This is a genomic window from Streptomyces sp. NPDC023527 (assembly GCF_055560115.1).
In genome coordinates, this window is the sequence record NZ_JBVHJJ010000019.1 from 1 (window position 1) to 56641 (window position 56641).

Consider the following 56641-nt stretch of genomic DNA (forward strand, 5'->3'; position numbering starts at 1 on the left):
AACGCGCACCGCGCGGGCACCGTCAAGGGCATCACCGCCGAGATCGGCGGCTCCGTCTCCTCCGGCGCCGTCATCTGCGAAATCAAGGACTGACAAGGCAACCCATGACAGCCCCCACCCTCACCTCCGCATCCGTCACCACGCCGGTCATACCGGTCGCGCCCGCCGAGGTGCCGCTCATCCTCGCCGAATCCGCCGCCGCCGCACTCGGCACAGCGTCCGCTGCCCCCGAATCGCGGGTCGACGGCCCGGTCACCTCCGCCGAGCCGGTCCCGGTCGCGGTGCACGAGGTGATCGGACGGCAGGCCGCCGCTCACCCGGACCGTACGGCGGTACGCGCTCACGACGGCGTCCTGACGTACGCCGACCTCGATGAACAGGCCGACCGGATGGCCGGCCGGCTACGGGCGGTGGGGGTGGGGCGGGGCGACACCGTCGCGGTGTGTTCCCAGCCGTCCGCCGGGCAGGTCGTGGCTCTGCTGGCGGTATTGAAGGCGGGTGCCGCCTACCTGGCCCTGGATCCCGCCGACCATGACACGGCGTACGTGCGGGCGATGTTGCGCAATACCGGTGCGGCAGCGGTGATCACGCAGGAGCTGTTCGCCGCGTCCCTGCGCCGGGCCCACCCGGCTCCGCTGCTGCTCCACCCCGCACCGGGCCCTGTCCCCAGGGTCGACGACGTGCCGCCGCCGGCCGATGTCCCGGGGCACGCCCCTGCCTACCTGCTGCCCGTGCGGGGGCCCGCCGATGTGCCGTGGGGGGTATGCGTACCGCACAAGGCCCTCACCACCCTGGCCGATGACGGCCGCTTCCTGCCCGTACGCCCCACCGACACCGTGCTCGGCTGTGCCCCCGCCTCCGCCGCCGGCTCGGCGCTGGGCCTGTGGGCGCCCCTGATGAACGGTGCCCGGCTGCTCGTACCACCCGCGGACCTGTCCTACGCCGAACTGGCCGCGCTGATCCGGGAGGAGGAGGTGACGGTGGCGCGCCTGTCCGCCCGGACCTTCGCCGCTCTCGCCACGCGGGGGCTGGCCCCGCTGCGGGGCGTACGCTGCCTGGTGGTCACCCAGGCGCCTCTCAGCGTCGACCAACTCCAGCGGGTACGCCGCGAGCTGCCCACCACCGAGCTGATCGAGACCGCGATTCTCTGACACGCCTCAGAACGGCCGACCGGGCGGCGGTACCGGCCCGGCGATGGCTACACCGCGGGTTTGATCGCCTCGGCCAAGAGGTGATAGCCGAAGTGGTTGAACGGGGGAACCTCCGCCAGGAAGCGTTCCGTCCTGCTGACGAAAGACCTGACCGCCTCGTCCCGGAGGACTTCATCGGCCAGCCAGACGGCGAGAGGTGAGTTGCCGCGCAGTCGGGTGACCGTCATCCCGACGGTGGCGAAGAGCGTGGTGAGGTCGCGCGGGCTGAAGCTGTACCAAGGTGCGACGTACTCCTCGCCGCTGCGGGTCTTGGTGAAAAGGAGCTGTTTGCTTTCCACGTCGGTGACATCCACTGAAGCGAAACGGTCACCGCTGAACATCTCCTCGAACAGGGAGTTCTTGACCCCGAGCAGCATCCTGCCGCCCGGGCGAAGGACACGGCGGACCTCGGCGAAGACAGCCGGCCTGTCCTGGAGTGGTACATGCATCAGTGCCAGCATGCTGGTGACGGTGTCGAAGGACGCGTCGGGAAAGGGTAGTTGAGCCATGTCGCCCTCGCGCAGTTCCGCGCTCAGGCCGCGTTCGCGCAACTTTCGCGCGGCCACGTCCAGCATGGGACGCGAGATGTCGAGTCCGCTGACGTCCGCTCCCATGTCGGCCATGGGGACGGTGAATCGGCCGGTGCCGCATCCGATGTCCAGGACCTTTTCGCCGGGGTGGATGCTCTCCAGCAGGAAGTCCCGCTCGGACCGGGTGAACATGTCGTCACTGGGTCCGAGACCGGGTATCCGCTCGTCGTACTCGTCGGCCACCTGCTGGTAGACGGACTTGACCGTGGCCTTCTGCTCGTCCAGGGCGCCGGCCTGCTGCTGGTAGGTCGTCATGATGATTCCTGACTTCCGTTGGTGGATCACGACGGGAAACGTTTCATGGCCGCCTTCCGGAGAAAGCGGCGGAGAAGGAATGCCGGCGCCGGTCGCACACCGGGCAGGGCAGGAGAAAGGGAGAGCGGTCGCTCGGCGATCGACTGCGGCTGACTCGACCGGCGGTCAGTGGTCGCCGTCCGCTCAAGAGCCAAGCTAGGACAGGAGCCAAGCTAGGAACCGGCTCGCAAGGCTGTCAACGGCCCGCCGTCGTACGAGTGCTGATGCGGCCTCACCTTATGCATTCTGACCTGCGAGACCGCCTGGAATTGAAGAAATGGTGAAGCTGTGCGGCACGCCCGTCGGGGCAGTGGGCGGAAATTGACTCGTTTGGAATTTTCCTGCGGGGAAGTCCCCCGCACGACTTTCGGAAGGCCCAATTCCGCCTGTCCGGTCGGGGGTTGACATCCCCATGGGCCGTCCCCTCACACTGGGATTACCCGCCGGAGCGGCCCAGGTCAATGGCGCCGTCCGACCGGACGTGCGTACGCGGCGTGGCGACGGGCCACGCCCCTGAGCCCCCGGCCCCGCTCTCCGCCGAAAGTCGGCTCCCCAGCCCCGGAACGGAGATTCCGTGTCTGCCCCCTCGGTCATCGACGATCCAGAATTACGCAATGGAATAAGGAATGTTCTTTCCCGGCCGGAATCGCGCGACGAGCTCGAACGCATCTGGGCGACGCCCTCGCACGAGGAGTGCCCCCACGCCGAGCGGATCTACCGGGACCTCGGGGCCCGCGGTTGGCTCGCACCGCATTGGCCGAGGCTCTACGGAGGTCTGGGTGCGAGCCCGTACGCCGCCGCGGTGACGGCCGAGGAACTCGCGCTGCACGGTGTTCCGGACAGCGTGCGGGTGAACACGATCGACAATGCCGGAGCCACCATCCTGGCAGCCGGCACTGAAGATCAGCGGCGCCGGTTCTGCCCCGGTATGGCGGCGGGGGAGACCGTCTTCTCCGTGTTGTTCACCGAGCCGCACGCGGGCAGCGATCTCGGTGGCATCACGACACGGGCCGAACCGGTCGGCGACAGCTGGCGCCTGAGCGGCACGAAGACGTGGAACGCTCGTACCTCGCGGGCCGAGTTCGGCATCTGCGCGGCCCGCGCCCACGGCCCCGGTGCCAACGCGTACGCCTCCACCAGCATGTTCATCGTGCCGATGGACCACCCGCGGGTGCACGTGACGCCGATCCCCACCGTCAACCCCGAGCGGTTCTTCACCGTGCGGCTCGACGATGTCGTGCTGCCCTCCGACGCTTTGGTGGGGGAGCCCGGCCAGGGCTGGTCCCTGCTGGCCGAGGCGCTCGGGGTGGAGCGGACGGGCATCTGTTTCGCGGGCCGGGCCCGCCGCTGGTTCGACCAGCTGGTCGCCGGACTGCGCGCCCGCGGAGAGCTGGCCGGAGCGGAGGGAGAGCACGGTCTGGGGCGCCTCGACGCCGAGATCCGTTCCTGCCGGCTGCTGGCCTGGCGGGCCGTGCAGGGGCTTGCCGAAGGCGGCCTGAACGCCGCCGCGGCCGCCGCGGCCAAGTGGTGGGCCAGCGAACTGGCCCAGCAGGTGTCCTGGTTGGCCTGGGAACTGCTCGGACCGACGGCTCCCCAGGACGCGCACTTCCCCGACCTCGCGCTCGCGGCCCGGGAAGCGCCGGGGCTGACCCTGGCCGCCGGCACCTCGGAGATCCAGCTGACCACCATGGCCACCGACCTCCTGGACGGCGGCGACCCATGGGAGGAGCAGGTCTGACATGCCGAACACCCCCAGATGGCAGCAACAGCTCGTCCGTGACTTCGCCGACGTCCTGCCCCCTCCGAGCGCCGGTGCGACCTTGGCGGGCACCCGCGACGCCCTGACCCGTGAAGGATGGAACGGGGTGTGTCTGAGCGCGGACGACGGTGGCCTCGGACTGACGTGGCACGAGGCGGCGATGCTGGCCGAGCGGCTCGGCCGTGCCTTCGCGCCGAGTGATGCCATCGACGCGATCGTCGCCCTGCCGACCGTATCCGCCGCCGCACCTCGGAGAGCCGCATCGGTCCTCGACGGAACGGCCACGGTCGGCCTGGCCACCCCCACACGGCCGCAGACCCCGCGCACGCCGAATGGCGGGCCCCCGTCCTACCGCTTCACGGACGCCCTCCCCGGCCTTGTCCTCCTTCCGGCGGCCGGTTCACCGGAGGAGGTCAGCGGCGTGGAAGTGGACGCCACCGGCGGCGTGCGCCGCCCCACCCCGGGCGGGGACCTGTGGGAGCTTCGCGCCGACACGGCCGATCACCGCGGCGCGGAAGTGTTCCGGGCGCCGGCCGCCTCGCTGTGGGCCGCCACCACCCTGCTGCGCAACGCGCACTTCCTGGGCATGGCGCTCGCCGCGCTGGAGGCCGCCATCGGCCGGGCACGCGCACGACGACAGTTCGGCCGGCCCATCGGAGCCCAGCAGGCGATCGCGTTTCCCCTGGCCACGCAGCGGGCGCGCCTGGAGGCCCTGCGGCTGGAGAACAACGCTCAGCTGCTCAGGCTGGACGAGCACGGGAGCCGGCAGCGCCGGGGCGCGGCCCAGGACGCGGAACGCGCCGGGATCGAGACCGACGCGACCGCGGTGAGCGAGGCCCTGTGGCCGGTGCTGCGCGAGTGCGTCCACCACGCCGTGCACGTCCACGGAGCGTCGGGTCTGCGGGACGGCCTGCCGGTGGCGGTCGGGTACCGCCTCCTCCTGGCGGAGACCGCCAGGCTCGACCCGGCCGCGCACCGGCCTGCCCGGAAGACCGGGTCGCCGACGGGAGGAACCACCCCCTTGCGGGGAATCGGCCGGCACGGCGGCGGCGTACCCCCGCGCAGGCTGGCGCGGCTGCGGGAACCCGCTGTCGTACGGAACGCCGCCGTCGACCCCACGACCGGCGCGTGCGTGCACGAGCTGTTCGAACGAGCGGCCGCGCGGCACCCCGAGGCGGTCGCACTGCGCACGGCGACGAGCGAGATCACCTACCGGGAACTGAACACCGGCGCCGACCGGTTGGCGCGCGCCCTGGCCGAGTACGGCATCGGCGCCGACGACGTCGTCGGCCTCTGCATGGAGCACGGCGCCGACACCGTCATGACGATCCTCGCCGTCCTCAAGGCCGGGGCCGCGTACCTCCCGCTGGATCCCGGCTACCCGCCGGAGCGGATCACCTTCATGGTGGAGGACAGCAAGGCCGCCGCGGTCGTCACCAGTCGACAGCTCACCGGCCGGATCGCGACCGGCGCCGCCCCGGTCCTGACACCGGAGCAGCTGCGCTCCTCTCCCGCCCATCCCGCCTGCCCGGGCGCCCCGCGCGTCCGGCCGGACGCGCTGGCGTACGTGATCTACACCTCCGGTTCCACCGGCACCCCCAAGGGCGTCGAAGTGGAGCACCGAAGCCTCGCCAACCGGCTGCGCTGGGACGCCGCCACATTCCCCCTGCGCCCGGGCGACGCGGTGCTCCACCACACGTCGCTCAGCTTCGACATCTCGGTGTGGGAGATCTTCGCGCCCCTGATGTCAGGGGCGACTCTCGTCGTGGCGGCCCCGGGCGCCTCCCGCGACCCTCACCGGCTGCTCCAGGACATGCGCCGCGACCACGTCTCCGTACTGGCATGCGTACCCTCCCTCCTCGACCTGCTCCTGGAGGAGCGGGAACCGGGGCCGGCCGACATCCCTGGTCTGCGGTACGTCTTCTGCGGAGGGGAGACCCTGTCCCCGGAGCTGTGCCGCCGGTTCCACGCCTCGGGCGCGTCGGCGGAACTCCACAACTTCTACGGCCCCAGCGAGTGCACCATCGACGTGACGAGCTGGCACTGCCGACCGCGGGACGCGTCGGCTGCCCCCGTCCCCATCGGCCGTCCCCTCGCCAACGTCACCGTCCATGTGCTCGACGAGACCGGTGCGGTCGTTCCGCCCGGATACCCCGGCGAGCTGTACGTGGGCGGGGCAGGCGTGGCCCGCGGCTACCGGGGCCGGCCGGGACTCACGGCCGAGCGCTTCGTCCCGGACCCCTTCACGGACCGGCCGGAAGCCAGGCTGTACCGCACGGGTGACCTCGTCCGGATGGACCGGGACGGAGTGCTGCACTTCATCGGCCGGACCGACGGTCAGGTCAAGGTCAGGGGCCACCGCATCGAATTGGACGAGATCCGGTGCACGCTGGAGCGGCACCCCGTGGTGCGGACGGCCGTGGTCCGGGTCGTGGACGGACGCATCGAGGCGCACGTCGTGCCCGACGCCACCGTCGGCACCGTGCCCGACGTCGAGGAGCTGGTGGACCACGTCAGGCGCTCCCTGCCCGCATACATGATCCCCTCCGCGCTCGCCACCGTCGCCTCCCTGCCCATGATGCGCAACGGCAAGGTCGATCACGACGCTCTGCCACCGGCCCGCGCTCGGCGACCGGTTCCGGGGGAGGACCACGGGTCGGAGCCCGGCGGCGACCCCGACGAGCGGGCCATGACAGCTCTCGCCGCCCGTGTGCTCGGCGTCGAGAGCCTGGGCCCGACCGACGACTTCTTCGCCGCCGGGGGAAGTTCCCTGCACGCGGCCCGCTTCGTCTCCCGCCTGCGCGCCGAGCGCGGGCTCGACATACGACTGGAGCAGTTCCTCGCCGCACCCACCGTCAGAGACCTGGCCAGGACGGCACGCCTGCGTCCGGGCCGCGAGGAAGGTGACGACGATGGCTGACCCGAGCAGGTGGGTGGTGCGCTCGAACGGGCCACACGACACCTGCCGTATCCGCCTGCTGTGCTTCCCGCACGCCGGCGCGGGGACCTCCGTCTACCGGCCGTGGACGCGGCTGCTCGGCCCGGAGGTGGACGTCCTGCCCATCGTGCTGCCGGGCCGCGACAGCAGATACGAGGAGCCGCCGTGCACGGACATGGCCGACCTCGCCCAGGCCGCCGCCGAGGGACTCCGCCCCCTCCTGCCCACTGAGACGCACGACGTTCCGTACGCCTTCTTCGGGCACAGCCTGGGAGCCGTACTGGCCTACGAGACGGCACGCGCCCTGAGCGGATCGACCGCCCCGCCTGCCCTGCTGATCGCCTCCGCCGCCGCGCCTCCCCACCGCGCGGCCGCGACGACGCGGAGCTGTCACACCCTGCCCGACGAGGAATTCCTCGCCGAGGTCGGCCGCCTCGGCGGCATCCCACCGGCAGCCCTCGACGAACCGGAACTCGTCCGCCTCATGATCCCCGTGCTGCGCGCGGACTTCACCGTCGCGGAAACCTACACCCACACGCCCGGCGCACCGCTCGACTGCCCCGTGGCCGTATACGCGGGCGACAGGGACGCCGGCGTGCGCCGCGAGCATCAGGAGGAGTGGGACCGGACCACCGCCGTACGCCCTGTCGTCCACCGCTCGTTCACCGGTGACCACTTCTACCTCGAAGGCGCCCGCCACGACCTCCTCCGGGCGCTACGGCACGACCTGACGGCGGCCGCCGAGAGAGCGGCCCGAGCCCCACGGCACCCGCCCGCGCCCGGCACCGATTCCCCCTCGGCGTGAGCCCGGCACCGATTCCCCTGGGCACAAGGAGGCCCCATGACCATGACGACCCGCGCGATGTCCACCGCGCTCCATCCCCTGGCCCCCCTGACCCCCGAGGAGATCCGGGAGGCGGTGCGGGTGGTGAGGGCCCAGCAGGACCTCACGGCCGACACCCGCTTCGTGATGATCTCCCTCCGGGAGCCGGACAAGCGACGACTGCCGCGCCAGGACGGCAGTGTGCCCAGGGAGGTCTTCATGGTGCTGCGTGACCGCGCGCGTCGCCGGACCTACGAAGCCGTCGTGTCCCTCGACGCGGAGCGGGTCGTCGACTGGCGGCACCTCCCGGGCGCGCAGCCGGCCATGACCGGGGAGGAGTTCGCCCAGTGCGACGCGGCCGTGCGCTCCGACCCCCGCTGGCAGCGGGCCATGCGACGCCGGGGGGTCGAGGACTTCTCCCTCGCCATGGTGGACGCCTGGCCCACCGGCTGGACCGGGGAACTCGACGACGCGTCAGGGAGGCGGCTGGCGTGCCCGCTCACCTTCGTACGCGCCCACCCCGACGACAACGGCTACGCCCGCCCCGTGGAGAACCTCGTCGCCCTGGTCGACCTCGACTCCATGGAAGTGCTGGAGGTGACCGACAAGGGCACCGTCCCCCTGCCCCCGCTGTCGGGCAACTACGACCCGGCCGTGCGCGCCCCGGACGGCAACTGGCCGGCCGTGGTGGAAGAACGACAGGACCTCAGGCCGATCGACATCACCCAGCCCGAGGGCCCCAGCTTCACCGTGGACGGCTATGCGGTCCAGTGGCAGAAATGGCGTTTCCGCATCGGCTTCACGGTCCGCGAAGGGCTCGTCCTGCACCAGGTCGGATATGAGGACCAGGGCCGGGTCAGGTCGATCCTGCACCGCGCCTCCCTGGCGGAGATGTACACCCCGTACGGCGACCCGGGATTCACCCACTACCGCAAGAACGCCTTCGACGAGGGCGAGTACGGGGCCGGATTCATGGTGAACGCCCTGGAACTCGGCTGCGACTGCCTGGGCGAGATCCACTACTTCGACGCCGTGGTGCACGACCAGGACGGCGAGCCCGTGACGCTGCCCAACGCCGTCTGCATGCACGAAGAGGACATGAACATCGCCTGGAAGCACACCGACTTCCGTACGGGCAAGGTCGTGACCAGGCGCCAGCGCCGGCTGGTCGTCTCCTCCTTCGCCGTCCTCGGCAATTATCAATACGGCTACTTCTGGTACCTGTACCTGGACGGCACGATCAAGTTCGAGGTCAAGCTCACCGGCATGATCTCCACGGGCGCCTTCGCCGACGAGTGCCCGCCGTACGGGACCGCCGTCGCCCCGGGCCTCTACGGCCCCCACCACCAGCACTTCTTCTCCATGCGCCTCGACATGGCCCTCGACGGACCGAGCAATTCGGTCTACGAGGTGGACTCCGTGGCTCTCCCCGTCGACGAACGCAACCCGCACGCCAACGCCTGGCGCACCCGGCACCGGCTCCTCCGCTCCGAGCGACAAGCACAGCAGCGCACCGCCCGGGCCGCCACCGGCCGCTTCTGGAACATCGTCAATCCACGGCGGCGCAACGGCCTGGGGCAGCCCGTGGGCTACAAGCTGGTGCCCGGCTCGGGGCTCCTGCCGATGCAGCCCGAGGGCAGCCAGGCCTGGGAGCGGGCCCGCTTCTGCTACGGGCACCTGTGGGTGACCGCGTACGACCCCGCACAGATGTACGCGGCCGGCGACTACCCGAACCAGAGCCGCGGCGGAGAGGGACTGCCCGCCTACGTACGGGACGACCGGCCGCTGGCCGACACCGACGTGGTGCTCTGGCACACCTTCGGCGAGCACCACGTCGTACGCCCGGAGGACTGGCCCGCCATGCCGGTGGTGAGCACCGGCTTCGCCCTGCGGCCCAACGGATTCTTCGACGGGAACCCCGCCCTGGACCTGCCCGCGCCGGACGCCTGCGGCACCACGGCGGCCACCTGCCACGACCGGCACCCGCTCTAGAAAGGAAGACATCGCCATCATGGGAGCCACATCGACCGACCGATACCCCACTCGCCTGCCGAGCGCCGCCCCGGTCATGCCCCGCCCGGACCCCACGGTCTGGGGGAAGCCCGGCGACGGCCCGCTCACCACCGCGGACCTGACCGCGTTCGACCAGCGCGGCTACCACGTGGAAGAGTCCCTGCTCACCCCGGAGGAGATCGGTGCCGTCCAGGACGAAGCCGTGCGCCTCGCGGCCGATCCCGCCCTGCGCGAGGGCGAACGCGCTGTCATCGAGGAGAAGTCGCAGGAGGTCCGTTCGATCTTCGAGGTGCATCGCATCAGCGAGACCTTCGCCCGCCTGACCGCGGATCCCCGGGTGGTGGGACCGGCCCGCCACCTACTCGGCTCCGATGTGTACGTCCACCAGAGCCGGGTGAACTACAAGCCCGGCTTCGGCGGCGGCCCCTTCTACTGGCACTCCGATTTCGAGACATGGCACGCGGAGGACGGCATGCCCGCCCCGCGCGCGGTGAGCGTCTCCATCGCCCTGACCGAGAATCACCCCTACAACGGCAGCCTGATGATCATTCCCGGCTCGCACCGGACCTTCGTGCCCTGCGTCGGGCAGACCCCGCCCGATCACCACCGCCATTCGCTGCGTACGCACTCGGTGGCCGTCGGAATGCCGGACGAGGACGCGGTCCGGGACCTCGCGGAACAGGCGGGCGGCATCGAGCAGTTCACCGGACGTCCCGGCTCGGCCACCTTCTTCGACTCCAACTGTATGCACGGCTCGAACGGCAACATCACCCCCTACCCGCGCTCCAACGTCTTCATCGTCTTCAACAGCGTCGACAACACACTTGGTGCGCCCTTCGCCGCGCCGGCCCCTCGGCCGACCCACATCGCCAGCCGCGACTTCACGCCCGTACCGGGAGGAGAGCGGTGACACCGGAGGAGCCACCGCGCAATTGCGTCGGCGGACGCCACCGCCGACCCCGAGCGCCCGCGTCCGACGTCCGGCGGGAAAATGCGCACCCGTACCCGTGGCCGCCGACGCCGACATCCACCGGGCGGCTGAGGGGCATGGCCCGGGCGGCTCAGCGCAGAGCGATGAGCCCGACCGCGAGCGCCGCGCAGACCAGGCCGACGACCTGGCGGCGGTTCAGGCGCTCCTTCAGGAACAGCAGGGCGAGAACGACGGGGACGGCGGGGTAGAGGGACGAGAGCACGGTGGCCACGGCCATCAGCTGCCGCCTGGTCGCCTCCAGGTACAGCACGATCGCGAGCGTGCCCAGGGCGCCGGCCGCCGCCGTCGCCGCCCACGGCTTTCCCGGCAGCGTCCAGTGGCCGCCGTAGGGCACCAGAACCGCGGCGATGACCGCGACGGAGACCACCCGGCTCAGGACCACCGGCCACAGCCCGCTTCCGTCGTCCACCTGAGACATGGCCAGGAACTGCAGACCGAACCCGACGCTGGCGACCAGCGCGCTGGGCACGCCCGCGGACACCGCACGGCTCTCCTTCCCGGCCGCGCCGGGCGAGTTCTGCGACACCAGCCACAGGGCCGGCAGGACAGCGGCGATCCCCACCCACGCGGGCGCGGCAGGGCGCTCCCCGAGGAAGACCACCCCGACCAGTACCGGCAGGGCGACGGCCCCGACATCGCTCACGGGAACGACGACACTCATCGCTCCCTGCGACATCGCCCGGTACAGGAAGGCGACCCCCACTCCCGTCCCGACCCCGGACAGCGCCCCCCAGCCGAAATCCGCGACCGACGCGGACCCTTGGGCCAGACACAGCGCCAGAACGAGCGCCAGCGTCGTCCCGCCGAGTTGGGCGTGGAACGCCACGGTCATCCCGTTGAACCGCCGCGAGACCAGACCGTTGACGAAATGGGTGACACCGAAGCACAGGGCGGACGACAAGGCGAGCAGCTCACCCATCGCATGCGCCCTTCACACGGGCGGTCACGGGCGTCATCGTCCGCGGATGCCTGCCGGTCCGGGGATCAGTGGCAGAGGCTAACCACGTCGTGATCAACAAGAGCATGGCAGGTCCCTACCCCGGTATCGGGCAACAATGACACGCCGCACCGCTGTCACCCGACGGCACCCGTTGCCGCTGTCAGGTCCGCCACTGGTGGTCGGGCAGGAAGCGCACGTCGTACTGCTGGGGAACGCTCGCGAACTTGTGGGGCTCCGGTATGACGGGCTCGTGCGGCAGGCCGAGCTGCTCCGAGGGCGCGCCGAGACTTTCGAAGAACCGCTCGAAGGTCGCCCCGGGACCGGCGGCGACGCCGACGACCTGGCTGTGGTGGCGCTCCATGCGGTAGGCGTGCCGGCAGTTCTTGGGTACGAAGCCGAAGTCGCCGGGGGTGAGCAGCTTCTCCTGCTGGTTGCCCTCGGTGTCCTCGACGAACAGCCGGACGGCGCCCTGGGTGATGTAGAAGACCTCGTGGGTGTCGGTGTGCAGATGGGACGGGATGAGATCGCCCTTGGGGCCTTCGACGGTGAAGAAGTTGAAGGTGTTCTCGGTCTGCTCGCCGCCCGCGTAGACGGTGATCAGGTCGCCGAACAGGTGGGCGCGGTCCCCTTCGCCCTTCTCGATGAAGTACGGCTTTCCGGGCTCCGCGGGAATGCGTGAGGCTCGCCGATAGCGGGTGGCGTACTCGATGGTCATGCGGTCTCCTCGGATCGACCCCGTCAGGAACGTCAGGTAGCCTGACATGAGAGATTGCCGGTAAGCAAGCCGTCGGATATGAGCCCGTCCCCGCCTCTGCCATCGTGAGGAACAGATGCAGCCCACCCACCGCAACCTTCCCCAGTTGCTCGGCGAAGCCCGGCGCTGGTTCGAAGAGGGGCTGCTGACGTCCCTGGAAGCAGCCGGGGCCACGCCGGTCTCCCCGACGCAGGCGCAGCTCTTCGCCGTGCTGGACGACCAGGGCACCACGGTGTCCGAGCTGGCGCGGCGCATGGGCGTCACCCGGCAGACCGCGCACCAGGCCGTGCACGGCCTGGTCGCCGCGGGACTCCTCGAACAGGTCCCCGACCCCACCTCCGCCCGTCAACGGCTGATCCGCCGCACCCCGGAAGGGCAACGCGCACACCGCCAGGCCGGCGTCATCCTCGAACGGCTGGAAGAGCAACTGGCCGAGCGGATCGGCCGGGAAACGGTCACCGCCCTGCGGACGGCGCTGGAGACACCGTGGGGTCGGCCGCCGGGCACGGAGTAGTCAGGGTTGAAGCGGCCCACGCGGCCGCTCATGAGTACGTGACTGAGTACGAGCGCTCAGGCGGCCCCCCGCGCAGGTCGTGGATGCTGGGATCATGACCACTACGCCCCACCTCGCCGACTCCCAGCCGTACCCACCGCACCCCGCCTTTCCGCCCGCGCCCCCGGTCTCTTCCCCGCCCGGCCGGCCGGGTAGCCGCCGGACGCTGGTGGTCGGCGGCGTGGCGGCGCTGGTTCTGCTGCTGGTCGCCGGGATCGCCGGTGGGTGGTGGCTGACACGCGACGAGGACACCTCGCCGTTCGCCGGCCGGCCCCGAGTGACGGACAACGCGGCCGGGCTCTCCTACGCGATACCCGAGGGATGGGAGCACCACGAGGGAAAGGGACTGATCGGAGCCTTCACCTCGTCGGTCACCAAGAAGCATGACGGCGGCGAAGGCGGCAGCACCGTCCTCGCCGGCCGCTCCGGTGCGGTACCGCAGCCCGCTCTGCGGCGGCAGGCCGAGCGAGCGGCCCGCTCGAACGCGGAGTTCTTCTACCCGGACGGAAGCTCCGAACTCGAGGAGTCCCGACCCGCGACCGTGGGCGGTCGCCCCGCGCACACCGTGGCGCTGAGGGTGAGCGCGGACAAGCGAGGCACGGGCACCCCGGGCCATCTTCGCCTGACTCTCATCGCGGTGGACGACAGCCGCTCGGCGTTCCTCCTCGGCGTCGCGCAGCCGGCCGGGGGGACGGAGAGCCGCGAGGTGGACCTGGTGATGAAGAGCGCTTCCTTGACCTGAACCAAACTTGAGCTTCTAGGTTCTCCTTCAGGGCCGCAGGAACCGACCAGCGGTGCTCTTCAAGGAGGTTCGCCATGACCGAGCGCACAACCCACACCGAGATCCCCGACCGTTACCGCTACGCCGTGATCCCGCACATCATGGTCGACGACGCCGCCGCGGCGATCGATTTCTACCAGCGGGCGTTCGGAGCTCGTGAGGACTTCAGGATCGACGCTCCGGGCGGTGGAATTCTGCACGCCGAAATCACCATCGGACGGTCGGCCCTGATGCTCGGCGACGCCAGCGTGGACGAGGCGGAGGCCGGCTCCTTCGCCGCGCCGACCTCACTCGGCGGAGGCACGTCCGTCACGCTCCATGTCTTCGTGCCGGACGTCGACAGCCTGGCGGAGCGCGCGGAGGCCGCCGGTGCCGAGATCCTCCAGCCGCCGCGGGACATGTTCCACGGCGACCGCACCGTCATCCTCAAGGACCCCCACGGCCACATGTGGGTATTCCTCACCCACCTGGAAGACGTCTCGAACGAGGAGCTCGCGCGCCGCATGGCCACCGCCGGCTGACCACTCGCCGTGCGCGGTGACCAGCCCCCATCACAGGGCGCCCGAGTAAGTCCCCTGAGCGGGGGGCTACGTGTTGGCTTCGATGACCGACTCCACGGCTTCCTCGGTCGCCGTTGTCGCGCCCCTCATGATTGCCGCGGAGTCGGGGGCGTCCGCGCCGGAGTAGCTCGTGCCGCTGTAGTTGAGCTTGATCACGGCGTTGCCCATACGCACCACGAGAATCGCGTCCTTGGAGACGTCGTCGTCCTTCCGTCGGTCGTAGCTGACGGCGGTTGCCTGGTCTCCGAGGCCGGATACCGGCTCGGTCCTGGTGTTCTGGGCGCCTTCGTCCTTCTGGGCGTAGGTGATCGCCTCGGCGTAGGCGTCCTTGGCGATCTTTTCGCCGTTGTCCAGGTCGGCGCCCGAGCCGTGACGACTGGTGCGGACGCTGAGCCAGCGGAACTGGTGGTCGTTGTTCAGTCCACTCCAATAGCAGGTGCCGAGGCTGTCGCCGCTCGTGCTCTTGATGGTTGTGCCGTCCTTCTTATCCGGGTGGGGCACCAACTGCCCGACCGTCGTTACGGAGAGCGTCTTGCATGGAACAGGCAGTTTTGCGATTTTCGGAGGTTTTTCTCTCCTCGTATTCGTCGTCTCCGTCGTTTTCGGCGAGGAGCTCGTCTGCTCGCGCCCGGCAGCCTCACCGTATTCGCTGCCGGAATCGGCTCCACCGCCAAGGCTCGCGATCACTGGGATCGCTATGGCTGTTAGAGCGATCCCAACAGCGGCTGTCAGCGGCAGCTTCCAGCGGGGGTGCGGTTCCGGCTTTGGCTCGGACCTTGGTCCGGGAGCGTCGAGTGGGCCGACCAGTGCATGGTCGCGTCCGAGGAGGGCCGCTTCCATGGGCTGTTCTTCCGAGTCGGTTCCGCTGGTGACGAGGGTGGGCGAGGCTGGGATCGGCTCGGGCTGTTCCCTGGCTGAGCTGAGAGTCTGATTCGCTCCGGAGGCCGGTGGTGCCGGGGTGGCGGGGGGCGCGACGCGGGGCGGCTCGGCGGGCGGGAGAAGGGGCGCCGGCGGTGCGGGGGGTGTCTCCGACAGTGTCGGCGGTGGTGCCTGGGGCAGGCTCGGAGGAGTGTGCGTGGGTTGTTCGCGGATGAGCCGGGCGATCCGGTCGGGCATCCAGCCGGGTTCGGTGAGCAGAAATGTGCCAGTGGCCGTCCCTCCGCCTTCGCCCCCGCCGTCGGCGGTTGTCAGCCGGTCGAGCAGGGCGGCCACGGTGGGGCGCTGGTCGGGCTGTTTGGCCAGACAAGCGTAGGAGGTCCAGGTTCGGTTGTTCGTACACGGCGCGGAAGTGGAGTGCGTGCGGAGTGCCGGTGCCGAACGGTCCGACGCCGGTGGCCGCGTAGGCCAGTACCGCGCCGAGGGCGAAGACGTCGCAGGCCGGTCCGACGGGCTCGCCGGTGAGCTGTTCCGGAGACATGAAGCCGGGGGTGCCGATCGTCATGCCGGTGCTGGTCAGCACGCTGGCCTCACCGGCCGCCGAGATGCCGAAGTCGATCACCCTCGGGCCATCGGCGGCGAGGAGGACGTTGGAGGGTTTGAGGTCCCGGTGGACGACCCCGGCGGTGTGGATCACCTCCAGGGCCTCGGCCAGGCCCGCGCCCAGGGCGCGTACCGAGGGTGCCGGCCAGGGGCCGTGCCCGGAGATCGCCTCTCCCAGCGACAGTCCCGGTATGTAGACCGTGGCCAGCCAGGCCAGGGAGCCGCCGAGTTCGGCGTCGATCACACCGGCGGTGAAAGCGCCGTTGACCCGCCGGGCCGCGCTCACCTCGCGGGCGAAGCGACGCCGGAACTCACGGTCCTTGGCCAGCTCCGGGCGCACCACTTTCACCGCGACCGGGCGCCTGCCGGGCGAATGCGCCAAGTACACCTGGCCCATTCCTCCGGCGCCCAGCCGGGCCACGATTTTGTAGCGCCCCGCCTGTCGTGGATCCTCCGGCTCCAGGGCCTCCAACGCTCCCACCCCATGCCCCCCGCCCCCGCGACCCTTGGGTCCTCTGCCGAGATGCCACATCATCCACCGGCCCGTGGGCACACCGCGGGGAATCCCGCTGAGGATCAGCCGGGACTACACGGAAAAGGGGCGGACGAGAAAGCGGAGCGGGCCTCGCAGCGCACCGGCCTTCCCGCGCAGGAGCGGTGACGGCAGCGGGCCCCGGGGCCCACTGCCGTGTGCGTGACCGTCATGTTCGGCCAGGGCGTTGGGCCAGCGCGGTGTCGGCAGCGGCGAGGATGTTGCCGAAGGTGCGGGTGATGATCGGCCGCGCGACACGCCGGGTGAGGAAGGGGCCGAGCAACGGGACGGGTATCTCGGCGCGGGTGGTCCAGCGGACCTGGGTGCCGCCGTCGACCTCGGTGAACGTCATACGGCCGAGTTCGTGCCTGGACGGCGGCAGGCTGCGCTCGACGACGTACTCGGTGGCGTACGGAGGGTCGTAGTGGGTGATGCGTTCCCGGAACCAACCGATCAGCCAGAGGTGACCGCGCACCGCGCCGACGCCGTAGGGCGCGGTCTCGCCGTGCCGGGTCAGGCGGCAGCGCAGCACCAGGGGCGAGCTCGTGTAGTTGGTGGTCGTGGTGAGCCAGGCGAAGACGTCGTCGATCGGGGCGTCGATGGTGCGCTCGACGATCATGGTTTCCATGGCTGGCGTTCTCCCCTGTTGAGTGGCCGCACCGCATCGGCGCGGTGCAGCTTGTCCGGGTTGCGTATGACGTAGAGGCCGGTGATCCGTCCGTCGTGGATCTCGAAGGCGAGCAGCCAGTCGAGTTCACCGTCGGTGAGGGAGCGTGCCGCGGGCATGCCGTTGTAGGTGGCGTGCTCGATGCGGGTCGTCGCGGTGACGCTGGTGCGGGCCACGCCGAGGACGTACCGGGCGACGTCGGCGCGGCCCGTGATGGGGTGGCGGGCGGCGGACACTCTCCCGCCGCCGTCGGAGACCTGCACGACGTCGGGCGCCAGCAGGTCCATCAGCGCCTGGACTTCGCCGGTCGCCGTCGCGAGCAGGAACCGCTCGACGATCTCCCGGGAGGCTCGGGAGTCGGGCTCGAAGCGGCGGCGCCGCGCGTGGACGTGCCGGCGTGCGCGGTGGGCGATCTGCCGGACGGTGACCTCGTTCTTGCCGATCGACGCGGCGATCTCGCCGTGGGTGTAGCCGAACACGTCGTGCAGGACGAACACCGCGCGCTCGGTCGGGTTCAGCGTCTCCAGGACGAGCATCATGGCCATCGACACCGACTCGGCCAGGATCGCGTCCTCGCTCACCTCGGGCGCGGTGCGGATCGGCTCGGGCAGCCACGCGCCGACGTACTCCTCGCGCCGCGCCTTGACCGCGCGCAGGTGGTTGAGAGCCTGCCGGGTCACCACGCGGACCAGGTAGGCGCGCGGATGCTCGACCACGGCCGGGTCGACCGCGCTCCACCGCAGGTAGCTCTCCTGCAACACGTCCTCGGCGTCCGCCGCACTGCCCAGCATCTCGTAAGCGATGGTGAACAGCAGCGGCCGGTGCTCGGTGAAGGCGTCCTCAGTCATGGCCGAACCCGCCCCTTCCCCTGGCACGGCGGCCGGAGCACACGCGCTCGGCGCCCCATCCCGATGACCTGTCCTACGCATCCACGCCCTGGCATCACACCCGCCCCCTTTCCTTGGACGCCCATCGAGACACCCCACACCAGCAAACCGTGACAGCCCACAGCTGTGGTTCACGTCACCTCGCGGCCCTGTCCGCGCCGACGTGCCCCCCCGCGATCGGCCGCGCCGTGACGTGGTCGACGAGGGGCTCGTCATGGCCGGCGGGGCGGGGGAGTCGCAGAGGGCCTCGCGCGGACGACGGCCTGGTCGCCTCGCGGTCCGAACAGGTGCAGGATCTCCACGGCGCTCGTGTTCGCCGGACCGAACCAGTGCGGTTCTCCGGTGTCGAACTCGGCCACTTCGCCGGGGCGGAGCGTGAGTTCGTTCTCGCCGAGGATGAGGCGCAGCTCGCCCGCGAGGACGTAGAGCCACTCGTAGCCGTCGTGGGTCACCAGCTTCGGCTCGCGGGGAGCCAGGACCTGCTTGAACACCTGCACCCGCCCCGGGTACTGCGTCAAGGGCACGAGGGTGCTGCCGGGCGACTTGCGCAGCGGCGTGAGATGCACCCGAGGGTCACCGCTGGCCGGTGCGGCCACCAGTTGGTCGAGTGCGACGCGGTGCGTACGCGCGAGCGGGAGGAGCAGCTCCAGGGTCGGGCGCCGCTTGCCCGATTCAAGGCGGGACAGCGTGCTCACCGAGATCCCGGTCGTAGCCGCGAGCGCCTCCAGCGTGAGCCCACGGTCGCGGCGCAGCGCGCGCAGCCGGGGCCCGATGCCGTCGAGTATCTGTTCCAGTTCCGCGTCCACGGAGCCCATTTTGCAGCCTTCGCAAAAGTGCTGGGCCGCGGTCGCCGTCCGGCCGGAGTCTTGCCGGGCAAGTGCTCCCCGGATGTGAGAGAGACGGACCGTGACCACGATGACCCACCCTGTTCAGCCCGTTCTCAGTGCGCGCAGACGCTGGACGGTGCTGGCCGTCTGCTGCCTGAGCATGTTCCTGGTGGGTCTGGACACCACCATCGTCAATGTGGGCCTGCCCACGATCGGGCGCGGCCTGGGTGTCGGGACCCGCGGTCTCGAATGGACCGTGGACGCGTACACCCTCGTCCTGGCCGGCCTCCTGATCTCATCCGGTGCGCTGGCGGACCGGTTCGGACGCCGACGGGTGTTCCAGCTCGGGCTGGTCGTCTTCGGCACGGCCTCGCTGGCCTGCGCGATCGCCCCTTCGGTGGGCGCACTCGTCGTGGTCCGTGCCGTCCAGGGCGTAGGTGCCTCGATGCTCAGCCCCGTGGCGCTGGCGATCGTGGTGAACGCGATGCCCGATCCGAAGGAGCGAGCGCGGGCGATCGGTGTCTGGGCATCGGTCTTCGGGCTCAGCATGGCCGCCGGCCCTGTCACGGGCGGCGCTCTCGTCGCGGCGTTCGGCTGGCAGTCCCTGTTCTGGATCAACGCACCAGTCATCGCGGCCGCCCTCGTACTCAGCGCGGTGTACGTGCCGGAGTCCCGGGCACCGCGGGCGCGGCGGCTCGACCTCCTGGGGCAGGCTCTGCTGACAGCGCTCATCGGGGCCTCGGTCGGCGTCCTCATCGAAGGGCCGCGCATCGGCTGGACATCGCCCGCGGCGCTGGCCATGTACGCGCTCGCCGCCCTGGCGACGGTCGCGTTCGTACGGGTCGAATCCCGCCGCGGCGAACCGCTGATGGATCCGCGACTCTTCCGGAGCCCGGTCTTCAGCAGTGCGGTCCTGGGCGCCGTGGCGGTCTTCACGGCCCTGAACGTGACACTGGTGCTCAACACCCTCTATCTGCAGGACGCCCGGGGCTGGACACCTCTGGCCGCCGGGACGGCGACGTTGCCCATGGCCGTCGGAGCGACCGTCTGCGCACCCTTGTCCGGCCATCTGGTCGGTCGCCTCGGACCGCGGCTGCCGCTCGCCCTGGCCGGCGGCTTCATCACGGTCGGCGGACTCTGCCTGGTCGGGCTCGACCAGCACACGAGCGTGCTCCTGCTCCTGCTCGCCTACTCGCTCATCGGTATCGGGTTCGGCTTCGCCAACGCCCCGATCACCAACACCGCGGTCAGCGGACTGCCTCCCGCCCGTGCCGGCGTAGCCGGAGCGATCACTTCCACCGCGCGTCAGCTCGGCTCCGCCATCGGCATCGCCATCGCCGGCGGCCTCGTCGCGACAGCCGGCCCGACGGGGCTCGCACACGCGTCCCGGCCCGGCTGGGTCCTCGTCGCCGTCTGCGGAACACTCCTCTTCCTCGTCGCCCACGCATCTCGGCCGAAGAAGGACACCGCCCGCCCCGCGTCCCCGCAGGCGCGGTGAGGCATCTGACTAACCGACGATCCGTTTGGACCAGAGCGGGGGAGTGGCGGCGAAGGTCAGGGGGTGGCGAGCGGCCTCTTGCCCTGGAGATCCTCGGCGTCGTACGCCCGGTAACCCTTGGACAGCTTGAGGGTGAAGGTGGAGAAGTACTTGGCGTCACGCACGGACTTGGGGTCGGACAGGGTGACCGTCGCGCTCAGGGGCTTGTCCCCGCAGGTCTCGATGCACCAGGTGCCGGTGGCCTGAGCCGTGCCGACGGCCTTGTCGGTGTCCCACTCCTGCCAGCGGATGTTCTTGAGGGTGGTGAACTCGGAGAGCACCAGATCCTTGGGGTGGCGATCGGGACGGCCTCTGTCCACGCTCTCCTCGCCGATGAGATTGAGGACGTAGGGACCCGTGGCAGTGCTCGGCCCCGCGGAGGTGCTCGGGCCGGCGGCGGTGCTCGGCCCCGTGGCGGTACTCGGGCCGGCGGCGATGCCCGGGCCGGCAGCGGTGCTCTTGGGGGCCGAGGCGGAGCGAGCGGTGGACACGGAGGGATTCACGGCCGCCGCCTTGCCCTTACCGCCCTCCTCACAGGCCACTGTGAGGAGGGAGAGCACCGCCACTCCTGCCAGGATCACGGTTCGCCGCTGTGCCTTGCTCGTCATACAGGCCATGGTCCTCCCCGTTGCCACGCCGGTCGGGGAGGACGTCGGCGTGTCGCGACAGTCGCCTGCGCGCCGGCCCGCCTCCGACGGCGCGGCAATCGACCTGGCCATCGGGACAGTCGAACGTTTCGCCGTTTCGGATCCCGTCCCCGGCCTGTCGTCACCGACCTAAGCCCGGCTGCCACGACACCTCGACCACAGCGTCCCAGTCCCGGCCCACCAGTTGTTCGTACGCTGCGGGGTGGCGCCGGTCCGCCGCGACCAACTCCGCGCCCTCGGTCACTTCGCCGCTCTCGCCGCGGGCGAGGCAGGTCACCCGGTGCCCGTGTTCCAGCGCCTGCCGCGATACCTCGCGGCCCACACGCGAACGTCCTCGACGGATACGGTCCGCCGATCGACGCGGTCGGTAGACGAAGTGGAAGATCCGAGGCTTCTCCACAGGGATAACGTGACAGCGATTGGATCATCGGCCGACAGTGAGGAGAACGCGGTGGCTGACCAGCTAGCGGTCAGGATGAAGGGTGATCTCGGCGGGCGGCTGCGCATATTTTGCGAGCGGACAGGGCTGCGGCGACGCGGCCGTCTGGACGACGACTGGGATGAGGAGTTCGGAAGCCGGGTGCTGCGCCCCAGGGAGGAAGGGCTGGTCGAACTGAACTTGTGGCGCTACGCGGATGACGACTGGATGATGTCACTCACCTACCAGCGCGACCCGCTGCCGCCGGAGGAAACGGAAGAGCTGAAGCGCACCATTGTGAACGCGGCAGCCGAAGCGGGCATGACGATCACCGCCGTCCTCCCGCGCACGCTCCCGAATGAGTAGAACGAGCCCGCCGGCCCCTGGCGGGTCCGCGCCGCGGTGTGCCCGGTCAGACGGGAAGGTGCGTGGCGAGTTGCTCCCACTGCCGTACGGAGGGGGAGTCGGGTGTGGTGGTCATGAGGTGGAGGCTGACGTGGTCGGCTCCGGCGTCGAAGTGCTCCTGGACGCGGTGGGCGATGTCCTCGGCACGGCCGTGGGCCACCAGCGCGTCGACCAGCCGGTCGTCGAGCGCCTCCGGGGTCTGGTATCCAAGTCCTCGCAGCAGGTCGCGGCGGTTCGGCAGGGCGGCCGCGGCCGTGGCGCGTGCCAGGCCGGCGGTGTCCGCGCGGTCGCGGCTGAGCACGCACAACTGGGTGACGGCCAACAGGCCGTCGTCTCCGAGGACGGTCCTGGCGGTGCGGGTGTACTCGACGGGCATGCCCATCACCGTCGCGCCCCGGGCGCGTTCGGCGGCGAGGGCGAGCATGCCGGGATCCAGGGCGGCGAGTACGCGGTGCGGTGAGGCAGCCGTGTCGGGTGGCCCGCACGGGGCGGTGTCCAGCGCGTCGAGGTAGGAGCGCATGGTGGGAACGGGCGGACCGAAGCGGTGGCCGCGGATGTCTTCGGCCAGGCTGGGGTGGCTGTCCCACAGGCCGAGCAGGAACCGACCGGGGAACGCCTCCTCCAGGGTACGCTGCGCGGCGGCGGCCGTGACGGGGTCGCGGGCGTAGATGTCGGTCATGCCGGCGGCCACGGTGATGTGCCGGGTGGCCGACAGGAGGATCGCGGCCTGCGCCATGGCCTCCCGCCCCATGGTTTCGGGGAACCACAGGGTGCCGTAGCCGAGGTCCTCGATCGTGGCGGCGGCCTTACGGATCTCGGGCGCGGAGAGAGCGTCGAAGTCCCCCGCCCAGATCCCGATGCGTCCGAGGCCGGGGGTGCGGGCGCTCACGCGTCCTGTCCCGCGGTGCGCGCGGAGTCCAGGAACGCGGCGATCCGGGATGCGCCGGTGCGTTCCAGCCAGGTGCCGAAGTCCACCGTGGCGGGGTGGATCCGACGGGTGGCGGGAATGTCGGCGCGGTAGCCGCGTGCGTTGAGCCATTCGTTGGCGTAGGCGAAGTCTTCGCTCAGGGCCCGGATCGCGTCGATCGGGATCGGAACGTAGGGCAGCGGTATGCCGAGCGCCTTTCCGATGGCCGCGGCGATCTGAACCGGCGTGAGTTCGTCCCCGGCCAGGGAGACCGCCCGGCCGATCCACTCCGTCGGCCGGGAGAACGCCAGCGCGGCGACGGCGCCGACATCGTCGACGGCCATGCTCTGCTGGGGGACCGCCGGTGCCAGTCCGGTGGACAGATTCCCGTTCCGCAGCGCGTATCCGCCGGTGAAGTTCTCCATGAAGGACACGGGCCTCAGGATGGTCGCGGGCAGGCCGAGCGCGGCGATGTGCTGCTCGATCCGCCACTTGCTGACCAGGTTCACCGGAAGCTTTTCCTCAAGGTGTCGGTCCGCTTCGGCGACCGAAGTGAAGACGAAGTGCCCAATGCCGGCGGCGTGCGCGGCCTCGGCGACGTTCACGCCCCAGCGCACTTCGTCCTCGGCGGTGAAATCCGGCGCGGTGCCGGGCGAGCCGACGGTGGGTTGGACGCTGAACAGGCCCCAGGCGCCCGCGGCCGCGGCGGTCAGGGAGTCGACGTCCTCCATCCGCGCCCGCACCACCCGCGCTCCGGCCCGCGCCAGTGCTGTGGCCTGCGCCCCGTTCGGGTCGCGCGTCACTGCGCGCACCTGCCAGCCGTCGCGGAGCAGGTGATGTGTCACGGCCCTGCCCTGCAGGCCGGTGGCTCCCACCACGACGACGGCCTTCTGAGTCGGCTTCACGTTTCTTCTCTCTCGCGTCCGTGCGGAAGGGGAGCCATCCCGTAAGTGGGGTGGCTCTCCGTTTCTCGTTCGCTACGATATGGAGGACCACCCCACTTATCAAGCCGTCAGGAGTGCCTGTGCCCAAAGACGCCGCCACCCCGCCCCGCCGGCCGACGCGCGCCGACGCGCGCCGCAACGCCGAGAAGATCGTGGCCGCCGCCGGGACCCTGATCGCCGAACACGGCGCCGATGCCTCCCTGGAGGAGATCGCCCGCCGCGCGGGAGTCGGCTCGGCCACCCTGCACCGCCACTTCCCCTCCCGACAGGCGCTTCTGGAAGCGGTCTTCAAGGGCAGGGTTGAGGCCCTGTGCGCGAAGGCCGACGACCTGCTCGCCGAACCGGACCCCGGCCAGGCGCTGTACACCTGGCTCCGCGCCGTCGCCGCGCATGCCGTGGCCAACCGGGGACTGGGGGCGTCGCTGATGCGCGACGGAGACACGACACTGGGCGAGACCTGCCACGGCATGATCACCCATGCCGGAGACGCCCTCCTTTCACGCGCCCGAACGGCAGGTGCCGTCCGCCCCGAGATCACCGTCAGCCGGCTGCTGAAGCTCGTCGGCGCCATCGCGCTGGCCACCGAGCAGGACGTCGACGGCCCGGCCGAGGCCGACCTCCTGCTGGCGATCGCCATCGACGGCGTACGCGCACACTGACCCAGGTCTCACCGGGGCTCACCGGAGCTCGCAAACGAACGACGACGGGATGCTGGAGGTGTGGCCCGTCGGCAGCAGCACCGCTGCGTCCGCGGTGCAAGTGCTCCCCACGCGTACGAAGATCTCCTCCTCGCCGCGCAGGACCCCGCCGCGAACACGGCCGGGCGCCCAGTGGCCCGGCCCGGTGACGTGGTACCGGGCAGCCGCACGGCAGGGTGCCTTGAGCTGGTCGTCTGCCTACGCGACGAGCAGGTGGCTGAGAGCTCGCCCGGCTCATGGGCCCAGAGGTCCCGGAGGCCGTCAGCCCTTCGGCGCGATACCCAAGGACCGGACGAGTCGGGTCAGTTCCTCGTGGAAGAGTTTGTCCGGGTTCATGGTCTGGGTGTGCAGATGGCCGTAGATCTCCAGTGATACCAGGCCGTGCAGGTGGCCCCAGATGCGCAGTGCGAGAGCCACAGCGGCAGGCGGGAGGCCGGGGAACGCCGGGCGGCGGACCTTGTCGAGGAGGCCGGCGTCGAAGTCGGACCACTGGAACTCGCTGTCCGTGTAGAGGTGCTCGGCGTGCGGCCAGGCGGCGGCCGCGAGGGCGGTGAGGCCGGTGCAGACCCGCTGTGCGGCGTCCGGGGCGGCGCCGCCCTCGGGAGCGACGTAGCCGGGTACGGGGTCGCCGTAGATGAGGCGGAAGCCTTCGGGGTTGGCCAGGGCCCAGCCTCGGAAGGCACGCGCCCATGCCTGGATCCGGTTGGCCGGATCCGCGGGAGAGGCGCTGTCCCAGGCTGCGTCCAGAGCGCTGGCGAGCGAGGTGTACACGTCGTTGATGAGCGTGGTGACCAGGTCGTCGCGGGTGGCGAAGCAGCCGTAGATGGCGTTGGCGGTCATGCCCATCTCGCGGGCGATGGCGCGCAGCGTGATCGCACTGGGACCCCCGAGGCCATCAACTCGATCGCCACGCTTTTGATTTCGGCCGTCGTCTCGGCCCGCAGCCGCTCACGGCGTCCTCTGGTCCCGGTACCTGCCATGCGGTCACTCTGCAGCGTCACCGTATTGATTGCCGTAAGGAAACTGCACGCCGTATAGTTTTCACACGACGTTCGGGCACGCGGCCGTAACGGGCATGTCCGGGCATGAACAAGGGGAGAACCATGCACATCGGAGTGATCGGCGCCACCGGCACCATCGGCAGTCGGGTCGTCACGGAGGCGCTCGGCCGCGGGCACCACGTCACGGCCCTCAGCCGCGACGCCTCACAGATCAACGAGAGCCGCGCGAACGTGACCTGGGCAAGCGTGGACATCCTCGATCCCGCGAGCATCGCCGCCGTCCTGCCCGGCCTGGACGTGCTGATCAGCGGGTTCCAGCCGGGCAACGCGCGCAAGGACCTCGCGGACACCGTACGGCGCTCCATCGCCGACCCCACGGTCCACTCCACCGCCGCCCGGGCGCTGCTCAAGGCCCTGGAGAGTCATCCCAGGACCCGGCTGATCGTGATCGGCGGCGCCGGCAGTCTGGAGACAGCGCCCGGCGTGGTGCTCGCCGACTCCGACGACCTGATGCACAAGACCCTCGACCAGCTCGGACTGCCTCGCGAGTACGCGGCCGCGGCACGCGGGGCCCGGGACGGCCTGAACGTCCTGCGCACGTCGAACCGGCTCTGGACCTACTTCAGCCCCGCCGAGGACATCGCCCCCGGCGAGCGCACCGGCCGATTCCGGATCGGCACCGACCAACCGGTCCGCGATGCCGCCGGACTCAGCCGCATCTCCGCGGAGGACGCCGCCGTCGCCCTGATCGACGAAGCGGAACTGCCCCGCTTCGTCCAGCGCCGCTTCACGATCGGGTACTGAACACCGGGGCCGCAGCCGGACAGGTCGGGGGAGCGGCGAGCGCGCCGGAGCCGGCACCGGGGGTGACGGCGGCCGAGGGGTGACCGGAGGCGCGGGTGGCAACGGCGGCATGAAGGGAAGCGGCCTGGCCATCGGCCTCCCCGGCGGAGGGTGCAGCCGATCATCCTTCGAAGAAGCCCACCGCCGTGCCCACGGCGGTGGGCTTCACCACGTCCGACGGCCGCGCCTGGCCGGTTTGACCGACGAGGCGCCTTATCCGGCCACTCGTCGAAGGCACCCGGCGCCGGTGACATCCGGCAGCGGGTCAGTCTTCGAGTTGTTCCTCCATGACCTTGGCGACCCGGGCCCGGATTTCCTGGCGGTAGACCTCCCGGTCGGCCAACTCGGGTGCGGAGAGGTTGGTACCGATGGCCACACCGACGATCACCAAGCAGGCAGTACAAGCGACTTCTTCGCCTGCGGCTGCGTGGTCTTTCATGCTCTCGGCCAAACGTTCGGCCATCAGCGCCCGCTCATCCGGGTCGTTCACCCACAGGCCGATGTCCTTCAGCGCCGCATCAGGATCGGACGTGAGCAGCTGCCGGAACCGCCCGTCATCGATGGAGCGCTCGATGAGCCGCACATACCCGGTCGATTCGACCTTCTGCTGTTGCTGTTCGCTGGTCACGACGCTCCTCCTCGACTACTGGTATCCGACGAAATGCCGCCGGGGCACACCGACAGGCACACCGAGCTCGACCGGGGTCGGCTCGGAGACCGTGACGGTCTTGCCTGGCCGGCTCACCTCGCGCAGTCGCACGAGGCCGGAATCGCGCGTATTCATGACGCTGGGAGGAAAATAAGAGGCGATGGCGGACGGAAACGTGAACTCCACCATGCGTCGGTCGGGGTAGCGGATCCGTGTGGCACGCTGAAGGCTCTCGACCATGTTTGCGACCTCGTAGAACTCGCCTGGCGTGATGCGCACTCCGGTCCGGAACAGGTAAAGGTCGCGGAAGAATCCGAAGTCGTCGTACATCGCCTCGCTGACCAGGCCGGCCGATCGGTCGGCCTCCCACAGCCGGGAACCGGGAATTTGCAGGTACCACTGGAGAAGGATCCGGACCCCGAACTCGGCGTGCAGCCCCGCCGCAAAACGGATCGTCGCACGGATCTCGTCCATCGTCTCCCAGGGCAGGCCGAGCATGAACGAGAAGTCGGCACGCTCGCTGATGCCGAACTTGGCGAGTTTGGCCGCGGCCAGGCGCAGCTTCTCCGTGGTCGTTCCCTTACCGATCCTCTTGAGTCCCTCGTCGTAGCCGCATTCGGCACCCACGAGGAACTGGCACGTCAAGTCCGCCATGCCTTCGACGTACCCCGGGAAAAGGAGGTCGTTCGCCCGCGAGTCGTAGACCAGCCAGGGCTCGATGCCGCGATCGTGCAGCAGCTCGGTGATGCGTACCGCCCGGCGTGGATTCATCGAGAACTCGTCATCGATGATGTGCGTACTGCCGTACCTGGTCAGTGGGAGGTGCGGCATGACGGCCGTCAGCCGGTCGACGAACTCCTCTGCCGGAATCGGTCGCCACGACCGGCGGTACGACGTCGAGCAGAACGAGCAGTCGAACGCACAGCCCCGGGACGACTCGATCGCGAGCCCTTTGTACACACCCGGAGCCAGGGACGAATAGTCCGGTAGGGGAAAGGAACCCAGCTCCTCATTGTCGATCTTCGCCGAGGCCGGGTTGCGCATGATTTTCCCGTCCGGCGCCCGCCAGGTCAGACCCGGCACGTTCGCGACGGACCTTCCCGCGCCGACGCATTCGCACAGCTGGAGAAGCGCGCGTTCACCTTCGCCGCGTACTACATAGGTGGCCGGAGAGGTCTCCAGCACGTAGCGGTCGAACATCGTCGGGTGAATTCCGCCGAGGACGACGGGGACGGCCGGCAGCATGCGCTCGATCTGCTGCAGCACGACCCGCGCGCTCGGCCACGACAAGGACGTGGCACCCACGCCGACGAGCTCGCAACCCTTCAGATCACCTTCGTGCGGCGTGAGGTCCACGCTCTGCTCCGCGATCAGGTCCACCAGAACGACTTCATGCCCCTCCCGGCGAAGAGCCGCGGCCAGCATGTAGATCCCGTAGGGAGGGCACTCCCGCTCGGCATCCATGGAGATCGTCCGTAGAGCACCTTCGACCACATCCATCATCGGCGGGGCCAGCAAGCAAACCTTCACAGCGCGTCCTCTTCATGCTGAGCCGACGGGATATGGCGGTGTGAAAACCGTCCTCGTGAATCGTCGTTCGAGAAATGAGGTGACGCATCTCCGGTTAGCCCGAAAGAGGCGCGGGACGAGGGCTGGATGTGTCAGGACCCCACTTGCCGGGTGAGCGGCGGGCGGTGAGGACGACGGCTGGCCCCTGGAGGCGGCGGCCGCCGCGCGAGCCCGGGGGCGCCGGCCCTGCGGGCCCGTAGGGCCGACCGCAGCGCGACGCCGGGTTGCCGGTGATGAATCAAGCGGCCGCTTCCCCGGCGCGGACCGTCCCCGCCACGGTGTAGGACTCGGTCTCGTGCCCGCTCCCGGGCGGCCGCGGGAGTGTGTGGATGGTGTTACTCGTCGAGTGCCGCCGTCATGCGGTCGAGGTCGGCGAGGAACTGGGCGAGGCGTTGTCCCGGGATGGCTTGGGTCATGCGCTGGTCGATGGTGTAGACGGCGGAGCGTGCCGCGGTGAGGCGGTGGTGGCCCTGTTCGGTGAGGTGGGCGGGCAGGGCGCGGCCGTGGTCGGTGGTGGCGGGGCGGGTGATGAGGCCGGCGTCCTGCAGTCCGCGCAGGACGACGTTCATGGACTGGCGGGTGACGAAGGTGCCGCGGGCCAGTTCGGCGTTGGACAGGCCGGGGTGCTGGTCGAGGAGTTCGAGGCAGGCGTACTGCGGAACCGTCAGGCCGTGTTCGCGCAGCGCTTTGTCCATCGCGCCGCGCAGGGCCGCGGCGGTGCGCTTGAGGCGGTATCCCAGGCGCTGGGTGACGTCGGCGGGCGAGGTGTGGCTGGAGGGCGTCCCATCGTGCATGTCAGGAGTTTGACATGTAAGTGCGGCGCCGTCTAACTTTCCCTATGTCAAAGTCCTGACATAAAAAAGGATCGGGGAGTACTCATGACTGCCACTGCCACTGCCATCGGGCCGGACTTCATCGCTGTGCAGGTACGCGATGTCGAAGCGGCCGCCGCCTTCTACGAGAAGCACCTCGGGCTGTGCCGGACGCCCGCCTCGCCGCCCGGCGCCGTGGTGTTCGCCACCGAGCCGGTTGCCTTCGCCGTCCGTGAGCCGCTGCCGGGGGTGGATCTCGACGCCGTCGAGCGGCCCGGCCTCGGGGTCGCCCTGTGGTGGCGGACCAGTGACGCGCAGGCGCTGCACGACCGGCTTCACGCCGCCGGGGTCCCCATCCTCAAGGCGCCCCAGGACGGCCCGTTCGGCAGGATGTTCACCTTCGCCGGCCCCGAGGGCTACGCCATCACGATGCACGACGCCTGACCGCGACCGCCATCACCATCACCCCGCGCGCCGAGGGCTTGGGGGCTCAGGCCCGTGAGCAGGTGAAGGCGCTCACCAGCCTGCTCGCGGGAGCGCGCGGCACATCGCCCACGAGCTGGCCACCGAGGCACGGCCGGCCTCGTCCCGCACGGGCCGAGACGTTGGGGGGATCGGCCGAGGTGCGCCCCCAAAGGGACACTGCCGTGCGACGATCCGCTGTGACGGCGGTCTGGTTCCCACCCGTTTCCATCCCGGCGGATGGGCCGCTGCGGCCGAACACCCCGGGTCAGCGTGTACGCGCTGCCACCCACAAGGAGGGTCGTACCGCTGAACGCACCCGCCCTTCGGTCTCCGGGGAGGACGCTGGTGTGGTTCGTCCTGAACCGGCATGCGGTGCCGGGAAGTTGGAGCCTTGAGGGGGAAACCTTGAAAGCAGCCAGATGCCTGCTCGCTCCGCTCGCCACGGCGTTGGTGCTGACGGCGGCGGCGCCTGCTTCCGCCGCGGTGCCGGCCAAGCGCATCGCGCTCACGAACGCCGACAGCGGGAGGCCCTTGGAGGTGTCCCTCGGTGACGACATCGACGTGCGCCTCACCCACTATTACGAAGGCCCGCGTACGTACACGTGGGACATCCCGCAGTCCAGCAACTCCACGGTGCTCCGGCGGACGAAGGGCGCCACGACACCGCAAGGCAGCGCGTCCGCGCAGTTCCACGCGCAGCACCAGGGCGTCGCCACGATCAGCGCCACACCCAAGTGCCGCCTCAACTCCGGCCGGATCTGCCCTTTGACCATCGCGCCGTGGAAGATCAAGGTCGAGGTGAAGTGAGACGCGCGGTGGCTCAGTTGCGGGACGAAGGCGGGCTGGTCGCGTCGTAGCGGGCACCGGCGATCCGCTAGGGCGGGGCGGCAGCCTCGCTGGTGGCGAGGCCCTCGGAAGTCAGCTCCACGCTCAAGGCCGCGAGGTTCTCCGGGGGAGAGGCCATAGGCGGCACGGAACCGCGCGGCTGAATCCGGTCGGGGCGGTCAGGCCCCACTGCGCGTCGGCGCAGGCTCAGCGTGATTGGAACACCCCTACCAAACGCTTGCCGCGTGGACGGGAGCCACTCGGGCAAGGGGAATAGGAGCCACGTTGCCCTGTTCGCGGCGGAGTTGGGCCGTGGCACAGGCCCGTGACCGGCAACGAGATGGGGAGTCACCCCTATCCGGTGACTTACGACGTCGCCGGGCTGGGTGCCGGAGTGTCTGTGCGAGCGGTCCACGCGCGGGCCGATGGCGGCGTCCCGGGTTCTCCCAGTCCGCGCGTCCGATGGGAACGCTGCCGCCTCCTCCGCCGTTTCCCGACCGTCAACTGTGTCGAGGATGATGATGGGGGGCCAGCTGTGGCGATGTGGGCCATGTCGTTCCCGGCGTTCGCGTGTCTATTGGTCTTGTTCGCCCTGGTGGAGAGCGTGTGGCGATGGTTCACGGGGCTGGGCTTGATCCCGTGGCTGAGCAGGCGTACGGGGCAGTCGTTGTCGAACACGGCCTTCGATGAATTCACGGCGGTCGTGAACGGAAACAAGACGGTAGAGCTGGAGCAGCGGCGGGTGGAGCTGCTGCGGCGGGACGACGAGAGCGACGGTGCGCCGCCCCGCTCCAGCATCGATCTGGCCAAGGGCACCGCGTTCATCGTGTTGCCACGGCAAGCGGACGGCCCGTGCGCTGACAGGCGCGATGCCCCTGAGGGCCGGCGGTGAAACGCGAACCGGAGGGAACGGGCGCACGCCGAAAGGGCTCACCAGCCCGGCTGACCTGCGAACTCTCGGTACTCATCCACGAGCCGGAAGAAGGCATCAAGCGGAGATTCGCCAGGCAGGTTCTCCACGATCGCGGCGTCCCACCCGGTCGCCATCGACCATCCACGAGTCCTGCTGAGCCAAGAGGCGAACCCTCCACTTCCATGGTGAAACTCGAACACCTCATCGACATCGTGGACCTGAAGGGCGAGGCCATACCCGAACATCAGTGCTGCCAACTCCTGCAACGAGCCGTTACGCACCCATGCGTTCGGCCGCCGCCGAACGGCATCCAGCAGGTCATAGACGCCCCGCCACTCTTCGACGGCCCGCATCTTCGGCCCTCCATCTGACGCCCCCACCGCATCCCCCTTCACTCAGCCGGCATCGCCAGCAAGCTAACCCGCCATCTTGACGAACTGCATAGGGACCCCCGGAGCCCCCCCCGGCGGCAGTCGGCGCTCCCTGTCGGCCCCAGCGCCATGCCATGACGGCCAGCCGAAGCGGTTCAACGAGGCCGCGACATCCGCCTCGCGCGTGCGCCAACCGGTCTCCGGTCGGCGCGTTCAGCCTTCCTCGCCTGTGAGGGCTCTGTTCGGCGTGCCGACCTCCATCGCGTTCGAGGTCGATTTCCTCACTGTCGTACACGCGGAAATCTATGTTGGTCGGAGTAGACATTGGGTGGTGACGTGGTTATGGTTTCTCTCGTAGCCCAGAGAGACAGCAAGGCCTGGCAGAGATGAACTGCCGGCCAGAAGTACCTGAAGTTGCAGTTCGCAGGACGGTGCGGTGGTGGAGTTCCGAAGCCAGAGCGGTTGCAGAGCGGCGACGGGACTGACGACCGGACCGGGTGGCTCGCAGTGATCAGGGGCCGCCATGAGTAAGGCCGCGGTCGACGCGGTGGCAGTACCCGTAAGTGCAGTTCGCGATATCCAGCAGTGAAGTCAGTGAGCAGTACCTCGGTGAAGGCGTCGGCTGCGGGCGCGCGCACCGGGAGGTTCGGCAGTGGGGTTCCAAGCCAGAGCAGGCGCACGATGGGCGACGGGGCCGGCTGCTGAAGGGTGGCGCTGTCACAGGCCACTGAGTAGTTCGCATCACCAGCAGTACGCAGTACCCAGTTTGGTAAGCAGTTGATCACCGAGGGAAGAACGGAGGAGCCGAGCACCATCAGGATCGCCCGGGCGAAAGCCTTGAACCCGGGTACCGCAGGACATCGATAGTGAGGTGGTCTCCGGTCAAGCAACCGCGATCCCAGCACCCCCGACAGCATCCGGGTCGGGTCTGCGGAAACAGGAAGCCGGCGCAGTACCAGGGCCGGCAGATGGTGTAGCAGTTCCTTCGGGGCCCTGGTGCCATATGGCACCAGGGCCCCTCTACGCGTTCCACAGAAGGAGCGAACGACAGCAGACGACTCGTACGACCGTCTCGACGACGAGGACTGTCCCGCCTACATCATGGTTCGGGCCCGCCGAGATGCTCGGGCTGGGAGCTGGGAGCTGGGAGCTGGGAGCTGTCCCACTCGTCCCGGCGGCCGAGCCGGGTCCGGTAGCGACCGGCGCATCAACGAACAGCTCCTGCACAGTCTGCCCGAGCCTGACCGTCCCCCTGCGCTCCGCCCTCTCGGGGAGCTTGCCGGAGCCCCGCCGGCCACCGAGCGCGCAGCGGACGAGGGACCGAACTGCCGACCTGACGGTCGGTCGCGTCCTCGGTGGTGACAGTGGTGACCGGGAGCGCAAAAGCTCGCGTCGTGCTGCGTCACGCCCTGGACCTGTCCGAGAAGGACACCGCCGTCGCCCTCGGAATATCCGTCGGCACGGTGAAGAGCCAGACCTCCAAGGCCATGGCCGAGCTGCAGCGCCTCCTCGGGGCGAGCGCCTCCGAAGAACTGACCGGAACGGGGAACTGATGGAGGACCTGAAGCGCCTGCTCCGGGAAGCGGCGACCGCGCATGAACCCGACCGGAACGCCATGCTGGCGCGCGTCCGGCGCGGCATGACCGGCAATCCCCGTCCCGCGAAGCACCCGGCCGGCCCCCTCTCCTGGCCGCGCGTCACCCTTGCCACCCTTGTCTCGACAGCAGTGCTCCTGGCCGGGGGGTACACGACTGCCACCGTCCTTCAGGGTGACGGCCCGGCCCAGGAGGCCGCCACAGTACCGGCGGTGCCGTCACCGGCCTCCCCGACGGACGGCGCCGTCACCCCTTCCACTCCTTCCGCCCCCTCCAGCTCCACCGCACCACCCCGCACGCACGCCGGACCGCTCCGGACGGACGGCTCGGTCGACCCCCACAGCAACCCCTACTGGGCCCAGAGCAACATCACCCTGGAGACCGGCGCACCACTCGCAGCGCTCACCCTGGAGGTCCGCATCGCGCCGACGGGCGGCGTGGCGTCCACCGGTGCCTGGCGGACCCTGCCCGAGGACGACTTCACCATGACCGTCACCGACGAGAACGGCACCTTGAGCTACCGCTGGACCCTCAAGCGAGGCCGAACCGCACCCCCGGGGCGCCACATCTTCGCCGTCCAGTACAACCACGCCAAAAGCGACCGGCCCGCGGCCGGCGACACCTACACCGCGATCGCCACCACCACGAAGAACGAGCAGTACACCGTCACAGGTGGCTTCCGGCCGGCGAGACCGCAGGGGTAGCGGAGGGGGCTTCTGTCGGGTCTTGTGCACGTGGGTGGTGTCGCTGTCCAGGAGGATGCCGTCGGCGGTGGTCGGCGAGTGAATCTCGCCGCCGGCTGCGCGGCATAGACGCTCGCCACAGCGACCCCGCATATCACCGCGAGCAGTTCTGGAGCCGATGGGACGCGGTCTCGGTCTGTCGGCAGACCTCACCGGGTGGATCGTCGCGACCAGCCAGTTCGGCCATCTGGCAGGGCTGCTGTTGCTGGTGCCGCTCGGCGATGTGGCCGACAGGCGCCGACTCGTCGCCGCACACCTGGCTATCGGCCGCTGCGGGAGACGCAATCCCCGACATCGGCCACTACTCCGGCAAGGTGCCGCAGGACGCCGACCAGCGGTTCCCGGGTCGGCTGGCAGCCTTCGCCTGGCATCGCCGTACGCGGCGCGTCACCACTTCGGGGAGGAGGTTGTCCGTCCACAACTGACGGTAGAGGCAAGGGGGGTAACCACTCCTTGCCACTTTCAACTTATAGCGCACCGGGGGACTTGCGGCAAGGCCCGGGGCGTACCGCAGAATGGTCGGCCAAGGCCAGGACCTGCGGAAATGACAGAATCGCGAAGTCGCGTCCTGTCGTGTGCGGGTGTGCGGTGTGCGGGTATGCGCGCCGCGAGGCCCTGCGCGGAGTGCTGGCCGAAATTCTTTCTTGTTACATGGGGGCTTTGTGATTGACGTGATCGTGGTCGGCAGCGGACCGACCGGCCTGATGCTGGCCGGCGAGTTGCGGCTGCACGGTGTGCACGCGGTCGTGCTGGAGAAGCTGGCCGAGCCGACCACGGAGTCCCGTGGGCGCGGTCTGCACGTGCGCAGCGTCGAGGTCATGGACCAGCGTGGCCTGCTGGAGCGGTTCCGCGAGGTCGGCGAGCCGTTCTCGGTCGGTGGTCCCTTCGCCGCCTTCCCCACGCCGTGGCCGGACCAGTTGGACACCGCGCACCCGTACGGCCTCGCCATGCCGCAGCCGGTCACCGAGCGCGTGCTGGCCGAGCGCGCGGTCGAACTCGGCACCGAGATACGGCGCGGCTGCGAGGTGGTCGGGCTGAGCCAGGACGAGGAGGGGGTGAGCGTCGAGCTGGCCAGTGGGGGCACCCCCGCCAATGAGGGCGTAGCCGGCGGGGGAGGTACGCGGCTGCGCTCGCGCTACCTCGTCGGCTGCGACGGCGGCCGCAGTACGGTGCGCAAGCTGCTCGGCGTCGGCTTCCCCGGTGAGCCTCCTACGGTCGAGACGCTGCTGGGCGACATGGAGGTGACCGAGGATCCGGCGACGGTGGCCGCCGTGACAGCCGAGATCAGCAAGACCTACGTACGGTTCGGCGTCATCCCCAACCCGGACGGGACGTACCGCGTCATCGTGCCCGCCGACGGGGTGGCCGAGGAGCGTGCCGCGCCGACCCTGGAGGAGTTCAAGCAGCGGCTGCGGGAGGTCGCGGGCACCGACTTCGGCGTGCACTCGCCGCGCTGGCTGTCCCGCTTCGGCGACGCCACCCGGCAGGCCGAGCGCTACCGTGTCGGCCGGGTGCTGCTGGCCGGCGACGCGGCGCACATCCACCCGCCGGTCGGCGGGCAGGGGCTCAACCTCGGCGTCCAGGACGCGTTCAACCTCGGCTGGAAACTGGCCGCCGAGGTCAACGGCTGGGCACCGGAGGGGCTCCTGGACAGCTACCACGCCGAACGGCATCCGGTGGGCGCCCGCGTCGTGTCCAACACCCGCGCGCAGAGCGTGCTGCTGGGTACCGACGCGGGTGCGGTGGCGTTGAAGGAGATGTTCTCGGAGCTGTTGGAGTTCGAGGTCGTGAACCGGTATGTGACCGAGATGATCACCGCGGTCGGGGTCCGCTACGACTTCGGCGAGGGCCACGAACTGCTCGGCCGGCGGATGCGGGACGTGGGGCTGAAGCAGGGGCGCCTCTACGAGCTGATGCGCGGTGGCCGCGGGCTGCTGCTCGACCAGACCGGCCGGCTTTCGGTGGAGGGCTGGGCGGATCGGGTCGACCACGTCGTCGACGTCAGCGAGGAACTGGACGTGCCCGCGGTGCTGCTGCGGCCGGACGGACACGTGGCATGGGTCGGTGAAGACCAGCAGGATCTGCTCAGCCGGCTGCCACAGTGGTTCGGCGCTGCCGCCGGCTGAGCGCGCAGTCGCGGTGCGAAAGGGTGGGCCCCGTCTCCGGCCGAGTTCGGCGCGGTCCGGGGCCGTACCTCCCGTCCCGCGCCGGCGGGACACCTCAACGGCGAGGGTCCGGCGGAACAACGTGGCCCCAGTGACCGTCGCGTTCCTCTGACCCCCCGGACTCGGCCTAGCGCACCCGGTACACCTGCCCCGTCTGCGCCCCCTCGGCCGAGCGGACGTACGCCGTCGCGACGCGTGCGGCCGGGACGGGCTCCATGCCGGCGAAGAACGGCCCGTAGGCGGGCGGGGACTCCTCGGCCACCGTCGGGCTCACCGCGTTGATCCGCTGCGGCGGGAGCTCGATCGCGGCGGCCCGTACGAACGCCTCGACGGCGCCGTTGGCCGCGGACGCGGCGGCCCCGGCCACGATCGGTTGCTCCGTGAGGACCCCGCTGACCAGCGTGAACGAGCCGGTCGCGGTCACGTGCCGGGCGCCCTGGCGGACCAGCTCCAACTGGCCGAGGGCCTTGCCGCGGAACGTCGCCGCGAAGTCGTCCGCGGCCAGCTCGGCCAGCGGCTTGAACACGGCGTCGCCGACCGCGACGGCCACCGCGTCCAGCGGACCGGCCTGACAACAGCACCGCGGGCCTGGCCACCGGCGACACCGACGTGGCGGTGCTTCGCACCGTCCCCGCCGACCCGCGCATCCGCACCGAGGCCCTCTACACCGAGAACCGGGTCGCCGCCACGGTCTACCCGGCCCGCCCGGCCCACCCCACGCACCCGCGCACGGAGGAGTTCCTCGCGGCGGTGCGGGAGGTCGTCAGCGCCCAGAGGGCCTCCCCACGCACCCGGAGCTCGAGTCGGTGGTCAGCCACGGCCGGGGGTCGGCTGCTCGTCAGCGCGCGGACGCGCGCCATGCGGTGCGTGGGGGAGCGGGGCGTGCGGCTTGTGCCTACGGTGTTGCCGCGGTCTCGATGTACTGCTTGATGAGTTCGTACGAACGCAAGCGGTCGCGGAGATCGTAGACAGGTGTGGTCAGCATGAGTTCGTCCGCTCCGGTGTCGTCGGCCAGCCGCGTGAGCCGCTCGACGACGGTCCGGGGTGTCCCGACGGCTTGCTGTGCGCGGAAGCCGTCCAGCGCCTGCCGTTCTTCCGCCGTGAAGGGGTGGGCGGCCGCATCCGCCGGCGTGGGGAAGGGGATCTCACTCCGGCCCTTGAGGAGCCCGGCCTTGACGACCTCCATGGGTCCGACGCGCCACGCGGCCTCTTCTTCCGTCTCGGCGCACATTGTCTCCACGCACACCAGTACCCGTGGTCGCTCGCACCACTGGGACGGGGTGAACGCCGCCCGGTAACGTTCCAGGGCCGCGAGGGTGTTGTCCGGTCGGATGTGGTGCGCGATGGCGATCGGCAGGCCGAGTTCCGCGGCCAGAGCGGCACCCGCGGTGCTGGAGGCCAGCAGCCACGGCTCCGGCAGCGGGCCGAGCGCGACCTCGTCGACCAGGAGGGACAGGATCGCGGCTACGTCACTCCGGTACTCGCCATCCGTCGCCGGTCCGGCTCCGCGGCGCAGTGCCCGTGCGGTGACCTCGTCGAAGGTCCCAGGGCCACGGCCGATCCCCAGGTCGATGCGATCCGGATGCAAGGCGGCCAGCGTGCCGAACTGCTCCGCCAGCGATATGGGCGCGTGGTTGGGGGCCAGTACTCCGCCCGAACCGAGACGGATGGATGAGGTCGAGGCGGCGGAGTGCGCGGTCAACACGACCGGCGGGAACGCGCCGATCGCGGGTGAGTGGTGATGCTCGGCGTACCAGATCCGGTGGTAGCCCAGCCGTTCCAGTCCCTGCGCGAAGGCCGCGGTGTCACGCACGGTGTCCACGGCTCGGGTGCCCGCTTGGACGATCGCGACTTCCAGCGCTGAAAGAGGTATATCGATCATGTCGTCAGCATAGAGATCGAGCGGTCGGCGAGGAGAGCCGTGGTTTCTGACCGGCGCAGGCGCTGGTGGAACGCCACCAGCGGCCCGCCCGCGGTCGGGCGACGCCCTATGACGTTCGCCCCGGCCGCCGAGAGGGGTGGTGGCGTGGTCAGCTGCTGTGGGCAGGGGTCGGTCCGGGGCCCATATCCCCATACGGCCCGGGGGAGTTGCCTCGCGCTTCGGGGGTAACGGAAGGGGCAGGCAGATCAACCCTGACGGGGGGTCGACCGTGATGGTGCGCAAAGTCCCGCACGACAATGCCACGAAGGACTCGGAGAGCCGGGCGGCCGCCGGCGCGCATCGGCTGACACGGCCGATGCGCGTGCTGGTCATGCTGCTGGCCTTCGCCGGGATGGTGGCCTTCGGAGTGGTACTGGCCCGGCTGACCCTGGAACCCTCGGCTGCCTCGGAATCGCTGACGCACAGCAACCTGCGGCCAGGTGACTCCGTCCGCGAGTACCTCGCCCGACCGGCCTTCCGTGACACCGCCAAGCAGCTCGGCGGCAATATCGCGCTGGGTGTTCCGTTCGGCCTGCTGCTGCCCGTACTGGTGCCCCGCGCCCGGGGGCTCCTCCGCGTCGCCGCTGTCACCGCGGTGGTGATGTTGCTGGTCGAACTGGTCCAGGGCGCCCTCATCACGGGCCGGGCTTTCGACATCGACGATGTGCTGCTCAATACGGCGGGCGCCCTGCTGGGCTATCTGGTGATCGGCCGCAGGCTGGGCCGGGCCGTCCACCCCCGGCGTCGTCACTGGTGGCACCGCTTCACCGGACATCGGACTCCCCGCGAACGTGAGTGAGCGGGTCCGGCATGGCCCAGCCGTTCACGCTCACGCCAGTGGGGCAGGGAGCTGCCCGCCCCCGGCCGCGATCGGTCACCGCCGGGCGACGACGACCCCGTCGTCCCCGGCGCCGATGACGGCACCCGTGGCCCGCAGCGCGGCGGTCACCGGCTGGAAGAACGTCTCGCCTCCCTGGGTGCAGTCACCACTGCCGCCGGAAGTGAGCCCCACAGCCGACTCGCCGGCGAACAACGCGCCTCCGCTGTCACCGGGTTCGGCGCACACATCCGTCTGGATGAGACCGTTGACGACGTCCCCGTTGCCGTAGTTCACCGTCGCGCCCAAGCCGGTGACGGTGCCGCCCTTCAGTCCCGTCGTGCTGCCGACCCGCTGCACCCGCAGCCCCACACTCGCCTCGGCGGCGCCGGTGATCCGCTGGACCGTGCCGTTGAGCAGGTCGACCGCGCTCGCCGGACGGGCGGCGGGGTCGTCGTACTTCACCAGGGCGAAGTCGGCGCCGGGGAACTGCGTCTCCACCACGCTGCCCAGGCGCACAGCACCGGCCTGGTCCGCGGTCCAGGACCGCGAGGCGTTGCCGCAGTGCCCCGCGGTGAGGAAGGCCGGCGCCCCCTGCGCCGTGACATTGAAGCCGAGGGAGCAGCGGGCCCCGCCACCGAAGATGGCGCTGCCACCGACCGGACCGCCCGCGCCGGAACCACCGGCTGCCGAACCACCGGCCCCGGAACCGCCCGTACGGGCGCCGCCGTCGTACCGCCTGAACTCGCCCGGTGAACGCTTGAGCCGCACCAGCCCGCCCATCCGGTCGGTGACCTTCGTGAGCGCGTCCAGTCTGCTGCCGGTCACGGTCCTGTCGGCGGTGACCACGACCTCGTTCGTCCGCGGATCCATCGACCAGGCGGTGCCGGGCATCGAGGCGTCGCTGCTCAGCGTGCGGGCGGCGGCCTTCAGTGCGGCGGCGCTGTTCCGTACGATCCGTGGAACGGCCCCCTCCGCACCGACCCGGCGCGCGGCGTCCTCGGACACCACGTTCACCACCATGTGGCCCGTGGCGCCGTCCACGTACCAGCCTGCTGTCTTCTCCCGGACCTCCGGGTCGAGCGAGGCCGCGAGCCGGCCGGCCGACTGCGAGGTGAACGTCCGAGGCGTACTTGCGTTGTCCGTGTTCGCGTTGGCGTGGGGGAGCAGCATCGCCGCTGCCGCGAGGCCGGCGGCAGCGGCGGCGGCGACAGCGACGCCGCTGCGACGTGTGACACGACGGTGGTTCAACGGAAGGACCTCCAGCTCGGAGCGGGGGGATGCGTACGAACGCCCAGGAATCGTGTGTTCCGATGCTCGTACGCGCTTGCCATCCAGTCGTACGGGCCCGGCGCGCGCCGGTCTCACGGCTGCTCAGGATGTGATGAATTCCGGCACGCGCCCCCGCTTGGCCGTAAGCTTCTCCGGTTGCGGTACGGCCGTCGCTCACGGAGGAGGCCACGGTGTCCGTGCGCACCACCGGCGACCTCGGCGTCGCCCACCGCACCCGCGCGCGGCGTGCCCTGATCGCGGGCTCGGTGGGCAACTTCATCGAGTGGTACGAGTTCGGGGTGTACGGCTGCTTCGCCACGGTCTTCGCCGCCAACTTCTTCAGCGGCGACACCGGGGGCGGCGGCACCGAGAGTCTCGTGAAGTCCTACGCGTCGTTCGCGCTGGCCTTCTTCTTCCGGCCGCTGGGCGCGGCCCTGTTCGGCCGGGCCGGGGACCGGTTCGGCCGACGCCCCGCCCTCGTCCTGGCGCTGCTCCTCATGACGGGCTCCACCACCGCGATCGGACTCCTGCCCACCTACGCGACGCTCGGGGCCGCCGCCCCCTGGGTCCTCACTTCCGTCCGGGTGCTGCAGGGCCTTTCCGCGGGCGGGGAGTTCGGTGGCGCGGTGGCGCTGATGACGGAGTCCGCCCCGCGCGGGCGACGCGGGCTGTACGGGGCGTGGCAGTCGTTCACCGTCGCCCTGGGCCTGCTCGCGGGCGCGGCGCTCGCGGTGGGGGCGGCGACGGCCCTCGGGCAGGGCGCGCTGTACGACTGGGGGTGGCGGGTGCCGTTCCTGCTGGCCCTGCCGCTCGGTCTGGCCGCGCTGTGGCTCCGGTTGCGGCTCGACGAGACGCCCGCGTTCCGGGACACCCGCCCCGGTGGCGGGTCGCCTCGCGCGGGCGCGGTTCCGGCGTCGCCGGGCGAGGTGTGGCGGGCGGTCGTGGTGGGCATCGGCCGGATCATGGGCTGGTCGGCGGCCGGCTACACCTTCCTGGTCGTCCTCCCGGCCTACCTCCAGCACACCCTCGGCGCCACGTTCCAGGAGGCTTTGGCCGCCACGGTGCTCGCCGATCTCGGCTTCGCCCTGTCGATCCTCCCCGCCGGGGCGCTGAGCGACCGCGTCGGCCGCCGTCCCGTCATGGTCGCGGGCGCGGGGCTGGTCGTCCTCCTCGCGCTTCCGCTGCTGGGTGTCGTGCGGAGCGAGGGGGCGCCGACGGCTGCCAAGGGACTCGCGGTCCTCCTCGCGGGGGCGGTGGTCGGACTGATGGCGGGCCCGGGGCCGGCGATGCTGGCGGAGATGTTCCCCACCAGGGTGCGCTGTACGGGCCTGGGCCTGGCCTACTCGCTCGCCAACGCGGTCTTCTCCGGCTGCGCCGGCCTCGTCGTCACCGAACTGGCCGGGCGGACCGCCGACCCCGACATCCCGGCCTACTACGCCATGGCGACCTGCGCGGTCAGCGTTCCGGCGCTGCTGACCCTGCGCGCCGACGACCACCGGCGCGCGTTGCGGGACTGAACGCGAGGGAGCGGGGGAGCACACTGGTGGCCATGCGCGTGATCGGTCTGATGTCGGGAACGTCCCACGATGCCGTCGACGCGGCGGCGGCCGATCTGCGGCTCGACGCCGACACCCTTCACCTGACGCCCCTGGGCATGGTCGGCCAGGAGTACGACGAGCACCTGCGCGCAGGACTCGCCGCCGCGCTGCCCCCGGCGGACGTCACCCTCGAAACCGTCTGCAAGCTGGACACCCTGATCGGCCGGACCTTCGGCGAGGTCGCCCACCGGGCCGACCGCGAACTGTGCGGAGGCCGGGCGGAGCTCATCGCCTCCCATGGGCAGACCGTCTTCCACTGGGCGGAGAACGACCGCGTCCAGGGCACTCTCCAGATCGGCCGGCCGTCCTGGATCGCCGAGCGCACGGGGCTTCCCGTCGTCTCCGACTTCCGGTCGCGCGATGTGGCCGCGGGCGGGCAGGGCGCCCCGCTGGTCGCCATCGTGGACCTCATGTGGCTGCGCGACAGACCGGGCCGCCCGGTCGCGCTCAACCTCGGCGGCATCGCCAACATCACGGCGGGCAGCGGCCCGAAGGGCCCTCTCGCGTACGACACCGGGCCCGCGAACGCCCTGATCGACGCCGCCGTCCGGCACTTCTCGCACGGCCGTCGCACCTTCGATGCCGACGGCGCCCTGGCCGCCCGGGGCACGGTGCACAGGCCGCTCCTGGACCGGCTGCTCGCCGACCCGTACTACGCGCGGCCCGCCCCGAAGACCACCGGCAAGGAACTCTTCCACCTGCCCTACCTGCTGGCCGCACTGTCCGGGCTGCCCGGGGCGGCTCCCCCGGAGCCGGAGGACATCGTCGCCACGGTCACCGCCCTCACCGCCCGCACGGTGGCCGACGCCGTGAGGGAGTGCGCGGGCACCGAGGTCATCGCTTCCGGGGGCGGCACCCACAACCCGACGCTGATGCGCATGCTCGCTGCCGCGCTGCCCGGCGTCCCGGTGCGCACCTCCGACGCGTTGGGCATGCCGTCGGCGGCCAAGGAGGGCTACGCCTTCGCGGTGCTGGGGTTCCTGACCGCGCACGGCCTGCCGGGGACGGTGCCGGCGTGCACGGGGGCCCGGCACGCGAGCATCCTCGGCTCGCTCACCCCTGGCTCCGGCCCCCTGCGGCTGCCCCCTGCGGCGGCCGGCGGCGCGCCCACCCGGCTGAGGGTGGGGGGACAGCCTTGAGGGACGGCAGCTCTGGGCAACGGTGCCGCAGGGCGGTGTGATTGGCTACGCCGTATGGGTCTCAGGCGAGTGTTCCCCGGGTGTACGTGTGTGCAGCCGAGCTGTCTCACCGGAGGTGCCGGGCGCTGTCCCGCCGTCCGACTGGGGGCCGGTTCATGAACGTACGCCGCGCGCCGTCGGTGTCCGGCCGTGTTCCGACTCCGAAGGCGGCGCCCCCCTTCGACCCCGAACTGGACGCCGTGCTGGCGGCCTTGGGCAAGGAGTCGAGGGAGCCGGTCACCCCGGACAATCTTGAGGCCCGGCAAAAGCGGGATGCCACGGCCCGGCCCAGGCCGACGGCCGAGGACCTCCGCGCCGACGGCCGTTTCGAGGTGACGGAGTTCTGTGTGCCGGGACCGCCGGGCGGACCGGACGTCACGCTCGTGAGCGCGCGGCCCTCCGGGCTCGTCGGGCCGCTGCCTCTGCTGTACTACATGCACGGCGGCGCGATGATCATGGGCAACGCGTGGTCCGTGCTTCCCCGGATCCTTCGCGAGTGGGCCCTCCCGCTGGAACTGGCTGTCATCTCGGTCGAGTACCGCTTGGCACCGCGGGCGCGGTATCCGGAACCGCTGGAGGACTGCTACGCCGGACTCGTCTGGGCGGCCGAGCACGCGGCCGAACTGGACATCGACGCGGACCGCATCGTCATCGGAGGGAAGAGCGCCGGCGGCGGGCTCGCCGCGGCCCTGGCCCTGCTGACCCGCGACCGCGGCGGTCCCGGGCCCCTGGGGCAACTCCTGCTGTGCCCGATGCTCGACGACCGCGGCAGCACCTTCTCCAGCCATCAGATGACGGGCCTCGGAATCTGGGACCTCACCTCCAACGAGACCGCGTGGAAAGCCCTGCTGGGTGACCGCTACGGGGCCGCGGACCTGCCGCCTTACGCGGCCCCCGCCCGCGCCACGGACCTTTCCGGACTCCCGCCGGCCTATATCGAGGCCGGGTCGGCCGAGATGTTCCGGGACGAGGACGTGGCCTACGCGAACGCGATCTGGCAGGCCGGCGGCCAGGCCGAACTGCACGTATGGCCCGGTGCCTGCCACGGCTTCGACGGCTTGGCACCGCGGGCGGCCCTCAGCCAGGACGCACGCGACGCCCGTACCCGCTGGCTCCGGCGCCTCCTCGCGCAGTCCGGCGAGAGGAGCCGACCTGCGGGATGAGCGGGAATGAGCGGGACGCCGAGCCGCGTCGGAGAGAGCGTCGGGCGCGCCGAATTCCCCGGCACCTCCGGTGTATTTCCCCGGCACCGTCACCTCGCCCCGGGCCGTAACCAGGCTGTGCTGTGAACGGCCGCGAGCCCGGCCGTAATTCGCTTGCCCTGACCACGGGTCAACACTGCACTGTGATCAGGCACCACGAGTCGTGGTGCCGGTATTGCGGGGAGGCAGCGGCGGCAATGGAAATTCGTTCCACGACCGATGAGGACCTTGACGTCTTCGTCGACACACTCCATGCCGCGTTCGGGCTCTTCCCGGAAACCCCGACCGAGGGCGGCGGGCTCTGGTGGTCGGCGCTCGAAATGGACCGCTGCCTGGTCGCCCTGACGGCGGACGGGCGGCCCGTCGGCACCGCCGCCGCGCACTCCTTCGAGCTCACCCTGCCCGGTGAGACCCTCGTCCCGGCCGCCGGGGTGACCGCCGTCGGCGTCCTGCCCTCGCACCGGCGCCAGGGCGTGCTCAGCGCCATGATGCGGCATCAGCTCACCGAGCTGCGGGCCCGCGGGGAGTTCCTCTCCGTGCTGCTGGCCTCGGAGGCCCCGATCTACGGCAGGTTCGGCTACGGACCGGCGACGTACACGGCGCGGCTGACGGTGCCGCGCCACAAGGCCGCCCTCGCCGTTCCCCGGGCGCGCGGAGTGGTCGACGCACCGGCGACCGGCTCGGTCGAGGTGCTGCGGCGTGCCGAGTGCCAAGAGATTCTGGAAGAGGTCTACGACCGGTACCGCCGCGCCCAACCCGGTGCGCTGTCCCGGCCGCACCGCTGGTGGGCCTTGCGCGCGGGGCAGCCCCCGATCTCGCCGGCGCCGCGCTACGTCGCCGTTCACCGTGACGCCGACGGCGTCCCGGACGGGTACGCCAGCTACTCGATCGGCGAGTCCGAGACCTTGACGGTCGACGAGACCATCGCCACCGACGACGCCGTCTTCACGGCCCTGGCCCGGTTCGTACTCGGACACGACCTGGTCTCTCAGGTCGTGTTCAAACACGTCCCGCCCGAGCACCCGCTGCGCTGGCAGCTCGCGGACTTCCGCGCCGGCGAGGTGAGCGGCGACACCGACTGGCTCTGGGTGCGGCTGCTGGACGTTCCGCGTGCGCTGACCGCGCGCGGCTGGTTCATGGACGGCGAGCTCGTCCTCGACGTCGAGGACCCGTTCCTCGGCGAGCACGGCCGCTACCTGCTGACCGTCCGGGACGGCAAGGCCGACTGCGTCCCGACGGACCGGGAGCCCGACCTGTCCCTGGACGTGAGCGACCTGGGCTCGGTCTACCTCGGCGGCACCGCCCCGAGCACGCTCGTGCGTGCCGGACACATCCGGGCCCACCGCCCGGGCGCGGCCGCCCTCGCCGACGCCCTCTTCCGCGCCGAGCGCTCCCCGCACTGCCTGCACTGGTTCTGACCGCGCGCTCGCCGCCCCTGCGCAAGTCTCGGCAGCCGGGCTCCAAGCTGGTCGCCCGACATGGGCGCGCTCGCCCCCACGGCCGTGTGCGACGAACTCGTCCGCCATCGCGCGACAGCCCTCCTCCTGCTGACCGGCCACCCGGAGCCGGCGCGGACCGGGCGCGCATCGCCGAATCCTGGCCGCGCGTCGCTGTCGAGGGCACCCGCGGGCAGATCCGGTTCTCCCGCACGCCGGGCATCAGCGTTTGGCAATGGGCCTGGACGTCAGTCCAAGTCGTTGATCGGGATCCGGCGGAACCCGATCGCTTCCGGATCCTTCACACCGGCTGAGACAGCACGGAGGCCGGAACCTCCTCAGCCTCCCACCGTCCGTCAGGAAGCGGCTCAGGAGGCCGAACGACCGGCCGCTGCGGCGAGCATGATCTCCCTGACTCGGTCGACGTACTTCGGCACGCCCGCCGCTGCCTCCGGCGTGTCCGGCATGTTGACCACCAGGTCGGCCCGGTCGGGGAACCAGCTGATCCACAGGGATACGCCCCGGGCGTTGTCGGGGCCGGCCAGTACGGTGGCGTCCGCGCGCAGGTAGTCGCGGGAGCCCGGTGCGGTGCGGCCGTCCAGGTAGGAGACCATGGGCGGGATGGACGGGACGTCGCCGCCCAGGAGTTCGATCGCCCGGTGCAGCGGCACGTCGTATCCGGCGCGGGCGCGCTGGAAGCCCTGCTGGGCGGCGGCGATCGCGTCGGCCAGGGTCGGGGAGGCGGGGAGCCGGAACAGGAGCGGCACGAAATTGACCAGCCAGCCGTGGACCTGGAGCAGCTGGGGATAGGCCCTGGTCGACACGACGGTGAGCACGCGGTAGACGTCGTTGCCGGTGAACTCCCGCTGCGCGAGTGCCAGTGCGGCGAAGGCGCCCGCACCGAACCCGCCGCCGTGCCGGGCGCAATACGCGCGGAACGCGCGTGCCTGGGCGCCTGTGAGCACCGGGTACTGGACTCGCGTGCCGGGCAGCAGTTCGTCGGCGTCGTTGCCCACCCCGACGGGGAAGTCGGGGAAGCCGCCGTCCCCCGCGGCCAGGAACTCCGACCATAGGGCGAGTTCCGGTGCGGACGCCGTCAGGGACGCGGAGCGTTCCCGCTCGCGGAGGTTGTGGTCCAGATAGCCGGGTGCCGGTGCCAGGTCGGCCGGGGCGCCGTCGAGGGCCGCGTGATATCGGGTGCGGACCTCGTCGAACAGCAGCGCCAGGGAGTGCCCGTCGGTATAGGCGTGGTCCACCGCGACGTACACCGTGGACACCGCGTCCCGTCGGATCACGCCGGCCAGCAGACCCGGCCGGCTCACCGCGGTCCGCTCATCGATCCGCCGGTGCAGGTAGGCGCGCAGGTCGGCCGAGTCCGTGAAGTCGCCGACGTGCGACGGACGCATCGTGAGGGATTCGGGTGGCAGGCGGAACCCGGGCAGGTGCTCGGTGTCCGGCTCGTACCAGGTGTGGAACGCCTCGTGGCGCCGTACGAGTCCCTGCCATGCGGCGGTGAGCGCGTCGAGATCGGCCCGGCCCGGGAGGTCGAACTTCATGGCCACCCAGGGCGATTGCCGTCGCCCGGTGGCGCGGTGGGCGGCCGCCAGCTGCCAGTGCACGCGCTGGAAGTGTGACGCGGGCACGTCGTGCGGTACGGGCGCCCGGTCGGTGGTCAGCTCGAATTCGACCACTTCGCCCGGCTCGGGGCGCCAGTCGAGGATCTGGGTCATACGCACGGTGGGGTCTCCTCCTCCATCGGTGGGCCGGCCTAGGCGGGCGTGGGTACGGCTTCGGCCCGGTGGGCGTCCGCGGCGCGGGCGGCGGCCTGTGCGGCGGCCAGGACGAAGCGTCCGACATTGGCGCGCGCCACGGCCGTGTCGGGGAAGCGCGTCGACAGGTGCACTCCGCGCTCACCTCTGGTCAGCCACAGGTACACCGCGGGCCGGCCGTGGATCCGGCTGCGCAGCATGACGTCGTCGGGCTGTGGCGGGGTGCCGGCCACCCGGCGCACGTCGAAATAGGACACGACGAACCGCGGGCGGATCTCCCTGCGCAGCATCCGGCTGATGTGGGGCAGCGAACTGCCCGGCCCCGGCCGGCGGCGGCGCAGTTCGGCGGTGGCGAGGGCGACGGTGTCGGCGAAGGTCGCGCCGGGGGCTGTCGGGATCCGCACCGGGTGCAGTCCGACGAGCCAGCCCGGCACCGTTCGCCAGTGGTCGAGCCGGGTGTTGGCCAGGCTGATGACGGACAGGTGCCGCTCACCCGCGACCTTCGCGGCGGCGAGCGCGAGGCAGGCGAGCAGGCCCGAGGCGGTGGTGCCTCCGGCCGCGCTCGACGCGGCGGCGAACCTGGTGGTCGCCGGTCCGTCGAGAAGCCGACGGTAGGTGCTGCACTGCGTGAGCGGCACCTCGGACGCGCCGAGCGGCAGGGGGAAAGCGGGTGTCCTGCCGTGGGCGTGGCGCAGCAGGGACCGCCAATGGTCCGCGTGCTCAGGGCCCATGGGAGCTCGGTCGGTGAGGACCCGTTCCTCGGCCCCGACGTCCAGGAAGGTCGGCCCGGTCGGGTCCGCGGCGCGGCCTGCCAGGACGTCGCGGATCTGCCCGGGGACCATGGCGAGCGTGTAGGCGTCCACGACACCGTGGTCCGCCCCTGCGAACACCGTCACCCCCTCCGCGCCCTCGACCGTCGCGAAGACCACCTGCGGCCAGCCCAATGGGCCGGTGCCACGGTCGAAGAACGCCTCGATCTGCCGGCGGACCGAGGCGTCGTCGGCGAAGACGCCGATGTCCTCGCGTCGCAGCGCGACCGCGCTCGCCGGGAGGGTGCGGCGCACGCAGCGCTCGCCGACCGGCACCAGCCTGCTGCGCAGGTGCTCATGTCCGCGCAACCAGGCCGACAACGCGGAACCGACCTGGTGCGGGCCGGCTCGGCCCACGCCGAACGACACCCCGATCCACGCCGGATCCACGTGCCGCGGCCCCCGCGCCGCCGCGGTACGCACGTGGTGCTCGTGGACGAGCGCGGGAGCCCGTGGGTCGTCCGCCCAGGCCGGGGCCGAGGCGGTGGGTGTCCAGAACACCAGTCGGCCGGCGGGAACGGTACTGTCGCCCAATTCTGTGAATTCCAATGTCTCACCGATCAGGAAAAGTGCGGCGCCGGCCTCGGACCATCATCACGATGCTCTCCTTATGACGCCTCGGTGTGGCTTGCCGAAGTTATCCGGTCGCGATGAAACAAAGATGAAGTGGGGAGGTGTTCGCTGGTCACGCAGATCTGCGCGCCATGGTCGGCAGAACCCCTCTTGTTGGCCCAAGAACGCGCTGGTAGCTTCGGCCCCCGTCATTCATTCCGCGCTGCTCCGATTCTCGATCGCAGCCGACGGAGGGTAAATCAATGAACGTAAGAGCAGTGAGCCGATCCCCCCGAGCATCAGCCGACGCCGGACCGTCCATGGACTATGCCGCGCTGCGCCGCGACCCGGAATACGCCGAGTTGAACCGCGCGCTGCTCGACCTGGTCCCGGCCGGTTCCGGGCCGTCCGTGCTCGATCTGGGGTGCGGCGACGGAGCCGTCAGCGAACAACTGCTGCTGCGCGACCCGTCCATGTCCCTGGTCGGCGCCGATCCCGAGCCGTCCCTGCTCGAGGCGGCACGGGCCCGCCTGGGCGACCGGGCCCGCTTCGTCGTGGGCGACGCGGCCTCCGTCTCCCGGCTGTTCCCGCCGGACTCCTTCGACACCGTCGTGCTGGCCAACTGCGTTCATCTCGTCCCGGACCTCGACGAGGCGCTCGACGCGATCGGGCGGGTTCTCAACCCTGGCGGACGCCTGATATTCAACTCGGCCTTCTACTCGGGCGCGGAGACCGCGGCCGACCTGCCCCTGTACGCCGAGCTGGTCGGCACGGCCCGCCGCGTCGCCCGGACGCTGGGGCTCCCGCTGGCCCGGTCGTCCGCCGGCCGGCCCTCGGGGCTGCGCAGGAGCGTCGGGGACTATCAGGCCGCCCTCGACGCGGGCGGCTTCACCGGCGTGGTCACCACCGAGCGGGAATTCACCCTCGGCCCGCGCTTTCTCGCCGCATTGTGCTCGACGCCGATGTTCGCCGCCACCGCGCTACCCGGGATCGAACGGCATGTCGCCGCGGGACTGCTCACCGAGACGATGGAGCGGCAATACGAGCACGCCCCGTTCACGATCACGCGGCGCTGCGTGTACTTTTCCGCTGTCCGGCCATGAAAACCTCACGAAAGGACTGCTCCATGACCGAGGCATTGAACGTGGTCACCCGGGCCATCATCGGTATCCGGCCCGACCTGGGCGAATCCCGGGCGGCGATAACCCGCGACGCGGCCATATTCTATGCCGCCGACCCCGACCAGCCGGTATTGGGACTCGACTCCATGGAGGCGCTCGAACTGATCGCCGTGCTGGAGCAGGAATTCGGGGTCCAGCTGGCGGACACCAGCATCAGGATCACCGACCTCCACACCGTCGGAGACGTGGTCGACGCCATGTCGGGGACGCTGTGATATCCAGGGCGACGCGCGACCGCGTACTGGTGACCGGCATCGGCGTCGAGTCGTGCGCGGGCGGCACACCGGACGCGTTGTGGGACGCCCTGTCCGCGGGCCGGCCCGCGATCTCGGCGCTGGAACTCGAGGAACCGCTGCCGTGCCAGGTCGGCGGAGTGGTCAAGGGGTTCGACCCCCGGGAGCACATGTCCGCCCAGCAGGTACGCCGTACGTCACGCTTTCAGCAGTTGTTGTTCGCCGCGGCGATGAAGGCGCGGGCGGACGCGGGGCTGCGCGTACCGCCGGGAGCGCTGTACGTCGGCACCGGCGGGGGAGGGCTCGACGAGACCGCGCAGCTCGTGACCGTACTGCGCCGGGACGGGTGGTCGCGGATGAACCGGCTCGGCCTGCTCCGTCTGCTGCCCAACCAGGCCGCCGGACTCGTCGCCCAGGAACTGGACATCACGGGCCCGGTGCTCACCCTCTCGACCGCCTGCGCCGCCTCGACGGACGCCATCGGAGCCGGAATGCGCGCGGTGCGCGACGGCATCGCCGACGTGGTCCTCGTCGGCGGTGTGGAGAGCTGGCTGGACCTGCCGTGCCTGGCGTCGTTCTGCCTGCTGGACGCGCTCTCCCAGCGACCCGCGGCGCAGGCGGCGAGCGCGTCCCGGCCGTTCGACCGCGACCGCGACGGCATGGTGCCGGCCGAAGGCGCCGCCGTGCTCGTGCTGGAGTCCGAACGCTCCGCGCTACGCCGTGGCGCGACCGTACACGGCGAGGTGCTCGGCGCCGCGTCCACCTGCGACGCCCACCACCCCTTGGCTCCCCGGTCGGACGGCTCGGTAGCGGCCAGGACGATCGAGCTGGCCTGCGCCGACGCCGGCCTCGACACCGCTGCCGTGGACCTGGTCAGCGCGCACGGCACATCGACACCGCTCAACGACCGTGCCGAAACCGCGGCCGTCAAGCTCGCGTTCGGCTCCCACGCGCGGCACGTGGCGATCACGGCACCCAAATCGGTCATCGGCCACGCCTGCGGCGCGTGCGGGGTGTTGGAGAGCGTCGGCGTGCTGCTCGCCATGCGCGAGAAGTACGTGCCGCCCACCGCGAACCTGGACAACCCCGACCCCGAGTGCGATCTGGACTACACCCCGGTCGTGGGACGACCCGCCGCGATCCATGTCGCCATCAAGCAGAACTTCGGATTCGGCGGCCAGAACTCGGCGGTCGTCTTCGGCTCCGCGTGACCGTACCGGGCGACGCCGCGCCGCCCTGGGACGTACCTCTCAGGTCCTCGGCGCGGCGCGGCGGCGATCGCCGTCACCGAGGGGGCGCGGCACCGCCCGACCCCGCCGGCCGGCGGGGACCACGGGACGCCCGGTAGTTACGGGCGAGGTGGTCCTGGAGGCGGGCGTGGCGGAACTGGTAGACCGCGCCGGCCTGGCGGAGCACGCCCCGTTGATAGGCGTCCTCCAGGAAGGCGACGAGGGCCCAGGGCAGCCGGCCGGTCAGCGGCAGCCAGATCCGGGCGAAGACCACCCACTGACCCCAGGCGGTCAGGCCGAGTACGTATCCGAAGGCGCCGCCGAGCCCGCTGATGAGGCCGAGCTTGATCGAGGCCGTGAGGTCCCAGACGAGCGGTCCCAGGAACGCCGACATGGGCCGGATCACCACCCCGGACCCGACGCCGACCAGGAGCCCGAAGGCGGCTGCCCAGACGATGAACTGGGCGACGACCGTTCGGCGGTTCGTCCGCAGGAGGCCGACCGGGTTGACGGCGGACCGGATGTCGAGAGGGGCTTCGAGAAGGGCCAGGAGCGCGAGGGTGGGGCCGGCTCCCAGCGCGAACACGAGCCCGAAGAGTATGCCGTCGTCGAGACCGATGTGCAGGGCGGTGGAGAGGCCGAGGCGGCGGAGGGAGCCGATGAGCACTCCGTGGATGAATCCGTAGCCGAAGCCGAAGACCAGCCCGAACAGCGAACCGATCAGGAACCGGGTGGCGGTTCCCCGCCTGACGTTGCCCGCCCTGCTGAACACCTTCATGCCCACGTTGGAGGGCGGCACCGCCGTGTCCTTGGCCGCGACCATGAACCAGTACGCGAGCCCGAGCGTGACCCCGGCGAGGAGCCCCACCACCAGTCCGTCCGCGAGTTGGAAGCCGAACGGATCGAAGAGGGCGCCCACGGCACAGTCGACGAACCCGATGGTCAGGCAGATCACCGACGCGATCACCAGCGTGCGAGTGGAGCGGCGCAGCCCTGAGCCGAACCGCCACCATTCCAGGTTGGGGGTGTCGAGCCGGGCCAGGTGGTGGGCGAGGCAACCGAGCCAGTACCGGGCGCGATCCGGGTCGAAGCCGCGGGGTGGGCCGCCGGCCGGGCGGTGGCCCGGGCGAAGGCGGTAGGCGGTGGCGATGAAGTTGTCGAGAAGGTGGGTCTCCAGCTCCTCGGCGCTCCCGAATCGACCGGTGTCCAGGAGCGAGGCCGGGTCACGGTCGGGGGTGTCGCTGTAGACGGCGCGGGCGAGCGTGACCATCAGCGGGGTGGTCAGCACCGCGGCGAGGTGGGCACCGTCCTGGCCGCGCGGCCGCTCGCGCAGCTCGCTCAGCACGGGGTCCCACGCGGTCGTCGCGGGATCCCCGCCGTGAGCCTTGCGCGTGGTGCGCGGCAGGTAGTCGGCCAGGTCGCCCAGGGTGAGATCGGCGAGATCCACCGCGGCGGCGGAAGTGAGCACGTCGGTCTCCGCCACGGCGGCCGCGTACTCGGACGGACGACCCGTCAGCAGCAGGGGAAGAGTGGTGGCGTTGAGCGCCTCCAGCGCGGGGCGATTCAGACCGTCGGCGATCTCGTCGAAGCCGTCCAGCACGGGGAGTATCCGGCCGGACTCGACCAGTGCGGCGGCCAGGCTCGGGCCGCCCGGCCCCGGGGCGGCGAGACCAGGATGATCACGGGTCAGCTGCGCGGTCAGCCAGTCCCGGAACGTGACGGCGGTGGGATCCCACGCGCCGATACTGAAGATCACCGGTACGGGCTCGGTGCGGGCCCTCGACTTCAGGTAGTCCAGGACGAACCGCATGGCGAGAATCGTCTTCCCGGAACCGGGCCGGCCCAGCACGACCAGCCGCCCGGACGGGATCCGCCGGTACACGCCCGCGATCTCGTCCAGCCGACCGCTGAGGTCCAGCGGGCCGTGCGTGCCCCCGGCGGGCAGGCGCCGGATGTTGGCCCAGTGGTCGGTGAGCTCCTCGGGAGCCGGCCGCCAGTGCACCGGCAGCGGGTACGGGTCGTGCACCTGCCGTTGCTCCTCCTCGCGCTGCCAGCGGGCGGCCACCGCGTGGGCGAGCTGCTCGGCGACGTCGGTCAGGGTGTCGTGCAACACCGACGCCGGCGGCCCGGGAGCCGGTTCGACGTGGTCGGCCGAGTCGTCCGGCCGGCTCGTGTCCTCGGCCCGGCGAACGGCGGCCGCCAGCAGTGCCTCGCGTTCGGCCGGTTTCAGCCCGAGCGCGTCGGCCAGCAGCCGCACCGTGGTCACCCTGGGGTCGGCGCGCTCACCCGTCTCCAACCCGCGGATGGTGCGCACACCCACTCCGGCGCGCTCCGCCAGAGCCTCCTGGGTCATTTCCGCGTTGTGCCGCAGCCGCCGTAACAGCGTGCTGAACTCACTGGCCACAGGTCACGGCCTCCCGCTCGGATATGTTGTTTTCCCAGGTGGGGAATCTAGCGTGGCCACCGGCCGGATACGGCCGGTACCCCTGGCCTGTCTGTTTTCCGGCGCCGGGACCAGCCTCGACGGCACGCGCCGCGGGAAGCGGCCCGAAGCCAGGGGAGCCACGATGCCGACCACCACCACGACCACTGGCCGTCCGAGCACCACGACCACCGGCAGTCCGAGCACCACCACGCTCAGGCACCAGGAGCGCGAGGTGCTCTACGCGGTCGGCTGCGGCCTGAGGGACGACGAGATCGCCACCGCCCTCGCCATTCCCGAGGACGCGGTGGCCGGACACCTCGCCCGGATCCTCGTCAAGCTCGGACTGCGTGATCGCGCCGCCGTCATCGTCCACGCCTTCGACTGCGGCCTGGTCGCCCCCGGCCGCGGCCCCCGCAGACAGGCGGCGAGCCCGGTGCCGCCGACGGCGGCCCGCCACCTGCCCGGACCACGACTGGAGATCTCGGTGCTCGGGCCGCTGAGGGCACGGCGCGACGGGCAGCCCCTGGAACTGGGACATCTGCGCCGGCAAGCCGTGCTGACGGTGCTGGCGCTGTGCCTGGGCCGGACGGTCAGCCGGCAGGAACTGCTCGACGGGGTGTGGGGGGAGGAGCCGCCGAACACGAACGTGGTGCCGGTGTACATCTACCGGCTGCGCAAGCTCCTGGACACGGGAGGCGGCCCGGACTCGGTGATCGACCGCGATCAGTGCGGCTACCGGCTGCTCCCCGGCACGGTCGCCGTGGACGTGGCGCGCATGGAGGAACTGGTCACCGCGGCCGGCACGGCCGAGCGGGCGGGCGAGTTGGCAGCGGCGGTCCGTGCCTGCTCCCGGGCGCTGGACCTGTTCCGTGGCGAGCCCCTGGCCGGCCAGCCCGGCCCGTTCGCCGAGCTGGAGCGGCTGCGGCTCACCGAGCGCAGGACCGCCCTCGTACAGCGGAAGATCGGCTGGCAGCTGCGGCTGGGCCGGCACCTCGAAGTGATCGAAGAACTCTCGGCCTTGACCGCGGCGCAGCCCCTGAACGAACCGGTCGCCGCGATGCTGATGCGCGCGCTGTACCTCAGCGGCCGACAGGCCGACGCGTTGAGGGTGTTCGACCGTACCCGCCGCTCTCTGGCCGATGAACTGGGCGTCTCTCCGGGCCGGATACTGCGGCGGACGCACCAGATGATCCTGCGCGGGGAGGAAGCCCGCCTCGACCTCACCGGGACCGCGCAGTGACGCAACCGGCGCGGCGTACGCCCAGCGAGGAACTGCTGCTGGCGAGGATCTCGGCGGCGGCCGGCCGCGAACACCTCGGCAAGCGGCGCGCCACCTACGCGGGAGCCACGCACACGGCACCCGCGAAGGTACTGAAGTCCCAGGGGATCCACGGTCTGCTGGCCTTGGTCTTCGTCGTTGTCCTCGGCTTCGTCCGGCACGGCAGGTCTTCTGCGGCGAAAGGGCGCGACGACGCGCGACTGGACCTGTACGAGCATGGAATGACGGTCACCGTCAAGGGGCGGATCCACGTCGTCCGCTACGACACCACCTCCGTATCCCGTACGGGCCCCCTGCGCCCGTACGACCCGGCCCGCTCCGGCGGCGCCTGCACGCTCACCGACGTCGACGGGCGGCGGGTGATGCTGCGCGGCGGGCCGGAGCGGGGCGACGGGGCGGAATGGTGGACGGAGATCCAGCGGGGTATCACCGGCGCCCAACTGCCTTCGGCACTGTTCGCGCTTGACCAGGGCGAGCGTCTGACCTTCGACGATGTGTGGCTGACCGGGGAGGAGATCGGATTCGGGGAGGTCCGCGCGCGGTGGCCGCAGGTCCGGCGGATCCGGATCCGGGAGGGAGCCGTCGAGCTCGACATCGACGGGACGTGGCACGGGCTGGGCTCCGAGGCGTCCGACATCCCCAACGTCTTCATCCTGCGGGCGCTCGTCGAGCGTCTTGGGCCGGGCGGTGTGCGCTGAAGTCCGGGGGTGCGGGGCGGAGTCCGTCCGGCCCGGGACCGAGTCCGGCGATCCGTTTCATCGCGATGTCAACGGCCGTGCCTAACGTCGAAGCGTTTCCCGTCAGTTGCCTGTCGTCTCGACTCGAGGAGAACCAGAGGGATGGCCCTGATCCGCAGAGGGAAGAAGGCGATCTTCGCCGCCGGTGCGGCGGCGGCGATGGTGGCCGCCACAGCCGTCGCTCCCACCGTCGCCCGCGCCGATCCGGTGCGGCACTACTACCTGGAACTCGGCGGCACGGGCGCGGCGGCGCCCGCCCCCGACTGCACCAGCAGCTACCAATTCGCCAACAAGCACCTCAACGGCGGCATTCCGGTTCCGGTTTGCTATCCGGCGAGCGCCGGACCCTGGCTCAACGGCAACAACTCGCCGGATCCGGGCGCGCCGAGCTTCGACGTCAGCGTGCGCGAGGGATACCGCAATCTGCTGGCCGCCGTCGAGGCCACCCACCGCCGGGACCCGAGCGCCCGTCTCACGATCGTCGGCTACTCACAGGGCGCCCAGGCGGCCGACCAGGTGCTCCAGACGATCGCCAACGGAGGCACCGACATACCCCGCTCACAGGTGAACGGCATGCTCTACGCCGACCCGATGCAGCCGGGCACCGGCATCTGGGCGCTGACGCCCAAGGGGTGGAGCGCCTTCGGGTTCACTTCTACGGGCCCCGGCCCGGCTAAGTACGACGGCGTCCCGGTGCGGCGCTTCTGCATCCGCACCGATGGTGTGTGCGACGCGACGTCGGTGAGGTCCATCGGCGGCTTCCTGGTCCAGCACCCCAAGTACTGGCAGGAGGGCGATGTCATGACGAAGACCATCGGCAACGACGGTGGTGAGGGAGTCGTCTGGTTCGACTCCTGACCACCCTCTCGCGCGGCCCTGGGACGACTGGTCGGGCCGGTGACACGGGGGAGTGCCCGG

Annotated in this window: 52 protein-coding genes and 4 pseudogenes; 33 read left to right on the plus strand and 23 right to left on the minus strand. The window is 70.9% G+C overall.

What is annotated here, in order from left to right:
- Together ACZ303_RS29980 and ACZ303_RS29985 are read left to right on the plus strand one after the other, a co-directional pair.
- Positions 1-93, plus strand: a 93-nt coding sequence (locus ACZ303_RS29980) for a biotin/lipoyl attachment domain-containing protein (RefSeq protein WP_467343744.1), incomplete at its 5' end; no start/stop codon positions are given.
- A gap of 11 nt (positions 94-104) precedes the next feature.
- A complete protein-coding gene (locus ACZ303_RS29985; protein WP_467343624.1) occupies positions 105-1151 on the plus strand; it encodes an AMP-binding protein in 1047 nt (348 codons plus the stop codon).
- 47 nt (positions 1152-1198) lie between these two features.
- On the opposite strand, the gene ACZ303_RS29990 is transcribed toward ACZ303_RS29985, so the two are convergent.
- Entirely contained in the window at positions 1199-2035 is an 837-nt protein-coding gene (locus ACZ303_RS29990) for a class I SAM-dependent methyltransferase (RefSeq protein ID WP_467343625.1), read from the minus strand.
- 613 nt (positions 2036-2648) lie between these two features.
- Between ACZ303_RS29990 and ACZ303_RS29995 the strand changes: the two genes are divergently transcribed.
- The 5 genes from ACZ303_RS29995 to thpD are packed head-to-tail and all read left to right on the plus strand — an operon-like array spanning position 2649 to position 10517.
- Positions 2649-3812: an acyl-CoA dehydrogenase family protein gene (locus ACZ303_RS29995; RefSeq protein ID WP_467343626.1), complete on the plus strand. Its 1164-nt coding sequence runs from the start codon at positions 2649-2651 to the stop codon at positions 3810-3812.
- A gap of 1 nt (position 3813) precedes the next feature.
- Positions 3814-6753 carry an amino acid adenylation domain-containing protein gene (locus tag ACZ303_RS30000; RefSeq protein ID WP_467343627.1) on the plus strand — a complete coding sequence of 980 codons (2940 nt, stop codon included), beginning with the start codon at positions 3814-3816 and terminating at the stop codon, positions 6751-6753.
- A complete protein-coding gene (locus tag ACZ303_RS30005) occupies positions 6746-7576 on the plus strand; it encodes a thioesterase II family protein (RefSeq protein ID WP_467343628.1) in 831 nt (276 codons plus the stop codon). The genes ACZ303_RS30000 and ACZ303_RS30005 overlap by 8 nt, the downstream gene beginning before the upstream one ends.
- 36 nt (positions 7577-7612) lie before the next feature.
- Positions 7613-9586, plus strand: coding sequence for a primary-amine oxidase (locus ACZ303_RS30010; protein WP_467343629.1), 1974 nt, complete (start codon positions 7613-7615; stop codon positions 9584-9586).
- A gap of 19 nt (positions 9587-9605) precedes the next feature.
- Complete coding sequence (gene thpD, locus ACZ303_RS30015) at positions 9606-10517, plus strand: ectoine hydroxylase (protein WP_467343630.1); 912 nt, start codon at positions 9606-9608, stop codon at positions 10515-10517.
- Between the two features lie 151 nt (positions 10518-10668).
- On the opposite strand, the gene ACZ303_RS30020 is transcribed toward thpD, so the two are convergent.
- Positions 10669-11517: a GRP family sugar transporter gene (locus ACZ303_RS30020; RefSeq protein ID WP_467343631.1), complete on the minus strand. Its 849-nt coding sequence runs from the start codon at positions 11515-11517 to the stop codon at positions 10669-10671.
- Positions 11518-11698: 181 nt separating this feature from the next.
- On the minus strand, positions 11699-12253 hold the full coding sequence (locus tag ACZ303_RS30025; RefSeq protein ID WP_467343632.1) for a quercetin 2,3-dioxygenase: 555 nt from the start codon (positions 12251-12253) through the stop codon (positions 11699-11701).
- A 115-nt stretch (positions 12254-12368) separates the two neighbouring features.
- Here ACZ303_RS30025 and ACZ303_RS30030 point away from each other — a divergent pair, with 115 nt between their 5' ends.
- The 3 genes from ACZ303_RS30030 to ACZ303_RS30040 all read left to right on the plus strand — a co-directional run bounded on the left by ACZ303_RS30030 (position 12369) and on the right by ACZ303_RS30040 (position 14147).
- Entirely contained in the window at positions 12369-12806 is a 438-nt protein-coding gene (locus ACZ303_RS30030; protein WP_467343633.1) for a MarR family winged helix-turn-helix transcriptional regulator, read from the plus strand.
- Between the two features lie 94 nt (positions 12807-12900).
- On the plus strand, positions 12901-13587 hold the full coding sequence (locus tag ACZ303_RS30035; RefSeq protein WP_467343634.1) for a DUF8017 domain-containing protein: 687 nt from the start codon (positions 12901-12903) through the stop codon (positions 13585-13587).
- Between the two features lie 74 nt (positions 13588-13661).
- On the plus strand, positions 13662-14147 hold the full coding sequence (locus ACZ303_RS30040; protein ID WP_467343635.1) for a VOC family protein: 486 nt from the start codon (positions 13662-13664) through the stop codon (positions 14145-14147).
- A gap of 66 nt (positions 14148-14213) precedes the next feature.
- Here the strand turns inward: ACZ303_RS30040 and ACZ303_RS30045 are convergent, their stop codons facing one another.
- The 5 genes from ACZ303_RS30045 to ACZ303_RS30065 form a co-directional block, all read right to left on the minus strand.
- A complete protein-coding gene (locus ACZ303_RS30045; protein WP_467343636.1) occupies positions 14214-14873 on the minus strand; it encodes a hypothetical protein in 660 nt (219 codons plus the stop codon).
- Positions 14824-16200 (minus strand): serine/threonine-protein kinase, encoded by a 1377-nt coding sequence (locus tag ACZ303_RS30050; RefSeq protein WP_467343637.1) that lies wholly within the window; start codon positions 16198-16200, stop codon positions 14824-14826. The genes ACZ303_RS30045 and ACZ303_RS30050 overlap by 50 nt, the downstream gene beginning before the upstream one ends.
- A 166-nt stretch (positions 16201-16366) precedes the next feature.
- Complete coding sequence (locus ACZ303_RS30055) at positions 16367-16825, minus strand: SRPBCC family protein (RefSeq protein ID WP_467343638.1); 459 nt, start codon at positions 16823-16825, stop codon at positions 16367-16369.
- Positions 16813-17712, minus strand: coding sequence for an RNA polymerase sigma-70 factor (locus tag ACZ303_RS30060; protein WP_467343639.1), 900 nt, complete (start codon positions 17710-17712; stop codon positions 16813-16815). The genes ACZ303_RS30055 and ACZ303_RS30060 overlap by 13 nt, the downstream gene beginning before the upstream one ends.
- A gap of 251 nt (positions 17713-17963) precedes the next feature.
- Positions 17964-18566: a helix-turn-helix domain-containing protein gene (locus ACZ303_RS30065; protein ID WP_467343640.1), complete on the minus strand. Its 603-nt coding sequence runs from the start codon at positions 18564-18566 to the stop codon at positions 17964-17966.
- A 100-nt stretch (positions 18567-18666) separates the two neighbouring features.
- Between ACZ303_RS30065 and ACZ303_RS30070 the strand changes: the two genes are divergently transcribed.
- A complete protein-coding gene (locus ACZ303_RS30070; protein ID WP_467343745.1) occupies positions 18667-20076 on the plus strand; it encodes an MFS transporter in 1410 nt (469 codons plus the stop codon).
- Between the two features lie 56 nt (positions 20077-20132).
- On the opposite strand, the gene ACZ303_RS30075 is transcribed toward ACZ303_RS30070, so the two are convergent.
- Entirely contained in the window at positions 20133-20723 is a 591-nt protein-coding gene (locus ACZ303_RS30075) for a hypothetical protein (RefSeq protein ID WP_467343641.1), read from the minus strand.
- A 163-nt stretch (positions 20724-20886) separates the two neighbouring features.
- Positions 20887-21084 (minus strand): annotated as a pseudogene (locus ACZ303_RS30080) (oxidoreductase); the annotation flags it as partial.
- A gap of 129 nt (positions 21085-21213) precedes the next feature.
- Here ACZ303_RS30080 and ACZ303_RS30085 point away from each other — a divergent pair.
- Positions 21214-21546: a hypothetical protein gene (locus ACZ303_RS30085; protein ID WP_467343642.1), complete on the plus strand. Its 333-nt coding sequence runs from the start codon at positions 21214-21216 to the stop codon at positions 21544-21546.
- A gap of 46 nt (positions 21547-21592) precedes the next feature.
- On the opposite strand, the gene ACZ303_RS30090 is transcribed toward ACZ303_RS30085, so the two are convergent.
- Both ACZ303_RS30090 and ACZ303_RS30095 read right to left on the minus strand, forming a co-directional pair.
- The gene (locus ACZ303_RS30090; RefSeq protein ID WP_467343643.1) at positions 21593-22474 is read right to left on the minus strand and encodes a TIGR03620 family F420-dependent LLM class oxidoreductase; all 882 of its coding nucleotides are present in this window, start codon (positions 22472-22474) and stop codon (positions 21593-21595) included.
- Entirely contained in the window at positions 22471-23397 is a 927-nt protein-coding gene (locus tag ACZ303_RS30095; RefSeq protein ID WP_467343644.1) for an NmrA/HSCARG family protein, read from the minus strand. The genes ACZ303_RS30090 and ACZ303_RS30095 overlap by 4 nt, the downstream gene beginning before the upstream one ends.
- 119 nt (positions 23398-23516) lie before the next feature.
- On the opposite strand from ACZ303_RS30095, the gene ACZ303_RS30100 reads away from it, so the two are divergent.
- Positions 23517-24095 (plus strand): TetR/AcrR family transcriptional regulator, encoded by a 579-nt coding sequence (locus ACZ303_RS30100; RefSeq protein ID WP_467343645.1) that lies wholly within the window; start codon positions 23517-23519, stop codon positions 24093-24095.
- A gap of 300 nt (positions 24096-24395) precedes the next feature.
- Here ACZ303_RS30100 and ACZ303_RS30105 read toward each other — a convergent pair whose 3' ends face one another.
- Positions 24396-24974: a TetR/AcrR family transcriptional regulator gene (locus tag ACZ303_RS30105; protein ID WP_467343646.1), complete on the minus strand. Its 579-nt coding sequence runs from the start codon at positions 24972-24974 to the stop codon at positions 24396-24398.
- Positions 24975-25237: 263 nt separating this feature from the next.
- Here ACZ303_RS30105 and ACZ303_RS30110 point away from each other — a divergent pair, with 263 nt between their 5' ends.
- The gene (locus tag ACZ303_RS30110; RefSeq protein WP_467343647.1) at positions 25238-25939 is read left to right on the plus strand and encodes an NAD(P)-dependent oxidoreductase; all 702 of its coding nucleotides are present in this window, start codon (positions 25238-25240) and stop codon (positions 25937-25939) included.
- Between the two features lie 304 nt (positions 25940-26243).
- Here ACZ303_RS30110 and ACZ303_RS30115 read toward each other — a convergent pair whose 3' ends face one another.
- The 3 genes from ACZ303_RS30115 to ACZ303_RS30125 form a co-directional block, all read right to left on the minus strand.
- Positions 26244-26606 (minus strand): hypothetical protein, encoded by a 363-nt coding sequence (locus ACZ303_RS30115; RefSeq protein WP_467343648.1) that lies wholly within the window; start codon positions 26604-26606, stop codon positions 26244-26246.
- Positions 26607-26621: 15 nt separating this feature from the next.
- Positions 26622-28157 (minus strand): B12-binding domain-containing radical SAM protein, encoded by a 1536-nt coding sequence (locus ACZ303_RS30120; protein WP_467343649.1) that lies wholly within the window; start codon positions 28155-28157, stop codon positions 26622-26624.
- Positions 28158-28531: 374 nt separating this feature from the next.
- Positions 28532-28990 carry a MarR family winged helix-turn-helix transcriptional regulator gene (locus ACZ303_RS30125; protein WP_467343650.1) on the minus strand — a complete coding sequence of 153 codons (459 nt, stop codon included), beginning with the start codon at positions 28988-28990 and terminating at the stop codon, positions 28532-28534.
- Between the two features lie 84 nt (positions 28991-29074).
- Here ACZ303_RS30125 and ACZ303_RS30130 point away from each other — a divergent pair, with 84 nt between their 5' ends.
- From ACZ303_RS30130 to ACZ303_RS30140, 3 genes are all read left to right on the plus strand, one after another.
- On the plus strand, positions 29075-29452 hold the full coding sequence (locus ACZ303_RS30130; protein ID WP_467343651.1) for a VOC family protein: 378 nt from the start codon (positions 29075-29077) through the stop codon (positions 29450-29452).
- 426 nt (positions 29453-29878) lie between these two features.
- Entirely contained in the window at positions 29879-30280 is a 402-nt protein-coding gene (locus ACZ303_RS30135; RefSeq protein WP_467343652.1) for a hypothetical protein, read from the plus strand.
- 559 nt (positions 30281-30839) lie between these two features.
- Positions 30840-31190, plus strand: coding sequence for a DUF6191 domain-containing protein (locus ACZ303_RS30140; RefSeq protein ID WP_467343746.1), 351 nt, complete (start codon positions 30840-30842; stop codon positions 31188-31190).
- Between the two features lie 38 nt (positions 31191-31228).
- Here ACZ303_RS30140 and ACZ303_RS30145 read toward each other — a convergent pair whose 3' ends face one another.
- Positions 31229-31564, minus strand: a complete 336-nt coding sequence (locus ACZ303_RS30145; protein ID WP_467343653.1) for a hypothetical protein — start codon at positions 31562-31564, stop codon at positions 31229-31231.
- Between the two features lie 1400 nt (positions 31565-32964).
- On the opposite strand from ACZ303_RS30145, the pseudogene ACZ303_RS30150 reads away from it, so the two are divergent.
- The 4 genes and pseudogenes from ACZ303_RS30150 to rox form a co-directional block, all read left to right on the plus strand.
- A pseudogene (locus ACZ303_RS30150) lies at positions 32965-33135 on the plus strand (sigma factor-like helix-turn-helix DNA-binding protein); the annotation flags it as partial.
- Positions 33135-33881 (plus strand): hypothetical protein, encoded by a 747-nt coding sequence (locus tag ACZ303_RS30155; RefSeq protein ID WP_467343654.1) that lies wholly within the window; start codon positions 33135-33137, stop codon positions 33879-33881. The pseudogene ACZ303_RS30150 and the gene ACZ303_RS30155, both read left to right, overlap by 1 nt.
- 157 nt (positions 33882-34038) lie before the next feature.
- Positions 34039-34197: pseudogene (locus ACZ303_RS30160) on the plus strand (MFS transporter); the annotation flags it as partial.
- 385 nt (positions 34198-34582) lie between these two features.
- On the plus strand, positions 34583-36046 hold the full coding sequence (gene rox, locus ACZ303_RS30165) for a rifampin monooxygenase (protein ID WP_467343655.1): 1464 nt from the start codon (positions 34583-34585) through the stop codon (positions 36044-36046).
- Between the two features lie 166 nt (positions 36047-36212).
- Here rox and ACZ303_RS30170 read toward each other — a convergent pair whose 3' ends face one another.
- Together ACZ303_RS30170 and ACZ303_RS30175 are read right to left on the minus strand one after the other, a co-directional pair.
- Positions 36213-36635, minus strand: coding sequence for a short chain dehydrogenase (locus ACZ303_RS30170; RefSeq protein ID WP_467343656.1), 423 nt, complete (start codon positions 36633-36635; stop codon positions 36213-36215).
- A gap of 345 nt (positions 36636-36980) precedes the next feature.
- A complete protein-coding gene (locus ACZ303_RS30175; RefSeq protein ID WP_467343657.1) occupies positions 36981-37967 on the minus strand; it encodes an LLM class flavin-dependent oxidoreductase in 987 nt (328 codons plus the stop codon).
- A 271-nt stretch (positions 37968-38238) separates the two neighbouring features.
- On the opposite strand from ACZ303_RS30175, the gene ACZ303_RS30180 reads away from it, so the two are divergent.
- The gene (locus tag ACZ303_RS30180) at positions 38239-38805 is read left to right on the plus strand and encodes a VanZ family protein (RefSeq protein ID WP_467343747.1); all 567 of its coding nucleotides are present in this window, start codon (positions 38239-38241) and stop codon (positions 38803-38805) included.
- Between the two features lie 75 nt (positions 38806-38880).
- Here the strand turns inward: ACZ303_RS30180 and ACZ303_RS30185 are convergent, their stop codons facing one another.
- Entirely contained in the window at positions 38881-40074 is a 1194-nt protein-coding gene (locus tag ACZ303_RS30185) for a S1 family peptidase (RefSeq protein WP_467343658.1), read from the minus strand.
- A 212-nt stretch (positions 40075-40286) separates the two neighbouring features.
- Between ACZ303_RS30185 and ACZ303_RS30190 the strand changes: the two genes are divergently transcribed.
- The 5 genes and pseudogenes from ACZ303_RS30190 to ACZ303_RS30210 form a co-directional block, all read left to right on the plus strand.
- The gene (locus ACZ303_RS30190; RefSeq protein WP_467343659.1) at positions 40287-41612 is read left to right on the plus strand and encodes an MFS transporter; all 1326 of its coding nucleotides are present in this window, start codon (positions 40287-40289) and stop codon (positions 41610-41612) included.
- A gap of 32 nt (positions 41613-41644) precedes the next feature.
- Positions 41645-42832 (plus strand): anhydro-N-acetylmuramic acid kinase, encoded by a 1188-nt coding sequence (locus tag ACZ303_RS30195; protein WP_467343660.1) that lies wholly within the window; start codon positions 41645-41647, stop codon positions 42830-42832.
- 155 nt (positions 42833-42987) lie between these two features.
- Positions 42988-44034 carry an alpha/beta hydrolase gene (locus ACZ303_RS30200; RefSeq protein WP_467343661.1) on the plus strand — a complete coding sequence of 349 codons (1047 nt, stop codon included), beginning with the start codon at positions 42988-42990 and terminating at the stop codon, positions 44032-44034.
- A 236-nt stretch (positions 44035-44270) separates the two neighbouring features.
- Positions 44271-45491 (plus strand): GNAT family N-acetyltransferase, encoded by a 1221-nt coding sequence (locus ACZ303_RS30205; protein WP_467343662.1) that lies wholly within the window; start codon positions 44271-44273, stop codon positions 45489-45491.
- A 149-nt stretch (positions 45492-45640) separates the two neighbouring features.
- Positions 45641-45823 (plus strand): annotated as a pseudogene (locus ACZ303_RS30210) (ABC transporter substrate-binding protein); the annotation flags it as partial.
- Positions 45824-45877: 54 nt separating this feature from the next.
- Here the strand turns inward: ACZ303_RS30210 and ACZ303_RS30215 are convergent.
- The gene (locus tag ACZ303_RS30215) at positions 45878-47239 is read right to left on the minus strand and encodes a condensation domain-containing protein (protein ID WP_467343748.1); all 1362 of its coding nucleotides are present in this window, start codon (positions 47237-47239) and stop codon (positions 45878-45880) included.
- A 38-nt stretch (positions 47240-47277) separates the two neighbouring features.
- A complete protein-coding gene (locus ACZ303_RS30220; RefSeq protein WP_467343663.1) occupies positions 47278-48621 on the minus strand; it encodes a hypothetical protein in 1344 nt (447 codons plus the stop codon).
- Positions 48622-48959: 338 nt separating this feature from the next.
- On the opposite strand from ACZ303_RS30220, the gene ACZ303_RS30225 reads away from it, so the two are divergent.
- The 3 genes from ACZ303_RS30225 to ACZ303_RS30235 are packed head-to-tail and all read left to right on the plus strand — an operon-like array spanning position 48960 to position 51264.
- Positions 48960-49742, plus strand: coding sequence for a methyltransferase domain-containing protein (locus tag ACZ303_RS30225; protein WP_467343664.1), 783 nt, complete (start codon positions 48960-48962; stop codon positions 49740-49742).
- A 23-nt stretch (positions 49743-49765) separates the two neighbouring features.
- Positions 49766-50035 carry an acyl carrier protein gene (locus tag ACZ303_RS30230; RefSeq protein WP_467343665.1) on the plus strand — a complete coding sequence of 90 codons (270 nt, stop codon included), beginning with the start codon at positions 49766-49768 and terminating at the stop codon, positions 50033-50035.
- Positions 50032-51264: a beta-ketoacyl-[acyl-carrier-protein] synthase family protein gene (locus tag ACZ303_RS30235; RefSeq protein WP_467343666.1), complete on the plus strand. Its 1233-nt coding sequence runs from the start codon at positions 50032-50034 to the stop codon at positions 51262-51264. The genes ACZ303_RS30230 and ACZ303_RS30235 overlap by 4 nt, the downstream gene beginning before the upstream one ends.
- A gap of 73 nt (positions 51265-51337) precedes the next feature.
- Here the strand turns inward: ACZ303_RS30235 and ACZ303_RS30240 are convergent, their stop codons facing one another.
- Positions 51338-53686 carry an NACHT domain-containing protein gene (locus ACZ303_RS30240; protein WP_467343667.1) on the minus strand — a complete coding sequence of 783 codons (2349 nt, stop codon included), beginning with the start codon at positions 53684-53686 and terminating at the stop codon, positions 51338-51340.
- 163 nt (positions 53687-53849) lie between these two features.
- On the opposite strand from ACZ303_RS30240, the gene ACZ303_RS30245 reads away from it, so the two are divergent.
- The 3 genes from ACZ303_RS30245 (at position 53850) to ACZ303_RS30255 (ending at position 56581) form a co-directional block, all read left to right on the plus strand.
- Positions 53850-54947 (plus strand): AfsR/SARP family transcriptional regulator, encoded by a 1098-nt coding sequence (locus ACZ303_RS30245; protein ID WP_467343668.1) that lies wholly within the window; start codon positions 53850-53852, stop codon positions 54945-54947.
- Positions 54944-55684, plus strand: coding sequence for a DUF6585 family protein (locus tag ACZ303_RS30250; protein WP_467343669.1), 741 nt, complete (start codon positions 54944-54946; stop codon positions 55682-55684). Before ACZ303_RS30245 ends, ACZ303_RS30250 begins: the two co-directional genes overlap by 4 nt.
- Positions 55685-55825: 141 nt before the next feature.
- On the plus strand, positions 55826-56581 hold the full coding sequence (locus ACZ303_RS30255) for a PE-PPE domain-containing protein (protein ID WP_467343670.1): 756 nt from the start codon (positions 55826-55828) through the stop codon (positions 56579-56581).
- Positions 56582-56641: the final 60 nt, after the last annotated feature.

Coding starts and splice junctions, on each gene's coding strand:
- ACZ303_RS29985 (WP_467343624.1), top strand. CDS start 105: ATGACAGCCCCCACCCTCACCTCCGCATCCGTCACCACGCCGGTCATA.
- ACZ303_RS29990 (WP_467343625.1), bottom strand. CDS start 2,035: ATGACGACCTACCAGCAGCAGGCCGGCGCCCTGGACGAGCAGAAGGCC.
- ACZ303_RS30000 (WP_467343627.1), top strand. CDS start 3,814: ATGCCGAACACCCCCAGATGGCAGCAACAGCTCGTCCGTGACTTCGCC.
- ACZ303_RS30005 (WP_467343628.1), top strand. CDS start 6,746: ATGGCTGACCCGAGCAGGTGGGTGGTGCGCTCGAACGGGCCACACGAC.
- ACZ303_RS30010 (WP_467343629.1), top strand. CDS start 7,613: ATGACCATGACGACCCGCGCGATGTCCACCGCGCTCCATCCCCTGGCC.
- thpD (WP_467343630.1), top strand. CDS start 9,606: ATGGGAGCCACATCGACCGACCGATACCCCACTCGCCTGCCGAGCGCC.
- ACZ303_RS30020 (WP_467343631.1), bottom strand. CDS start 11,517: ATGGGTGAGCTGCTCGCCTTGTCGTCCGCCCTGTGCTTCGGTGTCACC.
- ACZ303_RS30025 (WP_467343632.1), bottom strand. CDS start 12,253: ATGACCATCGAGTACGCCACCCGCTATCGGCGAGCCTCACGCATTCCC.
- ACZ303_RS30030 (WP_467343633.1), top strand. CDS start 12,369: ATGCAGCCCACCCACCGCAACCTTCCCCAGTTGCTCGGCGAAGCCCGG.
- ACZ303_RS30035 (WP_467343634.1), top strand. CDS start 12,901: ATGACCACTACGCCCCACCTCGCCGACTCCCAGCCGTACCCACCGCAC.
- ACZ303_RS30040 (WP_467343635.1), top strand. CDS start 13,662: ATGACCGAGCGCACAACCCACACCGAGATCCCCGACCGTTACCGCTAC.
- ACZ303_RS30050 (WP_467343637.1), bottom strand. CDS start 16,200: ATGATGTGGCATCTCGGCAGAGGACCCAAGGGTCGCGGGGGCGGGGGG.
- ACZ303_RS30055 (WP_467343638.1), bottom strand. CDS start 16,825: ATGGAAACCATGATCGTCGAGCGCACCATCGACGCCCCGATCGACGAC.
- ACZ303_RS30060 (WP_467343639.1), bottom strand. CDS start 17,712: ATGACTGAGGACGCCTTCACCGAGCACCGGCCGCTGCTGTTCACCATC.
- ACZ303_RS30065 (WP_467343640.1), bottom strand. CDS start 18,566: ATGGGCTCCGTGGACGCGGAACTGGAACAGATACTCGACGGCATCGGG.
- ACZ303_RS30070 (WP_467343745.1), top strand. CDS start 18,667: ATGACCCACCCTGTTCAGCCCGTTCTCAGTGCGCGCAGACGCTGGACG.
- ACZ303_RS30075 (WP_467343641.1), bottom strand. CDS start 20,723: ATGACGAGCAAGGCACAGCGGCGAACCGTGATCCTGGCAGGAGTGGCG.
- ACZ303_RS30105 (WP_467343646.1), bottom strand. CDS start 24,974: ATGACCGCCAACGCCATCTACGGCTGCTTCGCCACCCGCGACGACCTG.
- ACZ303_RS30110 (WP_467343647.1), top strand. CDS start 25,238: ATGCACATCGGAGTGATCGGCGCCACCGGCACCATCGGCAGTCGGGTC.
- ACZ303_RS30125 (WP_467343650.1), bottom strand. CDS start 28,990: ATGCACGATGGGACGCCCTCCAGCCACACCTCGCCCGCCGACGTCACC.
- ACZ303_RS30130 (WP_467343651.1), top strand. CDS start 29,075: ATGACTGCCACTGCCACTGCCATCGGGCCGGACTTCATCGCTGTGCAG.
- ACZ303_RS30140 (WP_467343746.1), top strand. CDS start 30,840: ATGTGGGCCATGTCGTTCCCGGCGTTCGCGTGTCTATTGGTCTTGTTC.
- ACZ303_RS30145 (WP_467343653.1), bottom strand. CDS start 31,564: ATGCGGGCCGTCGAAGAGTGGCGGGGCGTCTATGACCTGCTGGATGCC.
- ACZ303_RS30155 (WP_467343654.1), top strand. CDS start 33,135: ATGGAGGACCTGAAGCGCCTGCTCCGGGAAGCGGCGACCGCGCATGAA.
- ACZ303_RS30175 (WP_467343657.1), bottom strand. CDS start 37,967: ATGATCGATATACCTCTTTCAGCGCTGGAAGTCGCGATCGTCCAAGCG.
- ACZ303_RS30180 (WP_467343747.1), top strand. CDS start 38,239: ATGGTGCGCAAAGTCCCGCACGACAATGCCACGAAGGACTCGGAGAGC.
- ACZ303_RS30195 (WP_467343660.1), top strand. CDS start 41,645: ATGCGCGTGATCGGTCTGATGTCGGGAACGTCCCACGATGCCGTCGAC.
- ACZ303_RS30200 (WP_467343661.1), top strand. CDS start 42,988: ATGAACGTACGCCGCGCGCCGTCGGTGTCCGGCCGTGTTCCGACTCCG.
- ACZ303_RS30205 (WP_467343662.1), top strand. CDS start 44,271: ATGGAAATTCGTTCCACGACCGATGAGGACCTTGACGTCTTCGTCGAC.
- ACZ303_RS30215 (WP_467343748.1), bottom strand. CDS start 47,239: ATGACCCAGATCCTCGACTGGCGCCCCGAGCCGGGCGAAGTGGTCGAA.
- ACZ303_RS30225 (WP_467343664.1), top strand. CDS start 48,960: ATGGACTATGCCGCGCTGCGCCGCGACCCGGAATACGCCGAGTTGAAC.
- ACZ303_RS30230 (WP_467343665.1), top strand. CDS start 49,766: ATGACCGAGGCATTGAACGTGGTCACCCGGGCCATCATCGGTATCCGG.
- ACZ303_RS30245 (WP_467343668.1), top strand. CDS start 53,850: ATGCCGACCACCACCACGACCACTGGCCGTCCGAGCACCACGACCACC.
- ACZ303_RS30255 (WP_467343670.1), top strand. CDS start 55,826: ATGGCCCTGATCCGCAGAGGGAAGAAGGCGATCTTCGCCGCCGGTGCG.